The organism is Plantibacter sp. CFBP 13570 (assembly GCF_014841395.1).
GTDB classification, from domain to species: domain Bacteria; phylum Actinomycetota; class Actinomycetes; order Actinomycetales; family Microbacteriaceae; genus Plantibacter; species Plantibacter auratus.
Window position 1 is genome coordinate 1 of record NZ_JACYTW010000022.1, and the last position, 55,832, is coordinate 55,832.

General features: G+C 69.8%; 53 protein-coding genes. 21 read left to right on the top strand and 32 right to left on the bottom strand.

Annotated elements, in window-relative coordinates:
* The first annotated feature begins 129 nt into the window (after window positions 1-129).
* Window positions 130-1,524 carry an FtsX-like permease family protein gene (locus IFT89_RS09410; protein WP_307783487.1) on the top strand — a complete coding sequence of 465 codons (1,395 nt, stop codon included), beginning with the start codon at window positions 130-132 and terminating at the stop codon, window positions 1,522-1,524.
* 85 nt (window positions 1,525-1,609) lie between these two features.
* Here the strand turns inward: IFT89_RS09410 and aztD are convergent, their stop codons facing one another.
* From aztD to aztB, 4 genes are read right to left on the bottom strand one after another with little or no spacing between them, the layout of a single operon-like run.
* Window positions 1,610-2,857: a zinc metallochaperone AztD gene (gene aztD / locus IFT89_RS09415; RefSeq protein WP_244631727.1), complete on the bottom strand. Its 1,248-nt coding sequence runs from the start codon at window positions 2,855-2,857 to the stop codon at window positions 1,610-1,612.
* 28 nt (window positions 2,858-2,885) lie between these two features.
* A complete protein-coding gene (gene aztC / locus IFT89_RS09420) occupies window positions 2,886-3,818 on the bottom strand; it encodes a zinc ABC transporter substrate-binding protein AztC (RefSeq protein WP_194643810.1) in 933 nt (310 codons plus the stop codon).
* Between the two features lie 2 nt (window positions 3,819-3,820).
* Window positions 3,821-5,146: a hypothetical protein gene (locus IFT89_RS09425; protein WP_307783488.1), complete on the bottom strand. Its 1,326-nt coding sequence runs from the start codon at window positions 5,144-5,146 to the stop codon at window positions 3,821-3,823.
* Window positions 5,038-6,036 carry a zinc ABC transporter permease AztB gene (gene aztB, locus IFT89_RS09430; RefSeq protein ID WP_202938811.1) on the bottom strand — a complete coding sequence of 333 codons (999 nt, stop codon included), beginning with the start codon at window positions 6,034-6,036 and terminating at the stop codon, window positions 5,038-5,040. Before aztB ends, IFT89_RS09425 begins: the two co-directional genes overlap by 109 nt.
* A gap of 50 nt (window positions 6,037-6,086) precedes the next feature.
* On the opposite strand from aztB, the gene aztA reads away from it, so the two are divergent.
* The 3 genes from aztA (at window position 6,087) to IFT89_RS09445 (ending at window position 8,385) form a co-directional block, all read left to right on the top strand.
* Entirely contained in the window at window positions 6,087-6,779 is a 693-nt protein-coding gene (gene aztA / locus IFT89_RS09435; protein ID WP_202938812.1) for a zinc ABC transporter ATP-binding protein AztA, read from the top strand.
* A gap of 61 nt (window positions 6,780-6,840) precedes the next feature.
* Window positions 6,841-7,185: a chorismate mutase gene (locus IFT89_RS09440; protein ID WP_064296108.1), complete on the top strand. Its 345-nt coding sequence runs from the start codon at window positions 6,841-6,843 to the stop codon at window positions 7,183-7,185.
* Between the two features lie 258 nt (window positions 7,186-7,443).
* On the top strand, window positions 7,444-8,385 hold the full coding sequence (locus tag IFT89_RS09445; protein WP_202938813.1) for an SDR family NAD(P)-dependent oxidoreductase: 942 nt from the start codon (window positions 7,444-7,446) through the stop codon (window positions 8,383-8,385).
* Window positions 8,386-8,571: 186 nt separating this feature from the next.
* Here IFT89_RS09445 and IFT89_RS09450 read toward each other — a convergent pair whose 3' ends face one another.
* Window positions 8,572-9,264 carry a FadR/GntR family transcriptional regulator gene (locus tag IFT89_RS09450; protein ID WP_071262252.1) on the bottom strand — a complete coding sequence of 231 codons (693 nt, stop codon included), beginning with the start codon at window positions 9,262-9,264 and terminating at the stop codon, window positions 8,572-8,574.
* A gap of 237 nt (window positions 9,265-9,501) precedes the next feature.
* Here IFT89_RS09450 and IFT89_RS09455 point away from each other — a divergent pair, with 237 nt between their 5' ends.
* From IFT89_RS09455 to IFT89_RS09475, 5 genes are all read left to right on the top strand, one after another.
* Window positions 9,502-10,734, top strand: a complete 1,233-nt coding sequence (locus IFT89_RS09455) for an aminotransferase class V-fold PLP-dependent enzyme (RefSeq protein ID WP_191940453.1) — start codon at window positions 9,502-9,504, stop codon at window positions 10,732-10,734.
* Window positions 10,735-10,846: 112 nt separating this feature from the next.
* Window positions 10,847-12,145, top strand: coding sequence for an ABC transporter substrate-binding protein (locus tag IFT89_RS09460; protein WP_064294151.1), 1,299 nt, complete (start codon window positions 10,847-10,849; stop codon window positions 12,143-12,145).
* Between the two features lie 6 nt (window positions 12,146-12,151).
* Complete coding sequence (locus IFT89_RS09465) at window positions 12,152-13,132, top strand: carbohydrate ABC transporter permease (protein WP_079705023.1); 981 nt, start codon at window positions 12,152-12,154, stop codon at window positions 13,130-13,132.
* Window positions 13,129-13,965: a carbohydrate ABC transporter permease gene (locus IFT89_RS09470; RefSeq protein WP_192004504.1), complete on the top strand. Its 837-nt coding sequence runs from the start codon at window positions 13,129-13,131 to the stop codon at window positions 13,963-13,965. Before IFT89_RS09465 ends, IFT89_RS09470 begins: the two co-directional genes overlap by 4 nt.
* Window positions 13,966-14,111: 146 nt before the next feature.
* Entirely contained in the window at window positions 14,112-15,104 is a 993-nt protein-coding gene (locus IFT89_RS09475) for an NADP-dependent oxidoreductase (RefSeq protein WP_086474668.1), read from the top strand.
* 193 nt (window positions 15,105-15,297) lie between these two features.
* On the opposite strand, the gene IFT89_RS09480 is transcribed toward IFT89_RS09475, so the two are convergent.
* Genes IFT89_RS09480 through IFT89_RS09490 form a run of 3 tightly spaced genes read right to left on the bottom strand, consistent with a single transcriptional unit; the run spans window position 15,298 to window position 20,424 of the window.
* Complete coding sequence (locus IFT89_RS09480) at window positions 15,298-15,438, bottom strand: hypothetical protein (RefSeq protein ID WP_162852291.1); 141 nt, start codon at window positions 15,436-15,438, stop codon at window positions 15,298-15,300.
* 34 nt (window positions 15,439-15,472) lie between these two features.
* Window positions 15,473-17,515 (bottom strand): YhgE/Pip family protein, encoded by a 2,043-nt coding sequence (locus tag IFT89_RS09485; RefSeq protein WP_202938814.1) that lies wholly within the window; start codon window positions 17,513-17,515, stop codon window positions 15,473-15,475.
* Window positions 17,512-20,424 (bottom strand): MMPL family transporter, encoded by a 2,913-nt coding sequence (locus IFT89_RS09490; RefSeq protein WP_202938815.1) that lies wholly within the window; start codon window positions 20,422-20,424, stop codon window positions 17,512-17,514. Before IFT89_RS09490 ends, IFT89_RS09485 begins: the two co-directional genes overlap by 4 nt.
* A gap of 151 nt (window positions 20,425-20,575) precedes the next feature.
* Between IFT89_RS09490 and IFT89_RS09495 the strand changes: the two genes are divergently transcribed.
* A complete protein-coding gene (locus tag IFT89_RS09495) occupies window positions 20,576-21,262 on the top strand; it encodes a TetR/AcrR family transcriptional regulator (RefSeq protein WP_124768631.1) in 687 nt (228 codons plus the stop codon).
* Between the two features lie 2 nt (window positions 21,263-21,264).
* Here IFT89_RS09495 and IFT89_RS09500 read toward each other — a convergent pair whose 3' ends face one another.
* From IFT89_RS09500 to IFT89_RS09520, 5 genes are all read right to left on the bottom strand, one after another.
* Window positions 21,265-21,720, bottom strand: a complete 456-nt coding sequence (locus IFT89_RS09500) for a VOC family protein (protein ID WP_202938816.1) — start codon at window positions 21,718-21,720, stop codon at window positions 21,265-21,267.
* 86 nt (window positions 21,721-21,806) lie between these two features.
* A complete protein-coding gene (locus IFT89_RS09505) occupies window positions 21,807-23,018 on the bottom strand; it encodes an ABC transporter permease (RefSeq protein WP_202938817.1) in 1,212 nt (403 codons plus the stop codon).
* A complete protein-coding gene (locus IFT89_RS09510) occupies window positions 23,015-23,746 on the bottom strand; it encodes an ABC transporter ATP-binding protein (RefSeq protein WP_202938818.1) in 732 nt (243 codons plus the stop codon). Before IFT89_RS09510 ends, IFT89_RS09505 begins: the two co-directional genes overlap by 4 nt.
* A complete protein-coding gene (locus IFT89_RS09515) occupies window positions 23,743-24,807 on the bottom strand; it encodes a peptidoglycan-binding protein (protein WP_202938819.1) in 1,065 nt (354 codons plus the stop codon). Before IFT89_RS09515 ends, IFT89_RS09510 begins: the two co-directional genes overlap by 4 nt.
* A complete protein-coding gene (locus IFT89_RS09520) occupies window positions 24,804-25,331 on the bottom strand; it encodes a hypothetical protein (protein WP_202938820.1) in 528 nt (175 codons plus the stop codon). The genes IFT89_RS09515 and IFT89_RS09520 overlap by 4 nt, the downstream gene beginning before the upstream one ends.
* A 190-nt stretch (window positions 25,332-25,521) precedes the next feature.
* On the opposite strand from IFT89_RS09520, the gene IFT89_RS09525 reads away from it, so the two are divergent.
* Together IFT89_RS09525 and IFT89_RS09530 are read left to right on the top strand one after the other, a co-directional pair.
* The gene (locus tag IFT89_RS09525) at window positions 25,522-26,184 is read left to right on the top strand and encodes a response regulator transcription factor (RefSeq protein WP_202938821.1); all 663 of its coding nucleotides are present in this window, start codon (window positions 25,522-25,524) and stop codon (window positions 26,182-26,184) included.
* Window positions 26,184-27,518 carry a sensor histidine kinase gene (locus tag IFT89_RS09530; RefSeq protein ID WP_202938822.1) on the top strand — a complete coding sequence of 445 codons (1,335 nt, stop codon included), beginning with the start codon at window positions 26,184-26,186 and terminating at the stop codon, window positions 27,516-27,518. The genes IFT89_RS09525 and IFT89_RS09530 overlap by 1 nt, the downstream gene beginning before the upstream one ends.
* Here IFT89_RS09530 and pnuC read toward each other — a convergent pair.
* Together pnuC and IFT89_RS09540 are read right to left on the bottom strand one after the other, a co-directional pair.
* Window positions 27,449-28,114 carry a nicotinamide riboside transporter PnuC gene (gene pnuC, locus IFT89_RS09535; protein ID WP_079705035.1) on the bottom strand — a complete coding sequence of 222 codons (666 nt, stop codon included), beginning with the start codon at window positions 28,112-28,114 and terminating at the stop codon, window positions 27,449-27,451. The two genes, IFT89_RS09530 and pnuC, sit on opposite strands and share 70 nt — an antisense overlap.
* Before the next feature lie 310 nt (window positions 28,115-28,424).
* Complete coding sequence (locus IFT89_RS09540; RefSeq protein WP_124768636.1) at window positions 28,425-29,111, bottom strand: GntR family transcriptional regulator; 687 nt, start codon at window positions 29,109-29,111, stop codon at window positions 28,425-28,427.
* Window positions 29,112-29,292: 181 nt separating this feature from the next.
* Between IFT89_RS09540 and IFT89_RS09545 the strand changes: the two genes are divergently transcribed.
* Window positions 29,293-29,733: an FCD domain-containing protein gene (locus tag IFT89_RS09545; protein WP_079705036.1), complete on the top strand. Its 441-nt coding sequence runs from the start codon at window positions 29,293-29,295 to the stop codon at window positions 29,731-29,733.
* Between the two features lie 264 nt (window positions 29,734-29,997).
* Here IFT89_RS09545 and purL read toward each other — a convergent pair whose 3' ends face one another.
* Complete coding sequence (gene purL, locus IFT89_RS09550; protein WP_079705037.1) at window positions 29,998-32,331, bottom strand: phosphoribosylformylglycinamidine synthase subunit PurL; 2,334 nt, start codon at window positions 32,329-32,331, stop codon at window positions 29,998-30,000.
* 241 nt (window positions 32,332-32,572) lie between these two features.
* On the opposite strand from purL, the gene IFT89_RS09555 reads away from it, so the two are divergent.
* The 6 genes from IFT89_RS09555 to IFT89_RS09580 all read left to right on the top strand — a co-directional run bounded on the left by IFT89_RS09555 (window position 32,573) and on the right by IFT89_RS09580 (window position 35,224).
* On the top strand, window positions 32,573-33,031 hold the full coding sequence (locus tag IFT89_RS09555) for an Asp23/Gls24 family envelope stress response protein (protein WP_079001390.1): 459 nt from the start codon (window positions 32,573-32,575) through the stop codon (window positions 33,029-33,031).
* The gene (locus IFT89_RS09560) at window positions 33,028-33,219 is read left to right on the top strand and encodes a DUF2273 domain-containing protein (protein WP_056008790.1); all 192 of its coding nucleotides are present in this window, start codon (window positions 33,028-33,030) and stop codon (window positions 33,217-33,219) included. The genes IFT89_RS09555 and IFT89_RS09560 overlap by 4 nt, the downstream gene beginning before the upstream one ends.
* Complete coding sequence (locus IFT89_RS09565) at window positions 33,216-33,629, top strand: hypothetical protein (RefSeq protein WP_202938823.1); 414 nt, start codon at window positions 33,216-33,218, stop codon at window positions 33,627-33,629. Before IFT89_RS09560 ends, IFT89_RS09565 begins: the two co-directional genes overlap by 4 nt.
* Window positions 33,626-34,234: a DUF6286 domain-containing protein gene (locus tag IFT89_RS09570; protein ID WP_202938824.1), complete on the top strand. Its 609-nt coding sequence runs from the start codon at window positions 33,626-33,628 to the stop codon at window positions 34,232-34,234. The genes IFT89_RS09565 and IFT89_RS09570 overlap by 4 nt, the downstream gene beginning before the upstream one ends.
* A complete protein-coding gene (locus IFT89_RS09575; RefSeq protein ID WP_202938825.1) occupies window positions 34,231-34,854 on the top strand; it encodes a hypothetical protein in 624 nt (207 codons plus the stop codon). The genes IFT89_RS09570 and IFT89_RS09575 overlap by 4 nt, the downstream gene beginning before the upstream one ends.
* A 151-nt stretch (window positions 34,855-35,005) precedes the next feature.
* Window positions 35,006-35,224: a hypothetical protein gene (locus tag IFT89_RS09580; protein WP_064294172.1), complete on the top strand. Its 219-nt coding sequence runs from the start codon at window positions 35,006-35,008 to the stop codon at window positions 35,222-35,224.
* A gap of 75 nt (window positions 35,225-35,299) precedes the next feature.
* On the opposite strand, the gene IFT89_RS09585 is transcribed toward IFT89_RS09580, so the two are convergent.
* From IFT89_RS09585 to IFT89_RS09605, 5 genes are all read right to left on the bottom strand, one after another.
* Window positions 35,300-36,076 carry an amino acid ABC transporter ATP-binding protein gene (locus IFT89_RS09585; RefSeq protein ID WP_274598595.1) on the bottom strand — a complete coding sequence of 259 codons (777 nt, stop codon included), beginning with the start codon at window positions 36,074-36,076 and terminating at the stop codon, window positions 35,300-35,302.
* The gene (locus tag IFT89_RS09590) at window positions 36,073-37,044 is read right to left on the bottom strand and encodes an amino acid ABC transporter permease (protein WP_079705041.1); all 972 of its coding nucleotides are present in this window, start codon (window positions 37,042-37,044) and stop codon (window positions 36,073-36,075) included. Before IFT89_RS09590 ends, IFT89_RS09585 begins: the two co-directional genes overlap by 4 nt.
* Before the next feature lie 2 nt (window positions 37,045-37,046).
* The gene (locus IFT89_RS09595) at window positions 37,047-37,940 is read right to left on the bottom strand and encodes an ABC transporter substrate-binding protein (protein WP_192018789.1); all 894 of its coding nucleotides are present in this window, start codon (window positions 37,938-37,940) and stop codon (window positions 37,047-37,049) included.
* A gap of 1 nt (window position 37,941) precedes the next feature.
* Entirely contained in the window at window positions 37,942-39,645 is a 1,704-nt protein-coding gene (locus IFT89_RS09600) for an amidohydrolase (protein ID WP_202938826.1), read from the bottom strand.
* A gap of 214 nt (window positions 39,646-39,859) precedes the next feature.
* Window positions 39,860-40,717 (bottom strand): SDR family oxidoreductase, encoded by an 858-nt coding sequence (locus tag IFT89_RS09605; protein ID WP_192018787.1) that lies wholly within the window; start codon window positions 40,715-40,717, stop codon window positions 39,860-39,862.
* 116 nt (window positions 40,718-40,833) lie between these two features.
* On the opposite strand from IFT89_RS09605, the gene IFT89_RS09610 reads away from it, so the two are divergent.
* Window positions 40,834-41,205, top strand: coding sequence for a winged helix-turn-helix transcriptional regulator (locus IFT89_RS09610; protein WP_064294176.1), 372 nt, complete (start codon window positions 40,834-40,836; stop codon window positions 41,203-41,205).
* Here IFT89_RS09610 and IFT89_RS09615 read toward each other — a convergent pair.
* The 11 genes from IFT89_RS09615 to gabT form a co-directional block, all read right to left on the bottom strand.
* A complete protein-coding gene (locus tag IFT89_RS09615; protein WP_202938827.1) occupies window positions 41,202-42,455 on the bottom strand; it encodes a four-carbon acid sugar kinase family protein in 1,254 nt (417 codons plus the stop codon). The two genes, IFT89_RS09610 and IFT89_RS09615, sit on opposite strands and share 4 nt — an antisense overlap.
* 103 nt (window positions 42,456-42,558) lie before the next feature.
* A complete protein-coding gene (locus IFT89_RS09620) occupies window positions 42,559-43,467 on the bottom strand; it encodes an NAD(P)-dependent oxidoreductase (protein ID WP_137242337.1) in 909 nt (302 codons plus the stop codon).
* A gap of 564 nt (window positions 43,468-44,031) precedes the next feature.
* Complete coding sequence (locus tag IFT89_RS09625) at window positions 44,032-45,303, bottom strand: HNH endonuclease signature motif containing protein (RefSeq protein WP_161578555.1); 1,272 nt, start codon at window positions 45,301-45,303, stop codon at window positions 44,032-44,034.
* A gap of 477 nt (window positions 45,304-45,780) precedes the next feature.
* Window positions 45,781-46,488, bottom strand: coding sequence for a FadR/GntR family transcriptional regulator (locus tag IFT89_RS09630; RefSeq protein ID WP_137242335.1), 708 nt, complete (start codon window positions 46,486-46,488; stop codon window positions 45,781-45,783).
* Window positions 46,489-46,726: 238 nt separating this feature from the next.
* Window positions 46,727-47,428 (bottom strand): phosphoribosylformylglycinamidine synthase subunit PurQ, encoded by a 702-nt coding sequence (gene purQ, locus IFT89_RS09635; protein WP_137242334.1) that lies wholly within the window; start codon window positions 47,426-47,428, stop codon window positions 46,727-46,729.
* Entirely contained in the window at window positions 47,425-47,685 is a 261-nt protein-coding gene (gene purS, locus IFT89_RS09640; RefSeq protein WP_064294182.1) for a phosphoribosylformylglycinamidine synthase subunit PurS, read from the bottom strand. The genes purQ and purS overlap by 4 nt, the downstream gene beginning before the upstream one ends.
* A gap of 104 nt (window positions 47,686-47,789) precedes the next feature.
* Window positions 47,790-49,367 (bottom strand): APC family permease, encoded by a 1,578-nt coding sequence (locus tag IFT89_RS09645; RefSeq protein ID WP_079705048.1) that lies wholly within the window; start codon window positions 49,365-49,367, stop codon window positions 47,790-47,792.
* Window positions 49,364-50,260 carry a universal stress protein gene (locus IFT89_RS09650; RefSeq protein WP_086474644.1) on the bottom strand — a complete coding sequence of 299 codons (897 nt, stop codon included), beginning with the start codon at window positions 50,258-50,260 and terminating at the stop codon, window positions 49,364-49,366. The genes IFT89_RS09645 and IFT89_RS09650 overlap by 4 nt, the downstream gene beginning before the upstream one ends.
* A gap of 291 nt (window positions 50,261-50,551) precedes the next feature.
* Window positions 50,552-51,910, bottom strand: a complete 1,359-nt coding sequence (locus tag IFT89_RS09655) for a flavin monoamine oxidase family protein (protein WP_202938828.1) — start codon at window positions 51,908-51,910, stop codon at window positions 50,552-50,554.
* A 283-nt stretch (window positions 51,911-52,193) separates the two neighbouring features.
* Window positions 52,194-53,660: an NAD-dependent succinate-semialdehyde dehydrogenase gene (locus tag IFT89_RS09660; protein WP_202938829.1), complete on the bottom strand. Its 1,467-nt coding sequence runs from the start codon at window positions 53,658-53,660 to the stop codon at window positions 52,194-52,196.
* Window positions 53,661-53,841: 181 nt separating this feature from the next.
* Window positions 53,842-55,206, bottom strand: a complete 1,365-nt coding sequence (gene gabT / locus IFT89_RS09665; RefSeq protein WP_202938830.1) for a 4-aminobutyrate--2-oxoglutarate transaminase — start codon at window positions 55,204-55,206, stop codon at window positions 53,842-53,844.
* A 156-nt stretch (window positions 55,207-55,362) separates the two neighbouring features.
* On the opposite strand from gabT, the gene IFT89_RS09670 reads away from it, so the two are divergent.
* On the top strand, window positions 55,363-55,832 hold a 470-nt coding region (locus tag IFT89_RS09670; protein ID WP_202938831.1), incomplete at its 3' end, for a PucR family transcriptional regulator ligand-binding domain-containing protein.

Genomic DNA, 55,832 nt, shown 5'->3' on the forward strand with positions numbered 1-55,832 from the left:
CCCGTACCAGCAGCAGCCCGCCGGGCAGCCGTTCCCGCCGCAGCCGTACGCCCAGCCCGCTGCGCAGCCGTACCCGCCGCAGGCCCACCCGGGTCAGGCGACCGGCGTCGTCCCGAACGGAGCCCGACCGTGACCGCCGCAGTCGGGGTCGCACCGACCCGGATCCCGGTCCCCGCCGGCAGCGGTCGCAGTCCCGTCGTCCGTCTCACCTGGATGCTCGCCCGCCCGGGCGCGCAGAGCCCTGCGACGATCGTGCTCCCGGCGGTCGCGTTCGCCGTGACCACCGCACTCGTGCTCACCGTGCTGGGTGGCGCCCTGATGTTCTGGCGGTGGACCGGTGAGACGGCCTTCATCTACCAGGTGCTCAGTGTGCTGGCACTGGCCCTGCTGCTCGTCCCGCTCGGCTCGCTCGGTGGGGCGGCCGCGCGGCTCTCCGCCCGGCGCCGCGACGACCGACTCGCCACCCTCCGACTCCTCGGCGCGACACCCGGCACGGTCACGGCGATGACCGTTCTCGAATCGGCCGGGGTCGCCCTCCTCGGAGCGTTCGCGGGGATCCTGCTGTACCTCGGCATGCTGCCGCTCGTCGGGTTCATCCCGTTCGGCGGTTCCCCGATCGGGGTCGAGGGCGTCTGGGTCGGTGTCCCGATCATCGCCGCGGTGGTCCTCGGTGTCGTGCTGCTCGCAGCCGCGAGTGCAGCCATCGGTCTCCGCGCGGTGAACGTGAGCCCGCTCGGCGTCCGCACGAAGCAGCAGGCGCCGACCGTGCACTGGCTGCGCATCGTCGTCGGGGTCGTCGTCGTGATCCTCGCCTACGGCATGCTCTCCGTCGTGGCGGGGTTGCAGGAGGTCGCCGTCATGATCGCCGTCCTGGGCGTGGGGTTCGCCGCCGGTGTCGGGGTACTCGGGTTGATCGGCCCCTGGGTCGTCGGGGTGATCGGCCGGGGATCGGCCAAGCGCGCCAAGACGCCGGAGCGGCTCCTCGCTGCCCGCACGATCCTGGAGTCGCCGAAGGCGGCGTGGCGTCAGGTCAGTGGCGTCGCGATGACGAGCTTCGTCGCCGTCGTCGCCGGGACCGGGGTGGCGCTCATGGACGCCGCCGGAGGTTCCGACCTCGACCGTGAGAGCGCCATCCTCATCGACGACATCCGCACCGGCGTGATCATCACGCTCGTCGCGTCGTTCCTCATGGTCGCATGCTCCGTCGGGGTGAACCAGGCGTCGGCGGTCCTCGACCGGCGAGACCTGTACGTCAGCCTCGACCGCCTGGGGGTGCCGCGGGACGTGATGGAACGGGCTCGCGGTCGCGCGGTCATGCTGCCCCTGCGGGTGGTCGCGCTGGGCTCGGCCGGACTGGGCGTCCTCCTCGTCCTGCCGATGGCCAGCATCAGTGTCATCCTCGCCCCGCTGTCGGTCCTCGTCATCGTCGGGTGCTTCGCCGGTGGCATCGGGCTCGTGTGGGCGGCCCTTCGCGCGACCCGTCCAGTCGTCTCCGGGGTGCTCCGAGCGCCCGAGCGCGTCTGACCGCCCGGCCCGCACGACGGGAGCGCCCGTTCCGTCCCCTGCATGACGCGGGGAGGACGGAACGGGCGCTCTCGGTGAGGTCGGGTCAGCCCGTGACGACCGCGATCTCGTTCGGGACGCCGGGCAGTTCACCCGTCGTGATGTCGCCCGACGCGAGATCCACGGCGTGGATCGACTTCGTCGCCGGGTCGGTCACGTAGGCGACACCGTCCTGGACGACGAGCGCCGGGTGGGCGTCCTGCCACTCAGCCGGCGGCTCCCAGGCGTCGATGACCTTGATCGTGTCGGTGACGGCACCCGTCTGCTCGTCGAGGATGTGCAGCGAACCGTCGTTGCCGAGCACGATGACCTCGTCGCTCGGCCCTCGCGCGACGTCGCGCCAGGTGTAGCCGACGCCCTCCGGCAGGTCGACGATCTTCGTCGTCTTCGCGACCGTGTCGGTGAACGCGAGCTGGCGGAGGTCGTAGCCCTCGGCGTCGGGGTCGCTGTTGTAGTCGCCGACCGCGATGGAGGACGTCTCGCTGACGTACTGGTTGCCCGTGCGCCCGTAGGCGTCCGGCGCCTGGATCTTCGTGAAGACGCCGCTGTCGTAGACGAGCACGCCGTCGCTGCAGCCGAACACGACGACCTCGTCCTTGACGGTGCCTTCACCGTGCACCGACGGGCACTGCTCGTTGCGGGCGATCTCGGTGCGCGAGTCGTCGAGCACCCGGACACCGGTCCGGGCGTCCGAGGTGCCGATCGTGGACAGCACGGTGCCGTCCTCGAGCTCGATGGCGACACCGTGGTGCGCGGCCTCCGACGGGATGGTCTCGGTCTCGGGCAGCTCGTCGGTGGCCTCGAGGAGGTCAGCGCTGTCGAAGATCGTCGTGTCGCCGGAGCCGTCGGCGAAGAGGATGGTCTTGTCGGCGTGACGGACGACGTGGCCTGCGGTGTCGGCGGGGAAGACGAGGTCGGTCAGGACCGGGTCGGCCTGCTTCGAGGTGCCGTCCTCGTCCGTCCACGTCCCGGTGTCGAGGACCTGGAAGCCCTTCGTCGTGGTGACGAGCACGTGCCGCCCGTCGCCGGCGGCGTTCACCCGGTTGAACCCGTCGAGGGGGAGGTCGCCGACCACCTCGAGGGAGGCGGCGTCGAGGACGAGGAGGCCGCCGTCGTAGGTCAGGGTGATCCGACTCTGCGGGTCGGCGGAGGTCGACGCAGTCGCGTCGGGCGCGGAGCCGCTCGCGGTCGAGCACCCGGTGAGGAGGAGGGCCGCGGCGGTGCCGACGACGAGGAACGGGACCCGGCCGCGCTTCAGGCGCGATGCCAGGGGACTGCGGTGGTGCTGCTGCATGGTTTCCTATCGGTTCGTGGACGCCCGCTCAGGGCGAGAGTCCGGTGGCGATGCGCTCGGTGTTCGCGCGCATCATGGTGAGGTAGGTGGGGGCGTCGCCCGACTCGGCGGTCAACGACTCGGTGAACAACGGGACGACGGTGACGTCGACGTCCGCCTCGTCGGCGAGCACCTGCACGAGCCGGTCGGGTTGCGAGGAGTCGGCGAAGATCGTCCGGACGCCGGCCTCCTCGATCGCGGTCGACAGTTCGTCGAGGTCCGAGGCGCTGGGGGCCGCGAGCGTGGTGCCGCTCGGGATGACGGCGCCGATGACCTGGAAGTCGTAGCGGGCGGCGAGGTACCCGAACACGTGATGGTTGGTGACGAGCTTCCGCTGCTCGGCCGGGATGGCGGCGAACGCCTCGGCCATCTCGGCGTCGAGCGCCTCGAGCTCGGCCGCGTACGTGGCGGCGTTCGCCTGCAGCTCGGCCGCGTCGAGCGTGGGTATCTCCTCGAGCAACGCCTCGGTGACCCCGTCCACGACCGACGTCATCTGCGTCGGGTCGGTCCAGAAGTGCGGATCGGTCGCGCCCGACGCGGTCTCGAGGACGTCGACGAGCGAGCCGGCCTCGACGATCGGCACCCCCTCGTCGGCCGCGGTCTCCAGGTGCTGGGTGAGTCCCTCCTCGAGTCCCAGGCCGTTCGACACGAGCAGCTGCGCACCGGTGATGCGTGCCGCCTGCCGCGCGGAGATCTCGAAGGAGTGCGGATCGGCGTCGGGCGGCATGAGGGTCATGACCTCGGCCTGGTCACCGACGAGTTCACCGACGACGTCGCCGAGGATGTTCGTGGTCACGACGACGAGCGGGCGGTCGTCGGCGCTCGCCGCACAGCTCGTCAGGCCGGTCCCCAGCACGAGGCCGGTTGCGAGGACCGCGGTCGTGCGCAGGAGGGCGGTCGTGCGGGGGATGGTCGCTCGCATGGTCAGCGTCCCGTCTCGGCGAGGAACGCCGGTGCCGTGTCGAAGGTGAAGGTGCGGGCGATCCGCGCGGCGTCGCCGTAGTCGATCTCGGAGACGGTGCGCGTGCCCGGGGTGTTCAGGTAGGCGCGGTTCTGGTCGACCTCCAGCTGGACGCCCGTGGCGAGGTCGGCTGCACCGACGAGTGCGGCCGCGGTCCCCGTCACGGCGCCGGTGACACCGTCGAGGACGAGGAGGTCGCCGGTCGTCGTGAGGCCGACGACGTGCTGGTCGCGGTCGTCGATGGCGGTGACCAGCTGCAGGGGTGCGGGGGTCGGCAGCAGCGCCCAGCTGCGCTCGCGGGTGTCGAGCAGCCAGGCGCCGGAGGTGCCGGCGACGGCGGCGACCGTCGGACGGCCGGGACGCGCGTGGAAGGACGTCGCGCGGTCGGCGGCGGCGACAGCCTGCGGATAGGGGATCGCCTCGAACGTGGGGACGGGGTCGGCGTCGCTCGAACCACGGTCGACGACGGCGAGGAGCGCGCCCTCCGCGCAGCCGATGACGACGCCGACGTTGGTCGTGATGCTGCCGGCCGGATCGGTGCACCCGGCGAGCACAGCGTCGGCAGCGGTCACAGACGCCGACGAGGGGTCGAGGAGGTCGCCGTCGATGCCATGGAGATGCAGCTTGCCGGTCCCGTCGGTCGCGACGACCGTCTCGCCGATCGGCACGGTGATTCCGGGAGCACCGGGCGAGGTCCGGATCCGACCGGATTGCGTGATGTCGCCCGTGCCGAGTGCGGCGGTGTCGAGGAGGAGTGTCTCGCCCGAATCGGCGAACCGCACGGCGGTGGTCGTCGAACCGGCGGTGATCGTCGCTGGTCCGTCGCCCTCGATCTCGCCGACGACCCGCGCCTCGGCGCGGTAGTAGTGCTGGTGGTCCTCGTGGTCGACCGTCCACACACCCGTGTCGATCATCGTCACGGTGCCGGCGGGCTCGGACTGCGCGGCGACGAACCGGCCGTCGCCCGTGAGCGCCGAGATCGGGCCGAGCTCGGCGAGCGTCGTGCGCTCCTCGCTGAGCAGGTCGGTCAGCTCGACGGTGCCGTCGACGTCGGCGGTCGCGAGGTGCAGTTGCGGCTCGGGGAGCTCGCTCGCGCCCTCGACGTAGCCGTGTCCGCGCGGTTCGTCCGAGGCCGTCGCGGTGGGTGATGCCGACCCCTGCGGCGCGCAGGCGCTGAGTGTCAGTGCGAGGGCGCCGAGAGCGAGCGCGGTGCGTGTGGCGCGGGGGAGCCGCTCGTCGGTCCGGCGGGAGACGCCTGGTCGGATGGTCGGTCGGAGGAGTCGGTGCACGGTGCGCTTTCCAGGTGGGTCGGTTCGGTGAGGTGGTCGTCGGGGTGGTCGAGGTGTCGGTCGGTGGGCCGCCGGAGCCGTCCGACGAGTGCCCGCGCGCCCCACGACACCGTGGCGAGCAGGATCGAGCAGGCGGCGATGGACGCTCCGGCCGCGGTGTCGCCGTACCAGGAAAGGAGCAGGCCGAGCAGTACGGCCAGGCCGCCGAAACCCGTGGCGAGCAGCATGATGAGCGGGATGCGACGCGCCCAGTGGGCCGCGGCGACGGCCGGCCCGAGGAGGAGCGCCACGACGAGCAAGGTGCCGACGGCGCTGTACGAGGCGACGACCGCGAGGGTCACGAGGCCGACGAGCATCGCGTGGGCGAGTCGCGGCCGGAGACCCATGGTCTGGGCGACCCGGCGGTCGAAGGCGAGGGCGACGAACGGGCGGTGGAAGGCGACCGCGACGCCCACGGTGACGAGGAGTGCGATGGCGAGGCCCACCAGGTCCGCGGGCCGGATGGCGAGGATGTCGCCGAAGAGGATCGCCGTGAGGTCCGTGGCGAACGATCTGCTCGACGACACGATGATGACTCCGAGGGCCAGCATGCCGACGAAGAGGAGACCGATCGAAGTGTCGTGGGACAGCCTGCCGCGCCGCGAGACGAGACTGACGCCGGCGGTCATGACGACCGCGCTGACGGCCGCGCCGGCGACCGGCGGCAGGCCGAGGAGTGCCGCGGTGGCGACGCCGGGCAGCATGCCGTGGGCCATCGCCTCCCCGAGGAACGCGAGGCCGCGGAGGACGACCCAGGTGCCGACGACACCGCAGACGGCCGCCACCAGCAGACCGCCGACGAGGGCGCGCAGGAGGAAGGCCGCGGTGAACGGCTCGGTGATCCAGGTCATGGTCGAGCACTCTACATGAAAATGATTCTCAGTATTGATAGGGTGATGACATGCGATCCGCGACGAGCACCCCTCGCCCTCCGATTTCGGCACAGCCCGTCGTGTCCGGCATCCGACTCCACGACGTGTCGGCCGAGTACGACGGCGCGCGCGTCCTGCACGGGATCTCAGTCGAGGTCGGGGCGGCCGCCATCACCGTCGTCACCGGGGCGAACGGAGCGGGGAAGTCGACGTTGCTCGCGGTGATCGCGGGCCTCCACCGACCGACCTCGGGCGGCGTCGACGGCCTCGACGGTCGGTCGGCCGCCTACGTCCCGCAACGCAGCGCCGTGCCTGAGCGCTTCCCGGTCACGGTGCGCGACGTCGCGTCGATGGGACGCTGGCCGACGCTGCGTCGCTGGTGGGGTCGACTCGGGGCTGGGGACCGACGCATCGTCGACGAGAGCCTCGCCCGCCTCGACGTCCTGCACCTCGCCGGGCGCTCCTTCGGCGAGCTGTCGGGCGGGCAGCGCCAGCGGGTCCTCGTCGCGCAGGCGCTCGCGCGTGAGGCCGACCTGCTGCTGCTCGACGAGCCGACCGTCGGCCTCGACCGTGCTGCTGGGCTGGCGATCCGCGAGGTGCTCCGGGCGGAGGCCGACCGTGGCGCGACGGTGGTGGAGGTGACGCATGATCCGGTCGCGGTCGCGGAGGCCGACGCGCGGGTGCACCTCGAGGCGGGATGTCTCGTCGAGGATCCGCGGTGAACCGGCTGGGGATCGCCCGGCGACCCGTCTCCGGCCCCCGGCGCGTTGCTAGAGTTTTCGCATGAGCCAGGCCGAGCAGCAACCCGAACCCACGACCGGCGCCGCTGCGGCGGACGCCCAGGCGGCCACCGAGCGATTGGGCCGCCTGCGGAGCAGCATCGACAACATCGACGCGGCACTCGTCCACCTGCTGGCCGAGCGGTTCAAGTGCACGCAGGAGGTCGGTCGCCTGAAGGCCGAGCACGACATGCCTGCGAGCGACCCGGCGCGCGAACAGCGGCAGATCACCCGTCTTCGGGCGCTCGCCGAGGAGTCGCACCTCGATCCGGCCTTCGCCGAGAAGTGGTTCAACTTCGTCGTCGCCGAGGTCATCCACCACCACGAGCGTCTCGCCAACCAGCACTGATCCTTCGTGTTCCGTTCTGCCAGCGCGGTGCGCTGACGCGAGCGCGGGTCTGTGGCGTGAGCGCGGGTCTCCGGAGGGTCGCGCCCACGCGTGTGGCCCGCGGTCACGCCCGTTCGTGTGCGGTCAGGCCCGTTCGTCCGCGCTCGGCCCGATTCGCGCGCGGTCACGTCGGCGCACCGCGCTGGCACCTCGGGTGAGCCAGGGCAAGGAGTGACGCTTCTTCGGGCGGTGTCCAGCGTCCTGCGCCATCATGAGTCCATGACCTGGAACGCCGACTCCCTGCCCGATCAGACCGGACGCGTCGTCCTCGTCACCGGAGCGAACGCCGGCCTCGGCTTCTGGACGAGCCTCGGGCTCGCGCGAGCGGGCGCGGAGGTCATTCTCGCGTCACGGAGTGCGACGAAGACGCAGGCGGCGATGCGGGCGATCCGGGTGAAGGTGCCCGACGCTCGACTCAGCCACCTCCCCTTCGACACCTCCTCGCTCGACTCGGCGCGTGCGGCGGGCGAGCGACTCGCGGACCTCGACCGTCTCGACGCCCTCGTCGCGAACGCCGGCATGGTGCACATGCCGAAGGAACGGCAGGAGACGGCCGACGGCATCGAGCTGGTCTTCGCGACGAACGTCGTCGGCCACGCCGCCTTGCTCGCCGAGGCCCTGCCGGTGTTGCAGCGCACGGCGGATGCGCACGATTCCGCGCCGCGCGTCGTGCTCCTGGGAAGCCTCTCCACCCTGCTCGTCCGGTTCCACGGCGACGACCTGCAGCTCCGCGACGGGTACAGCGGCTGGCAGGCGTACGCCCAGTCCAAGATCGCCCTCTCGTCGCTCGGCTTCGAGCTCGACCGTCGGCTCGCGGCGTCGCACAGCACCGTCCGGGCACTCGTCGCGCACCCCGGCTACTCGGTCAACGGACTCGACCGTCGCGTCCCCGGCGTCAACGAGCCGACCCGCGGACGTCGCTTCTCCGACACCCTGCAGTCCGTCTACGCGCAGAGCAAGCAGCGGGGTGCCGAGCCGACGCTCCGGGCGATCACCGACGAAGCGGCCGACGGCGGTTGGTTCTTCGGTCCCCGGTGGCTCACGAAGGGCGACGCCGTGCGGCAGACCCCTGCCGCGATCACGACCGACCGGGCCGTCGCGGCGGCGCTCTGGACGGACCTCGAGCGGCTCATCGGCACGCCCATCCTCCCGACCTCCTGAGAACAGACGTCAGCGCTCCGCGCCGGCACGAGCGCGGGGGAATCGGCCCCAGCGCGGTGCGCTCGCGTGACTGCGCCTCAACCGGCGTGACCGCAGGGCATGGCGCTGAGCGCACCCCTCCGGAGACCCGCGCTCGCGCCACAGACCCGCGCTGACGTCAGCGCACCGCGCTGGCGCAACCAGACCTCAGTCGGCGGGGGTCGCCGGCGGCTGCAGGACCCGCAACCACTCCTCGGTCTGCGCGACGTGGGCTGACGCCGCCCCGGCCGCCCCGACGGGGTCGCGCGAGATGATCGCCTCGGTCATCGCCCGGTGTCCGCGGTTGCTGACCCGACGCAGCTCGTCGCCGGCGGGCAGGCTGAAGACGTCGTAGGCACGTGAGCGCGACCGGAAGACCTGCAACAGGGCCGTCAGCGTGGCGTTCCCGGCCGTCCGTGCGATGAGTTCGTGGAACCGGTGGTCCAGTTCGCTCGACTCGGCGGGGTCGGTCGTCCGTTCCATCGCCTCCACGAGTTCGGCGAGTTCGGCGCGCACCTCGTCGCTCGCGCGAGCAGCCGCCTGCGAGGTGGCATGGGTCTCGAGCACCCGCCGCAGCTCGTACATCTGCAGGAGACCGTCGAGGGGGAGGAGGTCGACCGTGAGCGACAGGCTGCCGATGATCTCCTCGGGCCGGAGCATCGACACGTAGGTGCCCGAGCCGTGCCGCGACTCGATGATCCCGAGGGCGGCCAGCATGCGGACGGCCTCCCGCAGGGACCCGCGGGACACGCCGAGTTCGTCGCAGAGCTCGTTCTCGGCCGGGAACCGCTGCCCCGCCACGAGCCGTCCCGACGCGATCATGTGTCGCAGGCCGTGGAACGCGGTGTCGACTGCGGACATGCGGCTCCTCCTCAGGGGTCGTCCCGCCATCGTAGCGGCCCCTCGCCGGTGATCCGCGAGCCGCCGCGTGCCGCGAGACATCCGATGACTCCCCGCTTGAAAGCCAAGTCATCCGATGAGTCGATCCCGAAACGACCTGAGCGATCACTTGTAACACGACAGAAACCCAAGTCATCAAACGTTGCCCCTATGGTTATCGGACAATCCACTGCATAATCGACTCGGAGGAACGTCACTGTGGACACTCGCACCATCGCACGGCCAGCGCCGCTCACGCTCGGCGACGGCCGACCGGCAACGGCCGGGTGGACGCTGGATCCGACCAAGCGTCACATCAACCACGGATCCTTCGGGGCTGTCCCGATCGTCGCGCAGGAGCACCAGCAGGCCCTCCGCCGCGAGATGGAGGCGGCACCCCTCACCTGGTTCCCGGCCCTCCCGGCCAAGGTCGGCGCGGCCCGTGTCGGGATCGCCGACTTCCTCGGGGCCTCGGTCGACCAGCTCGCCATGGTTCCGAACGCGAGCGCCGGGGCGAGCGTCGTCTTCTCCAGCCTCCCCGTGCAGCGCGACCTCGAGATCATCGTCACCGACCACGGCTACGGGGCCGTCACGATGGGTGCCGAGCGCCTCGCGCGACGCTGGGGCGGAACCGTCCGGACCGCCCGCATCCCGCTCGACGCCGACGCGCAGACCGCCCACGACGCCGTCGTCGCCGAGTTCAGCGACCGCACGGCCCTCATCGTGATGGACCAGATCACCTCGCCGACCGCCAGACTCCTGCCGGTCCAACAGATCGCCGCCACGGCCCGTGCCGCCGGCATCCCCACGCTTGTCGACGCCGCCCACGTCCCCGGCCTCTACGCCGACCCCATGCGCGACCTCGACTGCGACTTCTGGGTCGGCAACCTGCACAAGTTCGGGTGCGCCCCGCGCGGTGCGGCCGTCCTCGTCGCCCGCAGCCCGCTCGCGCAGGAGCTCTACCCGCTCATCGACTCCTGGGGTTCGCCGTACCCGTTCCCGCAGCGCTTCGACACCCAGGGCACGGTCGACGTCACGAGCTACCTCGCCGCGGCGACGTCGCTCGGGTTCATCGAGGACGTGTGGGGCTGGTCGGCCGCCAGGGACTACATGACCGAGCTCGCCGACTACGCCGTCGAGGTGGTCGCCGACGCCGTGACCGCCATCACCGGCGAGGACAGCCACGTCGACGTGGGCATGCCCGTCAACGCCCTCCGGCTCGTCAAGCTCCCGACCGGACTCGCGACGACCCACGCTACCGCCGACGGCCTCCGCGACCGCGTCTCCGCCGAGCTCGGTGTCGAGGGCGCGTTCACGAGCCTCGACGGGATCGGCTACGTCCGACTCTCCACCCACGTCTACAACACCCCCGAGGACTTCGAACACTTCGCCGAGCACGCCGTCCCGGTCCTCGCGCGATGGGCCGAGGAGGAGCGCGCGGCCACGAGCTGAGCGCGGAACCGCCCGACCCGACACCACCACACCCGCACCACCGCACCGCACCGGCACCACAGCACCCACCCCCGCAGCACCCCCACCAGCACCACTCAAAGGAGAAGCGAGCATGAGGAAGTCACGCGCAACGGCAGCCATCGGCCTGTCCGTCGTCACCGGCCTCGCCCTGTCGGCCTGTGCCGGCGGCGCGAGCGACGGCACCGTCACCCTGCAGATGGTCGAGAGCCTGACCAACCCCGCCCGGACCGAGGTCCTGAAGTCGCTCATCGCGGACTTCGAGGCCGACAACCCGAAGATCAAGGTCGAGCTCATCTCGCCGCCGACCGATCAGGCCGACCAGAAGATCACCCAGATGCTGCAGTCCGGCTCGGGCGTCGACGTGCTCGAGGTCCGCGACATCACCGTCGGCCCGTTCTCCACCAACGGCTGGCTCGACGACATGAGCGGCGAGCTCGAGGACTGGAAGGGCTGGGACGACCTCACCGACAACGCGACGAAGTACGCGAAGGGCGAGGACGGCAAGGTCTACTACGTGCCCTACGGCTTCTACGGGCTGAGCCTGTTCTACCGCACCGACCTCATCAAGGAGGCCGGCTTCGACGGGCCCCCGACGAGCTGGGACGACCTCCTCGAGCAGGCCTCGGCGATCCAGGACCCCTCGAAGAACCAGTTCGGCTACGCCTTCCGGGGCGGCACCAACGCGAACAGCAACGTCGTCGCGGCCATCGAGGCCTACGTCGCCGACGACCTCGACACCGAGAACGCGTTCAAGCTGACGAACGGCGACACGATCTTCTCCGCACCGGAGGCGCTCGACGCCGTCAACACCTACTTCGACCTCTTCAAGGAGGCCTCGCCGCCATCGTCCGTCGCGTGGGGCTACCCCGAGATGGTCGAAGGCTTCTCGAACGGTTCGACCGCGTTCCTCCTGCAGGACCCGGAGGTCATCGCGACCGTCGAGCAGTCCGAGGCGATCACGGCCGAGCAGTGGAGCACCGCTCCGCTGTTGACCGGCCCGACCGGCAAGGCCGCACAGCCCATGGCGACCGCGGGCTGGGGCACGGCGGCGTCGAGCGAGCACAAGGCCGAGGCCGCGAAGCTCATCGAGTTCCTCTCCGAGGACAAGCAGGCCACCACCTTCGCCCAGGAGAACAGCCTCGTCCCGATCGTCAAGAGCGCGGCGGACAGCGACTTCTACAAGACCGGCCCGTGGGCCAGCTACGTCACGATGAACGAGAACCCGGACACCTACCTGAGCGTCACGCAGCCGCGCGGCTCCTCCTGGTGGACCGAGTGGATCCAGAAGTCCGACTCGGAGATCCAGCAGGTCCTCATCGGCCAGCTGACGCCGGAGAAGCTCCTCGCGGGCTGGGACGAGTACTGGACCGAGAAGTGGAAGAGCGAGTAACCGTCCATGACGACCACCACTGACGAAGCGGGTCGCACGCAGCAGCGTGCGACCCCGACACCCCCGGCCGGTCCCTCGCGGACCGCCGGTGGGCGTCGGCGGCGCACCTTCACGGTGCGCCGCGGCTTCGGCCTCCTCGCCTTCCTCGCCCCCGCGTTCATCTTCGTGGCGATCTTCATCTACTACCCGATGATCGCCGGCTCCCAGATGGCGTTCCGCAACTGGAACCTCGCCAACCTCACCGACACCTCCTGGGTGGGATTCGCCAACTTCCTGGCCGTCTTCGCCGACCCCGCCTTCGGCAAGGTCGTCGCGAACACCGTGCTCTGGGTGGTGGCCTCGATCGTCCCGCAGTTCGTCATCGGCTTCGGCATCGCCCTGTGGCTGCGCCGGAAGTTCCGGTTCCGCGGCCTCTACCAGGCGATGATCTTCTTCCCGTGGGCCATCTCGGGCTTCCTCATCGGCATCCTGTTCCGCTGGATGTTCAACAGCGAGTTCGGCGTGATCAACGACCTGCTCCAGAAGGTGGGGCTGATCGACACCCCGATCCCGTGGCTGGCGGACCCGAACACCGCGATGTTCGCCGTCATCGTCGCGAACGTCTGGTACGGCGTCACGTTCTTCGCGATCATGATCCTCGCCGCCCTGCAGTCGGTGCCGGAGGACCTCTTCGAGGCCGCAGCGCTCGATGGCGCGGGCAAGGCGCGCATGCTCTTCCAGATCACGATCCCGTACATCCGCACGACGCTCGCCCTCACGGTGCTGCTCCGGGTCATCTGGATCTTCAACTTCCCCGACATCATCTACGGCATGACGGGCGGTGGTCCGGCGAACCAGACCCACATCCTGACGACCTGGATGATCGCGACCACCCAGCGCGGAGACTACGGCCGGGCCTCCGCGATCGGCCTCATCGTCGTCGCGATCCTGCTGGTGTTCACCGCGTTCTACCTGCTGTCCATGCGTGAGAAGAAGGTGAAGGCATGATCGACCAGGAGACCCGGACCGCGAAGGTCGTCAAGTTCCTCTTCCTCGGGCTCTGGCTCGTCATCACGGTGTTCCCGCTGTACTGGATCGTCGTCACCTCGTTCAAGAAGCCGGGCGCGATCTTCTCCTACCCGCTGACGTACTGGCCGGAGGTGTTCTCGGTCGAGAACTACCTCGGCCTGTTCAGCAAGGCGCAGTTCGGCACCTACGTCGTCAACAGCCTCATCGTGGCGACGATCGCAGCCGTCGTGGCGACGTTCATCTCGATGCTGTCGGCGTACGTGCTGGCGCGGTTCGAGTTCCGGAGCAAGGGGGCGATCCTGCTGGCGTTCCTCGCCACGCAGATGATCCCGTCGTTCATCGCGCTCGGCCCGCTCTACCTGCTGATGACGCAGCTCAAGCTCGTCGACAACCGGTTCGGTCTCATCCTCATCTACATCGCGGTGTGCATCCCGTTCTGCACCGTCATGCTGCGTGGATTCTTCGAGAACATCCCCGACGCCCTCGAGGAGGCGGCCATGATCGACGGCTGCTCGCGGTTCGGCGCGCTCTTCCGGGTGCTCGTCCCGGTGCTGAAGCCCGGGATCGTGGCGGCGTTCATCTTCAACTTCGTGAACTGTTGGAACGAGCTGTTCCTCTCGGTGACGCTCATCAACAGTGACGCGAACAAGACGATCCCGACGGCGCTCAACGGCTTCATCACGAGCTACAACATCGACTGGGGCTCCATGTCGGCGGCCGCCGTGCTGACGATCATCCCGACGATGGTGCTGTTCGCGTTCGCGAGCCGGTACATCGTGCAGGGCCTGACCGCGGGAGCGGTGAAGGGCTGAGCCCTCTCATTCGCCCAAAAATGGGCGAGCCGACGCCCGTTCGCCCATTCCTGGGCGAGCGGGCGTCGTCATGAGCAGCCGTCCGGTGAACCTGTAAGCCAGCTGATAGTTCGATCGGCTAGCGACCGACAGGTGGAAGATGAACCATGTTCGGTTCGAAGCAGACGACGAGGTCACTCCGCTATGCCCGCTACGGCGGGCCCGACGTACTCGAGTTCATCGAGTCCGAGATGCCGCATCCACGATGGGGCGAGGTCGTGGTCGACGTCCTCGCGAGCGGCATCAACCACATCGAGGCGTTCGTCCGCGAGGGGCACCTCGCCGAGACGGTGCCGATCGAGCTGCCGACCGGGCAGGGGAGCGACTTCGCCGGATTGGTCCGCGAGGTCGGAACCGGTGTCGAGGGCTGGAAGCGGGGCGACGAGGTGATCGGTCACGCCGTCCGTGGCGCGCACGCCACCCAGGTCGTCGTCCCGGCGTCATCCCTCGTCCGCAAGCCGAAGCGCGTGAGCTGGGAGGAGGCCGGCGGGCTCTACCTCGCTGGACTGACGGCGCTCGACACGCTCGACGGGCTGCACCTCAAGCAGGGTGACACCCTCGTCATCTCGGCGGCGGCCGGTGGCGTCGGGAACATCGAGGCGCAACTGGCGAAGTTCGCGGGCGTCCGGGTCATCGGCACATGCGGTGAGCGCAATCACGACTTCCTCCGTGAACAGGGCGTCAAGCCGGTCGTCTACGGCGAGGGCATGGCCGATCGGATCCGGAAGCTCGCGCCAGAGGGCGTGACGGCGTTCATCGACAACTTCGGTCAGGACGGCCAGGAGCTCGCCTTCGAACTCGGCGTCCCGCCGGAGAAGTACCGGTCGAGCGAGGATCGGAAGGCCATCGAGCTCGCCGCGCTGGAGCCGGACGAGGAGTTCTCGGCGCACGCCACGAAGCAGCTGCAACGTCTCGCGGAGTACGCCGCCGACCACGCGTTGAAGGTCGTCGTCTCGGCGTTCTACCCGTTCGACCTGATCATCGACGCGTTCGAGGATCTCGAGCGGCTGCATGCGCGGGGCAAGATCATCGTCGGTATGCGCCCTGCGAACCCGGAGCGCATCGTCAAGCAGCGAGACCTGCACGACGCCCGACCCTGACGACGGTCAGCGCGGTGCGCTGACCCGAGACGTCGGGTTCCGGCGCCAGCGCGGTGCGCTGACCCGAGATGGTCTGTTCCGGCGCGGGCGCGGGTCCGGGGCGTGAGCGCGACCCTCCGGAGACCCGCGCTCGCGCGTGTGGGGTGCGCTCGCGTCAGCGCACCGCGCTGGCGACCGGGCAGGGAGGGCGGGGCTAGTTGAAGATGAAGCCGAGGACGGTCGCGCCGCCTCCACCGAGGACGAGCGCGACGACGAGGACCCAGGCGATGAGCCGCTGACGACGCTTGCGCTGCTCGCCCCATTCGGCCAGTTCCCGGTCTTCGCTGCTGCTCATCACCCCAGCCTACCGGCGAGGTTCTCGCCGGGCATCAGGCGACGGCCGGGACGAGCGCCTTCACCGAGGTGGTCCTCGCACGGGCGATCGCGAACGTCGTCGCGGCGAGCGATCCGAAAAGCCAGAGGACGAGGCCGACGACGCCGGCCGCTGCTCCCGCGTCGCCGATCGCGATCGCCTGCAGGCCACCGAGCGCCGGTGCGATCGGCAGGAAGGTGAGGATCTGGTCGAGCACCTGGGGAACCGTCGCGATGATCCCGGTCGCCAGGCCGATGATGGCGACGATCATCGAGATGAACCGTCCCGCACCGCCGAAGAGGGCGTTCAGTGCTTGGTTGGCGGCGGCGAACACGAGGCCCGCGAGCACGGCGACCCCGGCGAAGGCGAGCCAGCCACCCGCGTCGAGATCGAGCAGCGGTGCGGTGATGACGGCGACGAGCAGGCCCTGCAGCATTCCGATCGCCCCCGCCGGCACGAAGGCACCGAGTGCGAGCCGCAACGAGGACCGCGTGGACCCGAACGCTCGCGAGGGGACCGGCCGCAGCACGAGGAAGCTCGCGAGCGCACCCAGCCAGAGGGCGAGGACGGCGTAGAAGGGAGCGCTGTTCGTGCCGAAGGACACCGTCGCCGAATCGCCGGCCGAGACCGGGTCGGCGACGACGTCCGCGAGCGTCTGCCGGTCGGAGCTCGTGTAGGTCGGCAGGCTGTCGACCGCGCTCTGCAGACCGGACGCGAGCGACGTGATCCCGCCGGACAACGTTCCGGCGCCCGAAGCAAGCTGGTTCGACGCGTCGGCGAGCTGGGTCGTGCCGGTCGCCGACTGCGCGGCACCGTCGGCGAGGGCGGACGCACCCGTCTGCAACTGCGTTGTCCCGGAGGCGGCTTTGGACGCACCATCGGCGAGGCCTGCCGCTCCGGCCGCGATCTGCGCAGCCGCGGTGTTGATCTGCGCGATGCCGTCGACGAGTGTGGGCATGCCGGAGGAGAACTGCTTGGTCTTCGTCGCCAGGGAGGTGGTGCCGGGGTACCCGGTCGCGGTGTCGCCGTCGGTGAGGGCGGTGGCGGTGCCGAAGGTGGTGAGGATGTCCCTGCACAGCGTCGGGTCGATCGCCGTCAACGCTGCCGCTTTCACCGGGTCCAGGCAGCGAGCCGCCACGGACGTCGCTGCAGCCTTCGTCGCGTCGGCGACGCGGGAGGTTCCGATCGCCGCCTCGGCGAGCCCATTGGCTCCGCCGACCAGCCCCGGGTTATCCGTGCTCCCGTCACCCTGCGTCCCGGCGTACAGCGTCGCTGCTCCGTTCGCGAGCTGGCTCGCTCCGTCGCTCAGTTGCGACGCACCGGAGGACAGCTGCGTGGCGCCGTCGGCCAGCGCATCCACCCCGTCGCTCAGCTGCGTCGCACCCGACGACAACTGCGTCGCGCCCGCGGCCAGCTGCGTGGTGCCGTTCGCGAGTTGCTGTGCACCCTGCGCGAGCGAGAGTCCGCCCGTCGAGAGCTGCTTCGCACCGTCGGCGGCCTCACCGAGCTGGTCGTGGAGGGTGTTGAACCCGACGTAGACGTTCTCGAGGTAGGTGGTGGTGAGCTGTCGACCGAGGAGCGAGGCCGCGGTCTGCGTGATCGTCTGGGAGATGGCGTCGTCGACGAGCTTGCTGCGGTCGCTCGTCGTGACGTCGAGGCGGGCGCGCTCGGCGTCGGCGGCGTCGCCGGAGAACGAGGTCGCCGCCTTCGAGAAGTTCTCGGGGATCGTCACGACGGCCGTGTACGAACCGTCGGCGAGGCCCGCCTTCGCGTCGGACGCGTCGGTGATCACCCAGGTGTAGTTGGTCTTCTGGTCGCCGTCGACGAGGCCCGCGGAGAGCTGGCGTCCGAGCGGCACGGTCTGGCCGTTGACGGTCACCGGCTTGTCGTCGTTCACGATGGCGGCGGTCACCTGACCGAGTCGTTCCGCCGGGTTCCACAGCGCCCAGACGAGTCCGCCGGCGATGACGAGCGGCACAAGGATGAGGCCGATGATCGAGACGACCGTGATGCCCTTGCCGGAGCGGGCCCGTTCGAGGCGGTTCAGGATGGTGCTCATGCGTCGACCTTCGATTCAGCGATGACGGTGGGAGTTGAGGAGGTGGCGGCGCGGTCGACGTCGAGTACCTCCGGCGCCGCGGTCGGCAGGACGTCGGCGAGCGAGGTCGCGTCCGCGGTGCCGACGACGATCGTGAGCGGCCGACGTGTGCGTTCTGCGGCCCTGGTCGCCGTCAGCAGGCGCTCGTACAGTCCGCGTCTCGTGTCGTCGTCCGGCACGGTGTCGACGCCGTCGAGGACGATGACGGCGGGACGTTCGGCCAGCGCCGAGGCGAGCGTCCCGACGGGTTCGCCGTGGTCGAGACGGACGTACGCGACGCGGGACCGGACGGCCCCGGCGCGGACCGGCAGGACCAGACCGGCGACCTTGAGCCGACCGTGGTCGGGTTCGAGGCGACCGGCCAGCGTCAGCAGGAGGGCGGTGACCGAAACCGGGCGCGCGCCCTGCACCGCGAGCACGCCACCGACGGCGACCGTCGTGTCGACGTCCTCGTACAGCGGGCCGTCCGCGCCGGCCAGGGTGACCCCGGCGGCGGCGATGGCGACCTCGTCACCGTTGCGCCACTCGCGCAGCTCGAGTTCGCGCTGCAGCCCCTCACCCTCGACGTCGAAGGACGGCAGGATGCGGTCGAGCCACTTCGGCAGGTACCAGGCGTGGTCGCCGAGGAGCGCGAGCACCGCCGGCACGAGGGTCATGCGCACGATGAACGCGTCGACGAAGACGCCGACCGCGAGCCCGAGGGCGATGGGTTTGATGTTCGTGTCGCCCTCCGGCACGAAGGCGGCGAAGACCGCGAACATGATGACGGCGGCGGCGGTGACGACCTTCGCCGAGCCGAGGAAGCCGGTCTCGACGGATCGCCTCGCGAGTCCCGAATGGACGAAGTCCTCGCGCATCCGGGAGACGAGGAAGACCTCGTAGTCCATCGCGAGTCCGAACAGGACACCCATGAGGATGATCGGCATGAAGCTGATCACCGGACCGGTCCTCGCGACGTGGAGGGCCTCGGCGAATACGCCGTGCTCGAAGACGAGGGCCACGACGCCGAACGACGCGGCGACCGACAGCAGGTAGCCGAGGGTCGCCTTGATCGGCACCCAGATGGAGCGGAAGACCATCGTCAGGAGCACGAGCGACAGGCCGACGACGATCAGGCCGAAGGGGAGGAGGGCGCCGCCGAGGCGGTCGGAGATGTCGATCCCGATGGCCGTGAACCCGGTGACCTGGAGGTCGACGTCGTACTCGTCCTGGAAGTACTGGTGCAGTCCTCGGATCTCGGCGACGAGGTCCTTCGTCGCCTGGGAGTCGGGACTGCCGCTCGGGATGACCTGGATGATCCCGGTGTCGGCCGTCGCGTTGGGGGTGGCGAGCGGGACGGCGGCGACGCCGTCGAGTCCCTCGATCTCCTGCTTGAGGTCGGCCATGAGTCCGAGCGGGTCGGTACTGCCGACGATGCCGCCGGTGACGATGAGCGGCCCGTTGAAGCCCTCACCGAAGTGCTCGGAGACGAGGTCGTATGTCGTGCGGGCTCCGTCGCCCTCCGGCAGGGAACCAGCGTCGGGGAGCGCGAGTCGGAGTGACAGGGCGGGGATGGCGAGGGCGCCCAGGACGGCGACGACGGCGACGATCGTGACGATGGGGAGTCGCGTGACGCCGCGCACCCAGCCGAGGAAGAAGCGGTTGGGGTGCCCTTCGACAGGCTCAGGGACCGCGTTGTGGTGCTCAGGGACCGCGTTGTGGGGCTCAGGGACCGCGTTGTGGTGCTTAGGGGCCGCGGTACGGGGCTCAGGGACCGGGCTGTGGTGCTCAGGGACCGCGTCCTGTGGGCCGTCGACCGGCTCAGCAGCAGCACCCCGGGCCGCCGCGCGCTTCCTGGCCCGCCTCGCCTTGGGCCGGAGGCGCTCGCCGGCAAAGCCGAGCATGGCCGGGATGAGGGTGAGCGAGATGACCACGGCGATCGCGACGCCGACCGCCGCGGCGACACCCATCGTCGTGAGGAACGGGATGTTCGCGACCGCGAGCCCGAGGAGGGCGATGATGACCGTGAGGCCCGCGAAGATGACGGCGGAACCGGCCGTCGCGGTCGCGCGGGCGGCTGATTCGGCAGGGTCGAGCCCGCTGCGCAGGCCGTCCTGGTGTCTTGAGATGATGAACAGCGCGTAGTCGATGCCGACGGCCAGGCCGAGCATGAGCGCGAGCATCGGCGTCGTGGAGGAGATCGGCCCGAAGACCGTCGCCACGAAGATGAGCGCCATCGAGATGCCGACCCCGAGCAGTGCGGTGATGAGCGGCATGCCCGCGGCGAGGAAGGAGCCGAAGGTGAGGATGAGGACGACGAGCGCGACGACCACGCCGACGAGCTCGATGACACTCAGCGTCGGCAGGCTGTTGCTGAAGAGTTGCCCGCCGAGGGACGACTCGGCTCCGGCCGGGAGCGCCTTCGCGAGGCTTGTCTCCGCGTCCTCGACGTCGCTGATCGTGGCCGCGGTGATGTCGGTCTGCGCCCCGTCGAACTGGATCGAGATCAGCGCCGCCCGCTGATCCTCCGAGACCGCTCCCGTCACGTTCTCGTCGAAGGGGGAGACCGCCTGCTCGACCTGCCCGATGTCGCCCAGGGCGGTGACGGCGTCGTCGATCGCCGACCGGACCCCGGCGTCCTTGACGGTGTCGCCCTTCGGTGCGACGACGATGATCTGCGCCGAGGCGCCGGCCACCTGCGGGAAGGTGTGGTCGAGCGAGTCGAGCGCCTCCTGCGACTCCGTGCCGGGGATGGAGAAGGCGTTGTCGGTTCCCTGGTTGAAGAGCAGCGCGCCGCCACCCGCGAGGGCGAGCACGGCGATCCAGAGGATCAGCACGAGCTTGCGGGCGCCGAACGCCCAGCGGCCGAGGGTGTAGAGCAGTGAGGACACGCGTCGCTCCTAGGGAGGTCGGCGCTGCTTGCAGGCGAGCCGACGGAGAAATTCGAACAGGATCGATACAGCGGTGTATCCGATACACGACTGTATTGGATACAGTGGTGTATCGGCAAGAAGTCGGTCGAGCTGTCAGTAAGGTGTCAGGATGCGCGTGCACGAAGCGGTCGAGTCCCCGAGCGACGAGGCACCCGTCGAGTCCGCGCGTCGGCAGCGGACGCGCGAGCGGCTGGTCGACGCCGCCTACGAGGTCTTCGCCGAGTTCGGTGTGCACGCGGCGTCGGTCGAGCAGATCAGTGAGCGCGCGGGCTTCACGCGCGGTGCTTTCTACTCCAACTTCGATTCGAAGGAGGAGCTGTTCTTCGCCCTCGAGTCACGCGAGAACCAGCTCCGACTCGATCGTCTGGAGGCCGGACTGCAGGCGGTCAGCCCGTCGCTCCTCGATGCAGCGGGCCGCTACACCGAGGGCTCGCTCGAGGCACTGATCCGTGCCTTCCTCGAGCTCCAGCCGGACGACCGCCGCTGGTGTCTCGTGCAGTCGGAGTTCCGGATGCTGGCGATGCGCGACGCCGACGTCGCAGCCCGCTACCTCCAGCACCAGGAGAGCGCGGGCCGACAGCTCGCCGCGTGGCTCGACCAGGCTGCCGGACTCGCACACGTCCGGTTCACGATCCCGACGCCTGACATCGCGAACATCGTCGTCGCCCTCTACGAGTCGGCCATCCAGACGGCTGTGCTCATGGACCCGGACGGCGATGAGGGCTCACCGCGCGAGCTCGCGATGCGCACGCTCCCGGCCATCGTCCGCGCCCTGACCGAGTCGGTCACCGACTGACGTCAGGCGGACTCGCCGGATCGATCCGGCTGCAGCGCCTGGGCCAGCATGACGATGATGCCGCTCGGCCCGCGCACGTAGCTGAGCTTGTAGACGCCCTGATAATCCGCGACCCCGCGGAGCGGGTGGCAGCCGTGTCTGGCGGCGATCGCCAGCGCCTCGTCGATGTCGTCGACGGCGAACGCGACGCGGTGCATGCCGATCTCGTTCGGCAGCGTGGGTTCCGTCTCGATCGCCGCCGGGTGGAGGTACTCGAAGAGTTCGAGGCGTCCGTGACCGTCCGGCGTCTGCAACATCGCGATCCTGGCGTGATTGCCGTCGAGGCCCACGGCCGTGTCGGCCCACTCGCCGCTCACCGTGTCGCGGCCGAGTACGGTGAGGCCGAGGTCGGTGAAGAAGGCGATCGTCGCCTCGAGGTCGCGGACCGCGATCCCGACGTTCTCGAGTCTGATGTCCATGGGCTGCACGCTACCCGGCCGCGCGGGCCCGATCCAGGGTCTCCTGGAACGGGCCCGCGTCGGAGCAGTCCGGCGGCGGCTCCGACTCAGCCGCTGAGGGCCGAGGTCGGTGGCGTCCTGGCTGCTCGGATCGCCGGGTAGAGGCCGGCGATCGCCCCGATCACCAGGGTCGCGCCGACGCCCGCGAGCAGCACCTCCGCCGGTACGGCGGTCGGCCAGTCGTTCACCGCGGCGACGACGCTCGTCACGCCCGTACCGATGAGCGCACCCGCGACCCCGCCGAGGGCCGAGAGGAGGAGCGCCTCGGTCAGGAACTGGGACCGGATGTGGCCCCGTGTGGCCCCGAGGGCGCGACGGAGGCCGATCTCGCGTCGGCGTTCCAGGACCGAGATGACCATCGTGTTCGCCACCCCGATGCCGCCGACGAGCAGGGCGACGGAACCGAGTCCGAGGAGGAGACCGGTGAAGGCCTGGTCGGCAGCCTGCTTGGCGGCGAGGGCGTCCGAGGGCCGGGACACCTCGACCTCCTCGGGTGCCGCCGGGTTGACGGTGCGGGGGAGGAGCGCCCGGACGTCGCCGACGCGCTCGTCCGTCGACCGTTCGTACACCATCGTGGGTTTGCCGTCGTAGCCGAAGCGTTCTGCGGCGACGGCCTCGCCGATCATCGCGCTCGTGTCGAGCTCGGGCGCGAGGTCGATCGGGTCCAGGATGCCGACGACGGTGAACGGCTGCTCGCCCACCTGGATGACCGAGCCGACGGTGGCGACGCCGAGTCGCTCGGCGGCCTTCGACCCCAGTACGACGGTGGGATAGCCGCTCGTCGCCGGGTTCAGCCAGTCGCCGGCCGCCAGGGTGCCGCCGACGACGTCGAGCAGTCCCTCCGTCACGGCCGTCACGGCGAGACCGCCGCTCTGGGCCCGGTCGATGAAGCTGCTCCGGTACACGAAGGCGCCGTCGATGGTCGCAGCGCCGCCGACCTGTTCCACACCGTCGATGAGTCCGACTTTGCCGACGGTGCTCTCCGGGAGGGCTGCGTCCTGGCCGAAGAGGCTCTTGCCCGCCTGCACGGTCAGGAGGTTCGTCCCGAGCTCTGAGAGCTGCGCCTGCAGTTTCGCCTGGCTGGACGAGGAGATGCCGACGACGGCGATCATCGCGGCGATCCCGATCGCGATCCCCAGGGCCGACAGCACCGCGCGCGTCGGGCGGGCGCGGAGCCCGGTGGTCCCGAGCCGGAGGATGTCGCGACCGAGCAGTCGTGATCGACGGTCGTCCTCGGTGCCTCCGTTGCGGTCGCTCATGCCGCCCTCCCTGAATCGTCGACGATGCGGCCGTCGCGGATCGCCACCTGACGGGGCAGTCGGGCTGCGAGTTCGGCGTCGTGGGTGATCACGACGATGGTCGTCCCGCCACGGTGGAGCTCGTGCAGCAGCTCCACGATGCTCGCGCCGGAGACGGAGTCGAGGTTGCCCGTCGGCTCGTCGGCGAGCAGCAGGGGCGGGTCTCCGACGACCGCGCGCGCGATGGCGACGCGCTGCCGCTCACCGCCCGAGAGCTGCGAGGGTCGATGGTCGAGACGGTGGCCGAGTCCGACGCGTTCGAGGGCGAGGTGCGCCCGTCGTCGGCGCTCGGCCCGCGGTACTCCGGCGTAGATGAGGCCGTCGGCGACGTTGTCCACCGTGGTCACGCCGTCGGCGAGGTGGAACTGCTGGAAGACGAAGCCGATGCGGTAGGCGCGCAGGGCCGACAACTTCGCGTCCGAGAGGCGTCCGACGTCCGAGCCCGCGATGCGGGCGGTCCCACCGGTCGGTCGGTCGAGGGTCCCGATGAGGTTGAGCATCGTGGACTTCCCCGATCCGCTGGGCCCCACGATGGCGACGAACTCGCCCTCCTCGACGGTGAGGTCGACACCCGCGAGTGCGAGCGTGGGTGGCTCGCCGTACTCCCGGGTGACCCCGTCGAGGTGGATGATCGGTGGTCCGGCCGGCTGCGTGAGTGCGGCTGCCGATGCCGTCGTGGTGTCCGTCATGAGACCGGCACCACGACGTCGAGACCTTCGCGGATGCCGTCGCCCGAGACCTCGACGCGACCGTCGGCGAACAGGCCCGTCGTGACGGGGACCTGCCGGTGCTTCCCCTTCCCGTCGACGACCTCGACGCCGAAGCGCTCGTCGTCGATCGCGATGAGCGCTTGGACCGGGACGGAGAGGACGTTCTCGCGTCGTTCCGTCGGGAAGCCGACCGTCACGGTCGCGCGCTGCAGCTCGGCTGCCGCCGCCGGGTCGTCCAGGGTGATCCCGACGGGGATCGTGACCTTCTTCTGCCCGTCCGCATCCGATTCGGTCGGGACGCCGACATCGGTGACCGTGCCGGTCGTCCGCTGTCCGCCGGGGAGGTTGACGTCGACCTTCGTCCCGACGACGCCGAGCCGCTGATCGGCGAGCTTCAGCGGGACGTCGATGCGCTTCACGAGGGACGAGACGGTGACGATCTTGTCCGAGGCGGTGGTGCCGACCGCGGCGTCGACCGATGCGATCCGTACGTCGCCCGGCATGAAGACGACCGATCCGAGCTCCAGGCGTCCGGTCTCCTCGACGCCGAGGGCTTTCTGCCACCGCTCGATGGCGCGTTCGGTCGACGCGGCGAACTCGCCGTCCGGTTCGCGGTCGAAGTACCCGAGCGCCGCGAGGCTCTGTTCGAGCTGCTGGACGTCCGGTCCGTCGGTCATACCGGACTCGAACGCCCGCCAGGTCGGGAGCGGTCCGTGGAGGAGCGTGACCGGGACGTTGTCGAGGGCGTAGAGGGTGCCGCCGAGCGAGACCGTGCTGCCGGGGGCGGGCACCGCCGTGACGATCCCGGCTCCACCGCCGATGGTGCGCTGGTCCGCGTAGTCGAGGGTGCCGCTCGCCTGCGTCGTGCCCGCGAGGTCGCCGGCGGTGATCGGTGCGGTGCCGGTGCGGATGCTGCTGACCGGCTCTTCCTGGTTCGTCCCCTGCGTCGGTGCCAGCGTGACCGCCGCGGCGGCGCCGCCTGCAAGCAGGACGGCGCCGACGCAGACGGCCACGACGACCCCTCGTCGTCGGTTGCTCATCGGTCGGTGGAGCCGAGCGGCGCGCTCGAGTCGGACGAGAGACCGCAGGCTTCCATCACCTCTTCCGTGACGTCGGAGGGGATCTGCATGGCCTGCCCTTCCACCGGGTCGGCCATCTCGTATCCCTGTTCGCGGAAGCACTCGGCCATCTCGAGCTGCTGCTCGAAGGCGTCGGCGACCGCGGGGTTTCCTCCGGCGGGTACCGGAGGCGTCCCGAGACGGTCGATGCAGGTCGCGGAGGCGTCCTGGAAGGCATCCTGGTCTCCGTCGCCGAGGGTCACGGACGCACCGCCAGAGCCGTTCTGCTCGGGGTCGGGCATGTCGACCCCCTCATCGCGCATGCATGAGGCGAAGGCGACCTGCCAGTCGTCGAACGACTGCACAGCCTTCGGGGTCTTGCTGCTCGAGTCGGGCGAGCCCGAGCTGCAGGCCGCCAACGATCCGATGAGGAACGGGATCGCGATGAGGGCGGCGAGTCTGCCGGCCGGACGGCGGACGGAACGGGTGATGGTGATGTCGGACATCTGCTCTCCTCAGTGGGTGGGGCTGACTGGTGACGACCAGTCCACTCGGCGACGCGTTGTCGGGGCGTCAAGGAAAACGTTGACGTTCTCTGAACGTCTCGAACGGCACGATAGATAACCGACACTCGGGGGTTGCTCGATCGGCGTCCGTACGATCCCGGTGTCATCACACCCCATCGAGAGGAACATCATGCGCGTCCTGGTTGCCGAGGACGAGGTCTATCTGGCCGAGGCGATCCGAGCCGGTCTCCGACAGGAGGCCATCGCCGCGGATCTCGTCCACGATGGCGACGCAGCCCTCGAGGCGCTCACGATCAACGACTACGACGTCCTGCTCCTCGACCGCGACCTGCCGGGCACCCACGGCGACGAGGTGTGCCGAACGGTGGTCGCCGAGCATCCCGGTGTCCGCGTCATGATGCTGACGGCGGCACGTCGACTCGACGACACCGTGTCCGGCCTCGGCCTCGGCGCCGACGACTACCTGGTGAAGCCGTTCGAGTTCCCGGAGCTCGTGGCCAGGCTCCGCGCGCTCGCCCGGCGCACGGCGGAGTCGCGCCCTCCGGTCCTCGAGCGTGCCGGAGTGCGAGTCGACCCGTTCCGGCGGGAGGTCTTCCGCGACGGCGTGTACGTGAAGCTGTCACGGAAGGAGTTCGCGGTCCTCGAGCAGCTGCTGCTCGCCGACGGCGGGGTCGTGAGCGCCGAGACCCTCCTCGAGAAGGCCTGGGACGAGAACGTCGATCCGTTCACGAACACCATCCGCGTGACCATCTCGAACCTCCGCCGACGCCTCGGCTCGCCGTGGGTGATCACGACCGTCCCGGGGGCGGGCTACCGGATCGAGGGCGACTGATGCCGCGTTCCGACGCAGCGGGGTTGCTCAGCCGCCCGAACCGCTTGACGGTGCGTCTGCGTTTGACGCTCACGTACGCGCTGCTGTTCACCGTCGCCGGCTCGATCATGCTCGCGCTCATCTACGCCTTCATGCGGTACGTCCCGACGTACGCGATCACCGCGGTGCGGGCCGACGAGGCCATGGACGGCGCGACCCGTTGGCGGGCGACCGCGCCGGCTGAGGTCGCCGGGGCGGCCACCTACCAGCCGGCCGAGGGGCTGACCTCGGCGAACGGTACTGCGGCCCTCGTCGTCTCGGACCAGAGCGACATCCTGAACACGCTCCTCGTCTGGTCGCTCATCGTGCTCGCCGTCCTCGCGGCGGCGAGCGCGTGGGGTGGCTGGATCCTGTCGGGCCGGCTGCTGCGCCCGCTGCACGCGATCAACGTGGCCGCGCAGCGGGCGGCGACGGGATCCTTCGACCATCGGGTCGCCCTCGCCGGCCCGCGGGACGAGATCACCGACCTCTCCGACACCTTCGACCACATGCTCGAGCGGCTCGACCGGTCCTTCCGCGCCCACCAACGGTTCGCGGCGAACGCCTCGCACGAGCTGCGGACCCCGCTCGCGACGACCCAGGCGATGCTCGACGTCGCCGCGACCAGCGACGACCTCGACGACGACACCGTCAGGGGACTCATCGCCCGCCTCCGTGAGACGAACACGCGCAGCATCCAGACCGTCGAGGCCGTGCTCGACCTCGCCGACCTCGAGCAGTCGGAGCTGCGGGGTGAGAACGTGGCACTCGGAGAGGTGGCTTCCGAGGCCTGCGTCGCCGCAGCCTCCGCGGCTCGAGCGCGCGGGATCGACTGCACGGCCGAGGTGCAGGACCTCGCGGTCTGGGGCGACGAGGCCATGCTGCACCAGCTGTGCGGGAACCTCCTGCAGAACGCCGTCCGGCACAACGTCGACGGTGGCTTCGTGCGGGTCTCGGTGCGCCGGTCGGGCGGTCCGGCGGGCGGAGCGGTGGTCCTCCGGGTCGAGAACTCCGGGGAGTCGATCCCGGTGGACGTGGTCGCGAGGCTCACCGAACCGTTCTACCGCGCCGGCGGCCGGGTCGCGCGGGGTCCGGAGCGGTCACGCGGGCTCGGACTCGCCATCGTGGAGAGCATCGCCGAGGTGCACGGGGCTGCGCTCGATCTCGCCGCGCGGTCGGAGGGTGGGCTGGTGGTGACCGTCACGTTCCCGCCGAGCGGCCCGGACGCCGGCACCGAGGCGTCAGCTCAGCGCGACGTGGCGACGCGCTCGCCGCGGGCCCACACGAAGAAACCGGCGAGGGTGAACGCCCCGTAGAACAGGTACATCGACGCCGAGACCCAGTACCCGGCGCCGAACAGGAGCGGTACGCCGACGAGGTCGACCGCGACCCAGATGAGCCAGAACTCCACCCAGCGTTTCGCCATCCCCCAGGTCGCGAGCAGGGAGCCCATGAAGATCCACGCGTCGGCCCAGACCGGCTCGTAGGAACCGAGTGCCCGGAACACGGGGATCAGGAGCAGCGTGCCGCCGAGCAGGAGGCCGACGAGGACGAGCCGCACCCGCCAGCCGGCCCAGCGGGGCCGGATCACGGCGACCGGACCGGTCGTCGCTTCGACCCGCTCGACCCGACGCCACTGCACCCAGCCGTAGATCGACACGACGATGAACATGAGCTGGCGGCCCGCCTGCCCCAGGAGGTTGGTCGGGTTCGGCGTGTGGAAGACCGCGCCGAGGAAGACGGTCAGGAGGAGCGCGTTGCCGATGATGCCGACGGGCCAGGCCCAGGCGCGGCGACGCATGCCGCCGAGGGCGCTCGCCAGGCCGAACAGGTTGCCGACGACCTCCCGCCAGAGGACCACCTGGTCGCCGACCCTGAACGTCGCGTCGAAGAGCCAGAGGAGGATCCCCACTGCAGTGCTCCGATCGGGTCCGTGGCCAGATGATGCGCGGTCACGCGACCGACGGTCCACCGTACAACGTACAGAGCCGCCTCCCGATCGGGAGGCGGCTCTGTGACGATCTGCGGCTCAGGAAGTCTTTCGTGGGCACTTCGACAAGCTCAGTGACCGGGAGGAGCGTGTGGCTCAGTGACCGGGAGGAGTGTGTGGCTCAGTGACCGGGCGAGGTGTCCGCGGAATGTTCCGGTCCCTGAGCCTGTCGAAGGGCGGTCGGCGCTTCGACAGGCTCTGTGACGTTCCGCTGGTCGACAGCGTTCGCCGGCTAGCTCGCGGCGGGCAGTCCTCCACCGGCGGCGATGACCTGCTCGAGGAAGGCGTCGGTGGCCTCGGCCTGCTTGCGCATGACGCGCTCGGCCTCCTCGGCGCTACGTGCCTCGGCGGCCGCGACCAGCCCGGTGACGTACGCGGCGAAGATGTCCCACTGGAAGAAGTCGATCGTCGGCAGCGAGGTGTAGGTCACCCGGGTGTTCATCTGACGGGCGACCTGCTGCAGCAGCGAGTTGCCCGAACGCTCGACCATGAAGTCGGCGAAGGCGGAGGACGACCGGAGGACGTGCTTGTCACGCGCTTCGATGTCCGCGAGCACGGCGTCGCCGAGTTCGCGGAACGCCGCGACGTCCTCGTCGGTGAACTGCGGGATGCTCCACCGCGCGCTGAGCTCGTGGAAGCCGTTCAGGAGGCGCAGTGCTTCGGCGTACTGCTCGGCGGTGGGCTTCGCGACGCGGGTGTACCGCTGCGGTGCGGTCTCGACCAGTCCGATGTCGGCGAGCTTGCTGATCGCTTCGCGGATCGGGGTCCTCGAGACGCCGAGCCACTTCTCGAGCTCTTCGTCGTTGAGGCGCTCGCCGGGCTCGAGGGTGCCGTCTTCGATCGCCGTCAGGAGCTGCTCGAAGACGATGTCGCGCAGGAGCTTCCGAGGGCTCGTCTCGACGGTTTTGGGAACAGGCATGGGACTCCGATCGTCGAGCTGGGATATGACCAGTTCAGAATACCGATATCCAAGGTGTGTTGGATAGTTTTGTGCCTCATGTGTTGGTGAACATGCCGGATGCACAGGTGCAGCCGGGTGCGCCGAGCCTTGATATCCTGGCGCGCACGGCGTACCTCGGAGCGGCAGGAAGGTGGGACGCATGTCGGCAGATTCGACGGCCAGCAGGCCCCGCCATCGGCGGATCCATCTCTTCCAGACGCTCGGGGCGCTGCTGGGTGGCGTGACGCGGGTGACCGTGCCCGTCCTCGAGGATGCCGACCGAGCGGCGCTCGTCGCCGAGCTGGACGAGGTGTCGCGAGTGATCGGCTTGCAGGACCCGGTCGCCTACGCCGAGCTCTCGTGGCCGCTCATGGACCATCTCGTCGCCCTCTGCCCGAATCGCATCCTGGTCACGACCGCTCGCGACGCACTCGCGCTGCTGTCGCCGCAACTCGAGGTCACCGCCGACACCGACTGGCTCGATTGGCCGTCACTCGCGGTGGACTTCCCGATCCTCCGGGATGCGGTCGCGGAGGGGGACGCGATCGCTGCGGAACTGGCCGTGGAACGACTGTGGGGGATGGCCGCGACGCTTCCGTGAAGCATTCCAAATGCTGATATGCTGAAGTCGTCGCTTGCGACACCACTGCCGGAGACGCCGGTCAGGACATTCGGGTTCCTGACTTGAGCGCCCGGTGGTGAGTCGGGTGGGTGGGTTTCGGGTATCCGCCCACCCGGCGATCTGATCCTCTGGCGACGGAGCGGCCACCTCGATGCAGCTCACGCGTCGGCGCCGCGCTGGCCTCTCCTGACACAGCACAGCCCCCACACCGTCGGGCGCAGGGGCTGTGTGCAGGCGGGTCGCTCAGCCGATGACCGGACCGAACCGCTCCGGGAGGACGCTTTTGGAGACGCGGCGCAGTTCGGAGACCGGGATGGTCAGGACGTCCTGGATCTCGAGGGCGGGCTCCGTCGCGTCGCCCACGGCGGAGGCGTCGGTCACGCCGATGCGCAGCACCGGGTAGCCGCGGCCCTCGCACAGGCCCTGGAACTTGACGTCGTCCTCGCGCGGCACGGACACGATGACGCGACCGGTCGACTCGGAGAAGAGCGCGGTCGTGAGGTCGACGCCGTCGCGGCTGAGCAGCTCACCGAGGAAGACCCGGGCACCGACACCGAAGCGCATGACGCTCTCCGCGAGCGCCTGAGCGAGACCACCGTCGGAGAGGTCGTGGGCGGAGGACACGAGGCCCTCCTTGGCAGCGGCGTGCAGCAGCTCGGCCAGCGTCTTCTCGCCGGCGAGGTCGACCTTCGGCGGCAGGCCACCGAGGTGGTCGTGGATCGTCCCGGCCCAGGCGGAGCCGTCGAGCTCGAGCGACGTGGTGCCGAGGAGGTAGAGGTTGTCGCCCTCGTCCTGCCATCCGCTCGGGATGCGGCGCGCGACGTCGTCGATCACGCCGAGGACGCCGACGACGGGCGTCGGGAAGATCGGGACGTCGCCCGTCTGGTTGTAGAACGACACGTTGCCGCCGGTGACCGGCACGCCGAGCTCGAGGCAGGCGTCCGACAGGCCGGCGACGGCCTCGGAGAACTGCCACATGACCTCGGGGTTCTCCGGCGAGCCGAAGTTCAGGCAGTCGGTGACGGCGGCCGGGACGGCACCGGTGACGGCGACGTTGCGGTAGGCCTCCGCGAGCGCGAGCTGCGCGCCCTGGCGCGGGTCGAGCTGGCAGTAGCGGCCGTTCGCGTCGGTCGCGATGGCGAAGCCGAGGCCGGACTCCTCGTCGACGCGGATCATGCCGCCGTCGTCGGGGAAGGACAGCGCCGTGTTGCCCATGACGTAGTAGTCGTACTGGTTGGTGATCCAGCTCTTGTCGGCGAGGTTCGCCGAGCCGAGGAGTGAGCGGAACTGCTGCTCCAGCTCGGCAGGGGCGTCCGTGCGGGGGAGGGCCGACGCGGAGTCGGCCTGCAGGGCGTCGATCCAGGTGGGGTAGGCGACCGGGCGCTCGTAGACCGGGCCGTCGACCGCGACGGTCGAGGGGTCGACGTTGACGATCTCCTCGCCGTGCCAGTTGATGACGAGGCGGCCGGTGTCGGTGACCTCACCGAGCACCGAGGTCTCGACGTCCCACTTGTCGGTGACGGCGAGGAAAGCGTCGAGCTTGCCCGGCTCGACGACCGCCATCATGCGCTCCTGCGACTCCGACATGAGGATCTCCTCGGGTGTCAGCGAAGGGTCGCGCAGCAGCACGTGCGACAGCTCGACGAACATGCCGCCGTCGCCGTTGGCCGCGAGCTCACTCGTGGCGCAGGAGATGCCGGCGGCACCGAGGTCCTGGATGCCCTCGACGAGGCTGTCGCGGTAGAGCTCGAGGCAGCACTCGATGAGCACCTTCTCGGCGAACGGGTCGCCGACCTGGACGGCCGGACGCTTCGTCGGGCCGTTCGCGTCGAAGGAGTCGGACGCGAGGATGGAGGCGCCACCGATGCCGTCGCCACCGGTGCGGGCACCGAAGAGGACGATCTTGTTGCCGACGCCCGAGGCGTTGGCGAGGCGGAGGTCCTCGTGACGCAGGACGCCGACCGACAGGGCGTTGACGAGCGGGTTGCCCTGGTACACCTTGTCGAAGTAGGTCTCGCCGCCGATGTTCGGCAGGCCCAGGCAGTTGCCGTAGGAGGAGATGCCGGCGGTGACGCCGTGCACGACCCGCGCGGTGTCGGGGTGGTCGATGTCGCCGAAGCGGAGCTGGTCCATGATGGCGACCGGTCGGGCGCCCATCGAGATGATGTCGCGGACGATGCCGCCGACGCCCGTGGCCGCACCCTGGAAGGGCTCGATGTAGGAGGGGTGGTTGTGGCTCTCGACCTTGAAGGTCACCGCCCAGCCCTCGCCGACGTCGATGACGCCGGCGTTCTCGCCCATGCCGACCATGAGGTTCTTCTTCATGTCGTCGGTGACCTTCTGGCCGAACTGGCGCAGGTAGATCTTGCTGGACTTGTAGGAGCAGTGCTCGCTCCACATGACCGAGTACATGGCGAGCTCGCCGCTCGTGGGACGACGGCCGAGGATCTCGCGGATCTTCGCGTACTCGTCGGCCTTCAGGCCGAGGGCGCCGTAGGGCTGCTCGCGGTCCGGTGTCGCGACGGCGTTCTCGACGGTGTCGGCGACGGCGGAGCTGGTGGGGGTGGTGGTCGTCACGAGGGCAGGACTCCAAAGGAAGTGGTGGGATGCCGGACCCACCAATCTTAGCGGCGCGCGGCGACGAACAGATCCTCGGATGGGCGTCGGAGGCCGACGCCGATTCGTCACGGTGCGGTGCCGGATTCGCGGTCTCTTCACGAGGTTCGAGATCGACCGTGACGATCGGTGCGATGGTTGCGTCCTATCACCAACGAAGCGATCAACCGCTCGCTCGAGACGAACCAGGAAGGGCAACACCATGTCGAACACCACCAACTCCCCGAAGCCCACCGTCACGAAGGGTGTCGTCGGCGAGAACAACGCCGCCACGCAGACGAACACCCACGGCAAGACGGTCATCGACAACGGCGTGGTCGCGAAGATCGCCGGCATCGCAGCCCGCGAGGTCCGTGGCGTGCACGCCCTCGGTGGTGGCGCAGCCCGTGCCTTCGGTGCCATCCGCGACGCCATCGGCTCCTCCGACCTGTCGCAGGGCATCCGCGTCGAGGTCGGCGAGACCCAGGTCGCCGTCGACGTCGTGATCGTCGCCGACTACCCGGTGGACCTGCAGGCCGTCGCGAGCGAGGTCCGCGCCTCCATCATCCGCGCCATCGAGCAGTTCGTCGGCATGGAGGTCACCGAGGTCAACGTGACCGTCAGCGACGTCTTCATCCCGTCCGACGACGAGGACCAGAACGCCGAGGCGCGAGTCCAGTGACCGCCACCAACACCGGCATCCTCATCGGTGCCGTCCTCGCACTCAGCTGGGTGGCCTTCGGGTTCTGGGCGTTCGTGTTCGTCGCGGTCGCGATGGGGATCGGCGCCCTCGTGGCCCGCATCGTCACCGGCCAGACCGACCTGAACGCGATCGTCGACGCCGTCCGCGGGAAGCGCGTCTCGTCATGACCACCGCCGTCCTCGACCGGGGTGTCCCCTCGGTCGCCGAAGCTCCCGTCGTGCACCCGCACGCCGGGCCGGGCCGGACGCGGATCACCGCGAAGGCCCTCGAGCACGTCGCCGTGAACATCGCGGCCGAATCGCTCGGGGTCCCGGCGGGACGCGTGAAGGTCGAGCTCGCCGACGACCGGGGTGCACTCGCGCTCATCGTCACCTCGCCGATGCGCGCGATCCCACTGGTGCGCGTCTCGGCCACCCCCGACGCGCTCCAGCGCTCCGGGGGCTCCATCGTCGAGCGGGTCTCGGCCGCCACCGGTGCCATCGCCGCTCGCGTCGAGCAGCTGTCCGGTTCGAGCGTCTCGCGCGTCTCCATCCGCGTGAGCGGACTCGAGATCGACCAGGAAGGACGCGTCTCATGACCGCCACCGCAGCCACGACCCCGGCCGCCGGCCCGACGAGGGTGCTCCGGCGCCTGGCTCGTCGCGAACTGCACTCGCCGCGCTCGACCGCCGCGATCCTCCTCGCGGTCCTGCTCGTGCTCGTCGCGCTCTGGATCGCCGTGGAGACGGTGCTCGCCCTCATCGGCGTCCGCCCGCTCCTCGTCGCCCCGGGTGAGATCCCGGGAGCCGCGGCCAGCCTGCCGACGACGCAACCCGTCATCCTCGGTGTCGCGGGGGCACTCGTGCTCCTGCTCGGGGTGATCCTCATCGGGATCGCGCTCGGACCAGGACGTCGGCACCGCCACCTGTTGTCGACCGGGCGCGTGCTCGCGGTCGTCGACGACGAGGTCATCGCGTCGGCCCTCGCGCAGCGCGCTTCGACGACGGCTGCCACGCATCCTGACGGCACCTCCGTGGCCGTCGGCCGGCGGAGCGCCGCGATCCGGATCACCCCCGCCAGCGGCATGCCCGTCGACCGGTCCGAGGTCGACCGCGCCGTCGCCGCAGACCTCGACGCGTTCGGCCTGCAGCCGTCGCTCCGGGCGACCACCTCCATCTCGTCGAACGGGAAGGTCGGACAGTGAACTCCACCAACCGCGGACTGAACCGTCTGCTCATCCTCCTCATCGGACTCGTGTTCGTCGTGATCGGGGCGGCGGCGCTCGCCGTCGTCACCGTGCCCGTCGTCGCCGACTGGTGGCGCGACAACCGTGCCGCCGTGCTCGACACGATCGACGGCTGGTTCGCCTGGAACCCGTTCGCCGCTGCGCCCGGCGCAGACGCCGGACAGACGGCCCCGGTCCTGGTCCCGGTCGCCGGGATCGTGCTGCTCGTGCTCGTCGCGGCCCTGCTCATCTCGTTCGTCCTGCGCCAGGGTCGTGGCCGTTCCGGCGTCGTGCATCGCGCGACCGTCGAGCACGGCGACATCGTGCTCGAGACGGACGTCGCGGCCAATGCGCTCGGCGATGCGCTCGACGACACCGAAGCGTTCTCGTCCGTCCGCGTCTCCGCCTGGGACGTGAACCGTGCGCAGGCGCTCAAGGTCGCCGTCACCTGCCGGCGCGGCGTCTCGCCCCGCACCGCGGTGGAGACCGTCAGCACGGCGGTGGAGTCGCTCGACCGCCTGCTCGGTGTCGAGCTCCCCGTCCTCGTGGAGGTCGGTGGCGGCTTCCGCGCCGCCAAGCCGAAGCGCGTCCTCCAGTGACCGTCACTGATCCGGACATGCCGGTGCAATTGCAAGCCCCCGTCCGAATCGGCTGATCCGCAGCCGCGCGTCGCAGAATGCCAGTGTCGCGGGATGAACCATCGGGACACATCAACGCCCCACGGCGATCCGTGGGAGAGGGAGCAACACCATGGGTAAGAAGATCCTCCTCATCATCGTCGGCCTCATCGCCTTCGGTGCCTACACGCTCGGCGCGAAGGCCGGACGCACCCGGTACCGCGAGATCAAGCACGCCGCAGAAGAGTTCTGGAACGACCCTCGCGTCGAGAAGGCGCGCAAGAAGGCCGTGAAGAACGCGAAGAAGGCCACGGCGAAGGCCCAGAAGGAAGTCCAGAAGAAGCTCCACTGAGCCCCTTCGCCCGCCCGTCCTCGGGCAGAACGCCGCCCGCTCGCCCCGGTCTGGGAGAGCGGGCGGCGTTCGTGCTCACAACACCTTCGACAGGAACGCGCGTGTCCTGGCGTGCTGCGGATTGGCGAGCACCTCGCGGGGCGCTCCCGTCTCTACGACCACGCCGCCGTCCATGAACACGAGCGAGTCGGCCACTTCTCGGGCGAACCCCATCTCGTGGGTCACGACGATCATCGTCATGCCGTCCTTCGCGAGCCCCTTCATGACGTCGAGGACCTCACCGACCAGCTCCGGATCGAGCGCCGATGTCGGCTCGTCGAACAGCATGAGCTTCGGATCCATCGCGAGGGCCCGCGCGATCGCGACCCGCTGCTGCTGACCGCCCGACAGGTGACCGGGGTACGCAGCCGCCTTGTCGCTCAGACCGACCCGGTCCAGGAGTTCCCGGCCGCGCTGTTCGGCGACCGCTCGCCGTTGGCCCTTCACCTGCATGGGCGCCTCGATGATGTTCTCGAGCGCCGTCATGTGGGGGAACAGGTTGAACCGCTGGAACACCATGCCGATGTCGCGCCGCTGCTTCGCCGCTTCCTTGGGCTTCAGCTCGTAGAGCTTGTCGCCCCGCTCGCGGTATCCGATGAGGTCACCCTCGACGAGCAACCGTCCGCCGTCGACCCGCTCCAGGTGGTTGATGCAGCGCAGGAAGGTCGACTTACCGGAGCCCGACGGCCCGACCAGGCACATCACCTCGCCGCGTCGAACCGTCAGGGAGATGTCCTTGAGCACCGTGTTCGAGCCGAAGGACTTCACCACGCCCTCGGCGCGGACCATGTCGGTCGTGTCCGTGATCGTCATCGTCGTTCTCCGCTCTCGCCGTCGGCGGGGCTCTGTTTCGCGCGCGCCTCCGCCTCCTGGACCTGGATGGCCTCGGTGGTGACCGGTGCCCCGGCGTCGATGCGGGTGAGTCCGCGCGCGAACCGCTTCTCCAGGAAGTACTGACCCACCATGAGGATCGAGGTGAACAGCAGGTACCAGAGCGACGCGACGATGAGCAGCGGGATCGGGTTGAACGTCTCGGACGAGATGTCCCTCGACCTCGTGTAGAGCTCCTGCGTGAACGGGACGGCCGTCACAAGCGAAGTGGTCTTGAGCATCGAGATCACCTCGTTGCCCGTCGGCGGGATGATGATCCGCATCGACTGCGGCAGGATGACCCGTCGCATCGTCTGCGCCCAGCTCATCCCGAGCGCCGTCGACGCCTCCTCCTGTCCGCGGTCCACCGACAGCAGACCGGCGCGCACGATCTCCGACATGTAGGCGGCCTCGTTGAGTGCCAGCCCGATGACGGCGATCCAGAAGGTGTTCAGCGCGGCGTCCGTCGGCAGCTGCGCGATCGGCGGGAGGAACGGCAGGCCGATGTTGAGCGTCGGGTAGATCGTCGCGAGCAGGCCCCAGAAGACCAGCTGCACGTAGACCGGCGTCCCGCGGAACAGCCAGACGAAGCCCCACGCGATGGCCTTGAGCACCGGGTTCGGCGACAGCCGCATGATCGCGAGCACGACGCCGAGGACGATGGCGCCGATCATCGAGTACACCGTCAGCTGCAGCGTGATGAGCGCTGCCATGGTGATCCGCCGGTCGAAGACGTACTTGCCGACGGCCGGCCAGTCGTACGCCGGCCGCGTCGCCGCGTCGACCACGAAGGCGACGAGCAACAGCACGATGATGACGGCGAACACGTTCCGCCAGGGATGGCGGAGCTTGACGACCTTCAACGGCACCGGGGGCGCGGACGCCGTTCCGGTGGTTCTGGAGTCGCTCATGGTCAGCTCGTCGCGCCGTTGATGTCGATCTTGTCGATGGCGCCGGACTCGACGCCCCACTTGCTCAGGATCGAGCCGTAGGTGCCGTCGTCCATGAGGGACTGCAGGGCGGCCTGGAGGGCCTTGCCGAGGTCGCCGCGGTCCTTGGCGATCGGCATGCCGTAGAGGAACGTCGAGTAGACGTCACCGGAGAGCTCGAGCTTCCCGTCGCTCTGCTGGACGGCGTACTGCACGACCGGTGAGTCGGCGGTCATCGCGTCGGCGCGGCCGAGCGTGACTGCTGCCGTCGCCTCGTCCTGCGTGTCGTAGCCGAGGGCCTCGATCGCGGGCTTGCCGGCGTCGGTGCAGGCCTGCGACTTGGCGGGGACGTCGTCGAGGGCCTCCGTCGTGCCGTTCTGGACGGCGACCTTCAGCCCGCAGGCGTTGTCGGGGTCGACGGACTTGCCCGCGAGGGTGGCCCACTGGATCCCGGCCGTGAAGTAGTCGACCATGTCGACCTGCTGCTGACGTTCCTTGGTGTCGAAGAAGGACGACAGCCCGACGTCGTACTTGCCACCGGTGATGCTCGGGATGATGTTGTCGAACTTCGCCACCTGGTAGTCGGTGGTGAGGCCGAGCTTGCCGGCCATCGCGTCGGCGAGCTCGATCTCCCAACCGATCGGGTCGCCGTTCGCGTCCTTGAACTCGTTGGGCGCGTAGGTCGCGTCGGTGCCGAGGATGAGCTTGCCGGCCTGACGGATGTCGTCGGGGAGCAGGGCCTCGGCGGCCTTGTCGACGGTCACCGCGGCCGCTGAGCCGGTGGCGTCGGGCGTGGCGACCTCGTTGTTGACGCAGCCGGTGAGCAGCAGCGCGGCGGCGGCCGTGAGTGCGGCCGGGAGCAGGTATCGGTTCTTCATGTCAGGTTCCTTGCTCGGTTGATGTGGTGGTGGAGGTGAAGACGCGGCGTCCGGCGATCCAGGTCCCGACGGTCCTGGTGTGGGCGATCTCGGTGGTGGGGCCGGCGAAGGGGTCACGATCGACGAGGACGAGGTCTGCGACGGCACCGACCTCGATCACGCCGGTGTCGTCGCGGTGGTCGATCCGGTTGGACCCGTGCGTGTACGCGGCGATCGCCGCTCCGAGCGTCAGCGACTGTCCGGGGTTGAGCGGTTCGGGGTGATGGTCGGGATCGTCGGCCGGCAGCGTCCGGTTGACGGCCACATGCAGGGCCTGCCACGGGTCGGGGGTCGTGACGGGCCAGTCCGATCCGGCGCAGAGCAGGGTGCCGAGTCGTGCCGCATCGCCGAACGGATACTGCCAGGAGGCGCGTTCGTCGCCGAGCAGGGGCAGGTTCAACTCGAGCATCTGGGGCTCCCACGTGGCCCAGAGCGCCTGCATGTTCATCGTGACGCCGAGTCGGGCGAACCGCGGCAGGTCGTCGGGATGGACGATCTGCACGTGCGCGATGTGGTGCCGGTTGTCGCTCTCGCCGTTGCGCTCCCGCGCGGCCTCGAGGGCGTCGAGGCACTCGCGGACCGCCCGGTCGCCGATCGCGTGGAAGTGGACCTGGAACCCCGCGGCGTCGAGCCTCGTGACCGCCTCGACGAGGATCGCGGGCTCCAGGAAGGAGATGCCGTGCTCGGGCGCGGTGTCACCGCAGTGGCAGGTGCGGAGGTAGGGGTCGATCATCGCGGCGGTGCGGTTCTCGGGGATGCCGTCCTGCATGATCTTGACGGTGCCCGCGGTGAAGCGCCCGGTCGTCGTCCCGAGGGCTGCGGCGCGGCGTGCGATCGCGGCGCGGTGTGCAACGAGGTCGTCGATCTGCTCGAGCCCACGATCCCGGTCCCACCAGAGCGCCCCCACGACGTCGCTGGTGAGCGACCCGTCCGCCATGGCCTGCAGGTAGGCGTCGCTCGTGTCGGTGTGGCTGCCGTAGTCGCCGACGATCGCGTCCTGCCAGCCGGTGACGCCGAAGCCGTGGAGGGTCTGCTGGGCTGCGACGAGGGCGGCCGCGACGTCCTCGTCGGTGTCGACGGGGACGAACCGGGACACGAGCGAGCGGGCACCCTCGTGGAGCATGCCGTTCGGGGTGCCGTTCGCGTCCCGCTCGATCCGGCCGTCGGCGGGGTCCGGTGTGGTGTGGTCGATGCCGGCGAGACGGAGTGCCTCGGTGTTCACCCAGGCTCCGTGGTGGTCGCGGTTCTGGAGGAAGACGGGCCGGTCCGGCACCACTCGGTCGAGGTCCGCGGCGAGCGGGGTGCCGCCGGGGAAGGCGGCCTGTTGCCAGCCGCCGCCGACGATCCACGGGCGCTCGGGGTGGGCCTCGGCGTAGGCGGCGATCGTGGCGAGGTACCCCTCGGGTGTGCGCTCGGCCGACAGGTCGCACGCGAGCTGTTCGAGTCCGGCCTCGACGGGGTGGACGTGCGCGTCGACGAAGCCGGGGAGCAGGAGACCGCCTCGGAGGTCCACGATCTCGGTGTCGGGACCGATCGCCGCGTGTGCATCGGCGTCGAGGGCGACGATCCGGCCGTCGGAGACGGCGACGGCTCCGGTCTGCGGCGTGAGCAGGGCGTTCCGGAAGACGGTGCCTCCGGTGAAGACCGTGTCCGCGTTGCTCGTCATATCACCTGCTCGAAGCGTCGGTGGTGCCGTCTGGCCGGCGCGTCATCCTCGGCGCGCTAGCGGTATCGAGAGCATAACCCGGATCGAGGTGACGGATTCGTGCGTCTGATCGCGTTTCTGCAACGGAATCCTTCAGTCGGAGCCTCAGCGCACGCGAACGGGCCCGAAGCAAGCGCTCCGGGCCCGGCTGATTGCAGGAGGTGTGGACGGCGGCTCAGGCGACGAGCGTGCGCAGCCCGTCGACCAGGGGCGTCGTCGGACGCCCGATGAGGCGACCGAGGTCGCCGCTCGTGTCGGCGAGGAGCCCGTCACGGGTGTTGCCGTCGAGGGCGACGACGAATCCCGCGGTGCCCTCGTCGAGACCGGCGGCCAGCAGCGCCTTCAGGTGGTCCTCAGGGGAGAGGTCCTGGTACACGACCTCGCGGCCGACGACCTCGCCGATCGCCTGCGCCAGCTCGGGGTGCGACCACGCGACGTCGCCGGCGAGCTCGTAGGCCTTGCCCTCGTGGCCCTCGGTGGTGAGGACGACGGCGGCCGCCTCCGCGTAGTCGGTGCGCGACGCGCTCGACACGAGACCGTCGCCGACGCTCCCGACGAACGATCCGGTCGCCTTGGCCTGGTCGACGGACTGGCCGTAGTTCTCGGTGTACCAGCCGTTGCGGAGGATGGTGAACGGGAGGCCGGACGCGTGGATGAGCTCCTCGGTCGCCTTGTGCTCGGGGGCGAGGATCAGCGGGGAGGTGTCGGCCCGGAGCGCGCTCGTGTAGACGAGGCGGGCGACGCCGGCGCGCTTGGCGGCGTCGATGACCGCGGCGTGCTGGGCGACGCGCTGGCCGACCTCGCTGCTGGAGACGAGCAGGACCGTGTCGCCGGACTCGAGGGCGGCGTCGAGGGTGGCCGGGTCGGCGAAGTCGACCTTCGCGGTGCGGACGCCCTGTGCGGCGAGATCGGCGAGCGCCTCGGTCCGGCGGCCGGTGGCGACGATGGTGGCGGGGTCGGTGCCGCGGGCGAGCAGGTGCTCGACGACGAGGTGGCCGAGCTGGCCGGTGGCTCCGGTGACGACGAGAGACATGTGAGGGTCCTTTCGATGGGGTTCGCTGAGGAGGAACCCGCTTCCGATCACATTACTTCCCGATCTGCAGTACCCACTTTGAGGTAAGCTACTGTCCGATAAGTAAGGAATGAGTCATGACAAGCGTAGACACGCAGCTGGGAAGACGCCCCGGATTCACCGACGGCATCCTGCCTGCCGCCTGCCCCTCGCGCACGGTGCTCGACCACGTGACCAGCAAGTGGGGCGTCCTCGTCCTCCTGGCGCTGTCCGACGGCACTCATCGCTGGGGTGAGCTGCGACGCGTGGTCCAGGGCATCAGCGAGAAGATGCTGGCCCAGACGCTCCGCACGCTCGAGGAGGACGGACTCGTCGTCCGCGTCGCGCACCCCGAGATCCCGCCCCGTGTCGAGTACAGCCTGAGCGACCGGGGTCGCGACCTCAACGAGCACCTGATGCCCTTGATGGCGTGGATCGACCACAACGCGTCGGAGATCCTCGGGCGCTAGGCGGTCCGGCCGAGCGCTGCAAGGACGTCCACGAGCGTCGACGGGTCGCCGACGTTCCCCGGGACGACCACGTAGAGCTTCTCCTCGTCCTCGGGTGTCACCACGCTCCACACCGAGACCCCTGGCAGCACCTGCCCGAGGACGCGTGCGCGCCTGGCGCCGAGTCCGACCCGGGCGACCTCGGCGGAGGTGATGCCGCCCTTCGACACGACGACCTCCACCGATCGTCGGAGCGCAGCGGTCGCCGACGTCAGTGCGATCATCACCCGCTCGCCGTGGTCGAGCGTGTTGTGCGAGGCGTCCCGTTCCCGCTCGGACGAGATCGCGGCGAACCCCGTCGCGGTGAGTCTCGCTCGAGCGGCCTCCGCCACGGCCCGCCCGGTGGCGGCGGCATCCTGGAGGGCGTCGCTCGTCGGGACGATCTCGGCGGGGCCGAACGCCGCCTCGACGGGCGCGAGCTGTCGCGTCGCACCGATGGTGTGGGAGCCGCAGACGAGGAGCGCGGCGACCGGCTTCGCGACGAGCGGCGAGGGGAGGAGGCCGTCGCTCTCGACGCCCGCGATGGCCGCGGCGAGGGGTGACGCTGACCGGACGACCACGTCGGCTCCGTCGGCCCAGGCCGCCGTGATGGCCTGCGCGATGATCCGGACGTCGTCTCCCGTCTCCGCGTCCGGAAGGAGAACGGTTCCGGGAACGGCATCGCGGAGAGCTGCACGGAACTCGGCGGCGCCGTCGCGGAGACCCGCCAGACCGAAGTGGGCGGTCTCCCGCCCGGACTGTTCGCGCACGTAGTCCGGCAGGTGTCCCGAGCGGAACGGGAACACGGGGTCCTGGGCGTACTCCGTCTCGTGGGCCGGCAGTGTCTCGTCACCGATCCGGACGTAGTGGGTGCCGTCGATCGTCGTGCGCCCGCCCTCCGGGAAGGCCGGGACGAACACGATGACGCTGCGGTCCCCGGTGAAGACGGCGGTCTCGGGGAACACGTGCCCGCGCAGGGTCGAGTCGCCTCGGAGGACGACGTGGATGCGTTCTCCGAGACGACGGCCGGCCGCCGCCGCCTGCTCGCGGGTGCGTTCCAGGAGCGCGACGGCCTCGTCCTCCGGGACGGCGCGGGTGTTCGTGAGCAGGTAGACCGCGTCGGCTCGGCCGAGGGCCTGCTCGATGAGGTCGGCGTCCCATTCCAGGAGGACGTCGACGCCGGAGGCCGACTGCGTGCCGGTGGGGTCGTCGTCGAGGATGAGGGTCTTCATGCGTTGGTCCCCTGGGTGGTGGAACGTGCGGCTCCGAGGGGCTGGGGCGTCATGCGTGGGGCTCCTGGGCGGTGCGACGTGCCGTCGTCGAGGATGAGGGTCTTCATGCGTTGGTCTCCTGGCGGGGGTGGCCGGCATCCTGGTAGGTCTCGATCACTCGGGAGTCGTCGCGTGCGCCGAGGCCGGACGCCGCAGCGGCGAGGAAGCGTTCGCGCGCCGCATCGAGGACGGGGGTAGCGGCTCCGGCGGCGCTCGCCGCATCGGCGACGAGGCCGGTGTCCTTGACGAAGATGTCGACGCGGCTCATCACCGGGGCATCGGTGTCCTGCAGCATGCGGGGTCCTCGGTCCGACAGCATCCAGGATGCGGCCGCACCGGACTCGACGAGGGGGAGGACGGCCGCCGGATCGAGGCCGAGCGAGGACGCGAGGGCGAGGGCTTCGGCGGCAGCGGCGATGTGCACCGCGCAGAGGTGCTGGTTGACGACCTTGATCGCCTGGCCGTCGCCGATGGCTTCGCCGACGATCCTGGCGGTGCCGAGAGCGGCGAGCGGCTCCGTTGCGGCCGCGGTGGCGGCGGGGGATCCGGAAACGAACATGGTGAGCTCGCCAGTGCTGGCGCGTGCCACGCCGCCGGTGACCGGGGCGTCGACCACCGCTGCGCCCGCGGCTTCGAGACGGGCGGCCTGCTCGACGACGGAGGCGGGGCCGACGGTACTCATGATGATCCAGGTCTGGCCGGCGGGATCAGTGTCGGCGAGGGCGAGGGTGACGAGTTCGGCGAGCTGGTCGGGCGTCGCGACCATGACCACGACGGTGTCGGCCTGCGGTGCCTCGGTGATCGACTCGACCGCGCTGATGCCTGCGGCGGCCGCGCGTTCCCGTGCGGCGGGGAAGGGGTCGACGCCCGTGACCCGGTGGCCGGCCGCGGCGAGCTGGGTGGCCATCGGCAGGCCGATCGCGCCGATGCCGACGAAGGTGATGGTGTGTGCGGGCTGTGGCGTCGATGCCATGGCGTCCTCCGGGGGATTGGTTGGACCAATCGTAACCGCGGAGGTCTGCACGGGCAAGCACCCGGTGGTGGGCGCCCGGCTGCCCGTCGATGAGCTCAGGGACCGGAGTGATTCGGACGTGCCTCTCTCGGTCACCGAACGTGTCGAGGTGCCGGAGTGGCTTTCGACACTTGACGGGCCCAGGGCGGCGCAGCTCAGAGATCGAGGGTGATCCGGGCGACCCTAGCCCGATGACCGAGGTGGCCCGGCTTGGCTGCCCTTCGACAGGCTCAGGGACCGAAAGCGCGCGAGCACAGTCCAGCCCGGTCGCTGAGCCTGTCGAAGTGCCCACGAGAACGCTTCGTCGTTCCGGGCGCACCGCTCCCGGTCACTGAGGTGACACGGCCCGGGCTGCCCTTCGACAGGCTCAGGGACCGAGACACTGCGGGCATACCTCTTCCGGTCACTGAGCCTGTCGAAGTGCCCAGGAGAACGCTTCGTCGTTCCGGGAGAACCTCTCCCGGTCACTGAGCCTGTCGAAGTGCCCACGAAGAACCCTTCGACAGGCTCAGGGACCTGCGGGGGTCAGAACGGCGCGGGGTCCGGTTCGGTCCGGTGATGCTTCCCGTCGGGTGTCGTCCAATCGAGGACCCCGCCGGGCCCGTGGTCGAGGTTCCAGCCGGGGAGGTGCTTCATCCGGTGGTGATGTCGACAGAGGCAGGCGAGATTCCCGACATCTGTCGTCCCGCCGTCGTCCCAGGCGACCGAATGATCGAGGTCACATGCTCTGGCGCGCCTGCCGCAGCCCGGTGCCCGACATGTGCCGTCCCGGAGGCGCACGGCCCGTTGCAGGTCGGCCGGAACGCGGTACTGGCCCCGCCCGACCGACAAGATCGTGCCGGTCTCGGGTTGGACGAGTATCCGGGTGAAGCTGGGTGCGTTCACTGCGATACGTGCAGCGGTCTCGGGGTCGATAGGACCGTAGCCATCGAGCATGCCGGGTGCGTCGGAGACTCCGGCCATCGTGAGCGCCGGGACCGTGATCTGCACGGTTGGCTTGATGTGCTCCTGCACCTCGATCGGGTGCGGAAGGACCGAGCTCGAAATCACGTCTTCCGGCGTGACGCCGGTGAGCGCGAGCGCCGCCAGGGCGTCCGCCTGCAGCTGGGCGCACGTGCGAGTGTCACCCGCATTGCGCGACTCCGCTGCCGCGGCCTCGACGCGCTCGATGATGCCCTGCGCGATGGGTGCCGTCGTGAACAAGTGCACCCACGCCATGCCGTCGGCTGCGGGCTCGAACTCCACCCGGCGGTCGGCCTCTGAGCGGACCGCGCGGGCGGTGATGGATTCCGGGTGGAGGCGCTCGCGCAGGACGCGGGCGCGCCTGCGGAGGTTCGCGTTGGTGGACTCTTCCGCAACCGGCAGGACCTCAGCGAGGAACACCGCCCGCCCTGCGGTCGGCACATCACTGAGTTGATCGATGATCGTCTGCGCGTGCCGCGCCGAGATGCGGCCGGCTTCGAGCGAGGCCAGCACGGCCGGTGCGTCGTTGACGAGCCGTTCCGCGTCGTTCGTCGCCCGCTGAACGGTCAGCTCGGGGGTGCGCGTCGCCATCGCGAGGGCTGCGCAGGTCGATCGGCGGGAGAGCGCCTGCCGTTCAGCCGGCGGGAAGATCGCCGGAACCGTGACGTCTGCGAAGGCGTCCGCGTAAGCGGCAGAGCGAGCAAGCAGCCTGGCCTCCTCGGCGTCCAAAGCAGCACGCCGCCGCTGGATGTCCGCGTAATGGTCCGAGAACTCCGCAAGGTGCGCGGCGTACTCGTCGCTCGCGCGGATCGCGGCGGAGGTGGTCTCGGTCATGGAACCAGTCCACCATGGACCACTGACATTCCAGATGCTGAGTCGGCCCGGTTGTGGAAGTGTCCCCGTGGGCCCTTCGACAGGCTCAGGGAGCGGAGGAGGCATGCCGGATTCGCGGGGTTCTCCCGTGGGCCCTTCGACAGGCTCAGGGAGCGGAGGGGGGCCCTCGGAGACCGGAGTGAGTGCGGGTGCACCTCTTCCGGTCACTGAGCTTGTCGAAGTGCTATGAGTGCCCTTCGACAGGCTCAGGGACCGGAGAGGGTTGCTCAGGGACCGAAGAGGGTTGCTCAGGGAGCGGAGGGGGTTGCTCAGGGAGCGGAGGGGGTTGCTCAGGGACCGGAGGGGGTTGCTCTGGGTCCGGAAGGAATCCGCGTGCATCTCTTCCGGTCACTGAGCTTGTCGAAGTGCCAACGAGTGCCCTTCGACAGACTCAGGGATCGGTTGAGGTTGCCCGAACGGCGTGGCGGCCGCGAAGCGTCAGCTCGCGCCGTCGTCGGCTTCGAGCTGCAACCAGTCCTCGAAGTGCTGGCGCATCGCGCGTCGGGCGCCCTCGGCGTCTCGAGCGGCCAGGGCGTCGACGACGGCGTAGTGCACGCTGTCGGTCCGACGGACGCCTCGTTCGTCCGGCTGCTCCACCTCGATCGCGCGGAGTCGACGCTGCCGGATCGTCTCGCGGAGCACGTGACTGAAGCCCTCGTGCATGAGTCGGAAGATCGGGTCGTCGACGATGGCGTTCAGTCGGCTGTGGAAGTCGACGTCGGCCTCGAGCGCCGCATCGTGATCCCCGGCGAGCGTCGCGGCGATCATGCGGTCGACGTCGTCGCGCAGCACTGCGACCGCTTCGTCGGTGACGAGCCCGGCCGCCGCCTCGGCGACGGTCTCCTCCAGCATCATGCGCGAGCGGGCGAACTGATCGTCGGACAGGTAGCCCAGCTGACGGGAGATGGTGAACCAACTGCGGACGAAGTCGTCGCCCGGAGCGTCGATGGAGGTGCCCCGACCCTGGGTGCGGTGGAGGAAGCCGAGCCGTTCGAGGACTGCGAGCTGTTCGCGAAGGGCGCCGCGGCTCATCTGCAGTGCCTCGCCGAGCTCGCGTTCCGGAGGCAGGCGCCGCGCGGTGGTGCCGGGCTCCGGCGTGGCCAGTTCGACGAGCCTCGCCACGAGCGCTTCGAGCGGCTCCGCCATGCTGCCCCCTCGATTGGTCCGACCAGTGTCGATGGTAGCCGGTGGTGCGGGCCGCCCTTCGACAAGCTCAGGGACCGGATTGGGGCTCAGGGACCGGGGTGGTAGGGATCAGGGACCGGGGTGGGGATCAGGGACCGGGGTGGGGCTCAGGGACCGGGGCGGCGCTGCAGATTCCCTCCACCGACGCAACACGCCCGCCCCGACGGATCGGGACGGGCGTGGAAACGACGTGTGTTGGCTAGACCGCCTGGAGGGCCTGCACGGCGCTCGTGAAGAAGGCGAGACCGTCGACACCGGAGCGCATGGCGAGCGGGGTGTCGGGACCGAAGCCCGGCTCGATCGCGTGCTCGGGGTGCGGCATGAGCCCGACGACGTTGCCGGCCGGGTTCGTGAGGCCGGCGATGTCGTCGAGCGAACCGTTCGGGTTCACGCCCGCGTAGCGGAAGGCGACCAGGCCCTCGCCCTCGACACGTGCCAGGGTCTCGGCGTCGGCGATGTAGCCGCCGTCGGCGTTCTTGAGCGGGATGGTGATCTCCTGCCCCTTCGAGAACTGGTGGGTCCAGGCGGTGTCGGCGTTCTCGACCGTGAGTAGCTGGTCGCGACGGATGAACTGCTGGTGGGCGTTCCGGATGAGGCCACCGGGCAGCAGGTGTGCCTCGACGAGCATCTGGAAGCCGTTGCAGATCCCGAGGATCGGCATGCCCTTGCCGGCGGCGTCCTTCAGCTCGGTCATGATCGGTGAGACTGCGGCGATCGCGCCGGCGCGGAGGTAGTCGCCGTAGCTGAAGCCACCCGGAAGGATGACGGCGTCGACACCCTGGAGGTCGTGGTCGCCGTGCCAGAGCGCGACGGCCTCGGCACCCGCCATGCGGACCGCGCGCTGGGCGTCGCGGTCGTCGAGCGAACCGGGGAAGGTGATGACACCGATACGGGTTGTCATGCCTCGGAGCCCTCGGGGTAGTGGATGGCCACGACGTCCTCGATCACGGCGTTCGAGAGGATGTCGTCGGCGATCTGCTGCACCGTGGCGCGCGTGGCGTCGGTGATGGGGCCGTCGACCGTGAGCTCGAAGCGCTTGCCGATGCGGACATCGGTGAACTCGCTCTTGCCGAGACGCGCGAGGGCGCCGGCGACGGCCTTGCCCTGGGGGTCCAGCAGTTCGGCTTTCGGCATGACTTCTACGACGATGGTCGGCACGGAGGTCTCTTTCGTTGCGACGCGGCGGGGATGCGAACAGTCTAGCGCCGAGCGCACGACGCCCGTCCGACGAGGTCCGTCGGACGGGCGTCGTGGTCAGCGGGTCATTCCGGGAGGGCGGCGTCCGCTTCGTTCGCGTCGCCGGCGATGCCGCGGGCGAGCGTCTTGTTGCGGAAGAAGTCCGGTCGGAGCTTCGCCTGGATGAGCATGATGACGATGCCCGCCACGATGATGATCATGCCGAGGATGAACACGAGTCCGACACCGCCGATGTTCGACCCGCTGCCGTAGTCGGGGTCGGCGCTCTCGATGATCGTGGTGAAGAAGAGCACGCCCAGGATGAGACCGCCGACGAGCGGGGAGAAGAACTGGAAGAAGAAGTTCCGTGCGCTCGAGAACCACTGCTTCCGGAAGTACCAGACGCACGCGAACGCCGTCAGGCCGTAGTAGAAGCAGATCATCATGCCGAGGGTCGTGATCGTGTCCCAGAGCACGTCCTCGGAGATGAAGCGCATGACCGCGTAGAACACCGACGCGACGACACTCGAGACGATCGTCGCGTAGCCGGGCGTGAAGAACTTCGGGTGCACCTTCGAGAACTTCGGCGACAGCGCGCCGTAGTGCCCCATCGCGAGCAGGGTCCGCGCGGGGGAGACGAACGTCGACTGCAGCGAGGCGGCCGAGGAGGACAGCACCGCGATCGACACGAGGATCGCGAGCGGACCGAGGATGGGCCCCGCGAGCGAGAAGAACACGTTGCCCTGGATGTCCTCGTTGCCGAGCCCGAACTCGCCGTCGCCGACGCCCGCGTAGTTGATGAGCGCGACCGACAGGAACAGGTAGAGGACGACGATGATGACGACCGTGGCCGTGGCGGCCTTGCCGGGCGTCGAGCTCGACCCCTTCGTCTCCTCGCTCATCGTCAGCGTGACGTCCCAACCCCAGAAGATGAAGATGGAGAGCGAGAGGCCGGCGGCGAAGGCGCTGAACGACCCGACGGCGAACGGGTTGAACCAGTCCAGCGAGATCGGGAGGGCGTCGAACGCGTCACCGCCCGCGACGTGCGCGAAGGCGACGATGCCGAACAGCACCATCACGAGCAACTGGAAGCCCACGAGCACGTACTGCAGTTTCTGCGTCGTCTGCATGTCGCGGTAGGAGATGAGCGTCGCCCCGAGCATGAACGCCAGACAGGTGATGACGTTGATGAACGGGTTCGACGTGAGGCCGGCGATGTCGGGGTTCTGGAAGATCTGCGACAGCATCAGGTAGAAGAAGTCGACCGCGATGCCCGCGAGGTTCGAGAGCACGACGATGGTCGCGGCGATGAGGCCCCAACCGGCCATCCAGCCGACCCACGGGCCGAACGCACGCGTCGCCCAGGTGAACGAGGTGCCGGAGTCCGGCATGCGGCTGTTGAGCTCCCGGTAGCCGAAGGCGACGAGCAGCATCGGGATGAAGCCGACGAGGAAGATGGCCGGCACGTGGGTGCCGACCTCCGCGACGGTCGGACCGAGGGCACCGGTCAGGGTGTACGCCGGGGCGATGCACGAGATGCCGATGACGATCGCTCCGACGAGGCCGACGGTGCCGGCGCCGAGGCCCTTCTTGGAGAGGGCGCCGGTCGCGGTCGTCTCGGGGTGGGCGACGTCGCGCGGAGGGGTGGTTTCGGGAGGAGTCATGTCGGGTCTCCGAGGGTCAGCACGGAGTCGCGGGGAACGACCACCATGGGTACGGGGAGCTCCCGCAGCATCTTCGCTGCCGTGGAGCCGAGGAAGAGGTGCTTCGGGGTGGCGAGTCGGCTGGAACCGACGAGCACGATCTCCGCGGGCTTCCACTCGAGGTGCGAGACGGCGTCCTCGATGCGGGTGCCCGAGGCGATCTCGGTGGTCACGTCGATGTCCTTCGGCAGGTGCTCGGTCGCGTAGGCGAGGACCTCCGCCGCGTGCGACTCGGCCCGGGCGGTCGCCTCGGGGTGCTCGGCGCCCTCGGGCTGGTCGAGTGCGACGAGCGACACCAGACGGAGCGGGATGACCGCGTTCTTGGCGACGACGATGGCCGCGTCGAGCAGCTGGTGCGCGCCGGCACGGGTGCCGATCGCGCAGGTGATCCGGCTGACCGTGCCGCCGGTGGGCTGCGCGTCGAGGAGGTCGCGGCTGCCGACCGGAGCGAGGGCGACCGGGACGACCGCCGAATGCAGGAGCGTGTTCGCGACGCTGCCGAGCGTGAACCGGCCGAGGAGTCCGCCGCGCGCCGCACCGATGATGATGAGCCCGCCCTCGAGGATGCGGGAGGCCTCCAAGAGGCCCTCCGCGAACGACTCGTCGTATACGAGGTGCGTCTTGGCCGTGATGTCGGCTGGGACCGCGTCGAGCGCCTCGGCGAGCCAGCGTTCCGCCGTCTCACGGAGGAACCGCTCGTAGCCGGGATCGGCCGGGGTGATCGTCGGGCGTTCCTCGTTCGCGAGCACGAGGACGATGTCGAGCCGGGCGCCGGTGGTCCGAGCGATCCGGATGCCGAGCGCGAGCGCGTCGCGTCCCGCCGGCGTATCGGTGTAGCCAACGATGTATCTCATCTGGTGTTCGCTTTCGATCGGGTGCGAGCGTGTGATGGCGGTTCCTGCCCTTCGACAAGCTCAGGAACCGCCGGTTAAGGGACCGGGACCAGGATGCACGGCGGTGTGCGGGTGTTTCGTTGGTGCAGGGTATCGACGGGGGTGGCCCTTCGACAAGCTCAGGGACCGGAAGTGGTGCTCAGGGACCGGAGGCGGTGGGCGGGGAGCGGAGCGCCCTTCGACACGCGGTTCCTGAGCTTGTCGAAGGGCAGGGGCCGAGGCCCTTCGACAGGCTCAGGAACCGGGAGACGCTTACGCCTGGTGGCGGGCGATGATCGCCTCCGCGGTGTCGGCGCCCTTGCGGATCGCGCCGTCAACGTGCTGGTAGCCCTCGGCGGCGAGGTCGCTCGTCGACCAGAAGATCGGACCGACCGGCGTCGACTGCATGGCGCCGTAGCGTGAGAGCCCACCGAGGTCGAAGCTCGCTGCGTACGCGCCGCGCGTCCACTCCTCGCTGCCCCAGTCGCTCTCGTAGTAGACGACGGGGGAGAGCGCCTGCTCGCCGTAGTAGTGGGACAGGGAGGTGAGGATCCCCTCGCGACGCTCCTCGGCGCTCAGCTTGAAGACCTCGTCGGCGCGCTCGTCCGAGACGAACCCGACGAGCGTGCCGCGCGGGTCCTCGTGGTTCGTGTTGTCGTAGGCCTCGTGGACGAGCTCGTACGGGCTGAACGCGGTGGCCGAGAGGCCGTCCTCGCGCCAGAACGGCGTCTCGTACACGGCGTGGACCTTGATGACGAGCCCGAGCGACATGTGCTGGTGCATCTGGTGGCTGAGGCGCGGCAGCGGCGGCTGGAAGTCGATGCGGGAGTAGAGGTTCGGCGGGACGGCGACGATCGCGTACCGCGCGTTGACCGTGACGCTGTCCGCCTCGGCCGAGACGCCGGCGTCGGACCACTCGAGGCGACGCACGGGCGAGGACAGGTGGACGTCGTCGCCGAGGGCCTCGGCGAGCTTGATCGGAACCTGCTGCAGGCCGCCGACGACGCGCTTGTCGAGGATGAAGTCGGCCTCGACGAGGTGGGTGAAGCTGCCGGCGGACGCCGCCATGAGGAGCGCCTGCAGGAGCGAGAAGGAGTGGGAGGGCTTCGTGAGCATCGCGGCGGCGATGAAGAGGGCGATGTTGTCGCGCGCCTCGACGTCGTCCGTCTGCTCGGCGAGCCAGGCGCTCCACGAGATGCGGTCGTACTCCTTCGCCCGGGCGTGCGCCCACGGCTCGGTGACGCCGACCTCCTCCACGAGCTCGTCGAGCAGGGTGATGAGTCGCTCCATCTCGGCTGCGGTCGACTCGGCGACGGGGAAGATGTCGCCAGTGAAGCGGGTGCGCACGCCCTCGGCATTGACGTAGACGCTGTCGCCCTCGCGGTAGCGGGAGTAGGTGTCGAGCCCGAGCTCCTCGAGCGTGGCGAGCAGGGCGGTCTGGTCGGGGGAGACCCACTGGCCGCCCAGCTCGAGCATGGCTCCGTCGATGTGGTTCGTCCAGAGGCGACCACCGACGCGGTCGCGCGCCTCGAGGACGGCGACGGACAGGCCCGCCGCGCGGAGCTTGGTGGCGGCCGTGAGCCCGGAGGCCCCGGCGCCGATGATGACGACGTCGCGTTCGATAGCGCTCATGAGGTGTCTTCCTGTTCGTGGCCCTTCGACAAGCTCAGGGACCGGGGTGGTGCTCGGGGGCCGGGTGGGGCTGTGGGTGCCGGGTGGTGCTCGGGGGCCGGGTGGGGCTGTGGGTGCCGGGTGGTGCTCTGGACTGGGATGGTACTCGGGTGTCGGCTGGTGCTCGGGACCGGCGCCGATAGTCGAGTATGGCGGATCCGGCGGTCGGATGGAACCGAGGATGGCGAGGTCGCCGGTCGTATCGGCGATCGGCGACGGTTTCCGTTGTGCCGACCGAGGCGGGTCAGCCGATGGGCGTCATGGTGTACTTCGTGTACAGGTACTCGTGGATGCCCTCGAGTCCGCCTTCGCGTCCGATGCCCGACTGCTTGATGCCACCGAACGGTGCTGCGGCGTTCGAGATGACGCCGACGTTGAGGCCCATCATGCCGGTCTGCAGACGGCCGATCATGCGCTGTCCGCGGGCGAGGTCGTTGGTGAACACGTAGGAGACGAGCCCGTACTCGGTGTCGTTCGCGAGCCGCACGGCCTCGTCCTCGTCGTCGAACGGCACGATCGCGAGGACCGGGCCGAAGATCTCCTCGCGGAGGATGTCGGACCCCGGCACGACCCCGGTGACGACCGTCGGCTGGAAGAAGGTGCCGGGGCCGTCGACGGCCTCGCCGCCGGTGAGGACCTCGGCGCCGCGCTCGACGGCGTCGCCCACGAGGGTCTTCGCCTTCGCGACCGCGCGGTCGTCGATGAGCGGGCCGATCGTCACGCCGTCCTCGGTGCCACGACCGATGCGGAACGCGTTGACCTTGTCAGTGACGCGCTTCGCGAACTCGTCCGCGACGTCGCGGTGGACGATGAAGCGGTTCGCTGCGGTGCACGCCTGTCCGATGTTGCGGAACTTGGCGGCCATCGCGCCCTCGACGGCCTTGTCGAGGTCGGCGTCCTCGAACACGACGAACGGGGCGTTGCCGCCGAGCTCCATCGAGGTGCGGAGGACGTTTTTCGCGGACTGCTCGATGAGCTTCTGACCGACGGCCGTCGAGCCCGTGAAGCTCAGTTTGCGGAGCCGCGGGTCGGCGATGATCGGGCCGGACACTGCGGAGGAGCTGGAGGTGGTGATGACGTTCACGACGCCGGCGGGGAGCCCGGCGTCCTCGAGCAGCTTCACGAAGTACAGGGTCGTGAGCGGCGTGAGCTCGGCGGGCTTGACGACGACCGTGCAGCCGGCGGCGAGCGCCGGGGCGATCTTGCGGGTCGCCATCGCGAGGGGGAAGTTCCACGGGGTGATGAGGAAGCACGGCCCGACGGGGTGCTGCGAGACGGTCATCATGCCGGTGCCCTCGGGGTTCGACCCGTAGCGTCCGGAGATGCGGACGGCCTCCTCGGAGAACCAGCGGAGGAACTCACCACCGTAGGTGACCTCGCCGTTCGCCTCGGCGAGCGGCTTGCCCATCTCGAGCGTCATGAGGAGGGCGAACTCCTCGCGACGCTCCTGGAGGAGGTCGAAGGCCTTCCGGAGGATGTTGGAGCGGGTGCGGGGAGCGGTCGCCGCCCACTCGTCCTGAGCGGCGACGGCTGCATCGAGGGCCGCGGTGCCGTCGGCGACCGAGGCGTCCGCGATCGTCTTGATGACGTCGCCGGTGGGCGGGTCGCTCACGTCGAGCGTCGCGCCCTCTGTCGCGTCGCGCCAGACGCCTCCGATGAACAGGCCGTTCGGGACCTTGGCGAGCAGATCGGTTTCACGTGCGTCGGTCATGGGTGGAGCTCCTTGGTGGTGTCGGTGCCGTCGGTCACAGTGTTTCAGCGTGCATGCCCCTCGACAAGCTCGGGGACGATCACATCGGTCCCTGAGCTTGTCGAAGGGCGGGGACCCCATCGGTCCCTGAGCTTGTCGAAGGGCGGCCCTTCGACAAGCTCAGGAAGCGGCGGGCGGGGCGTCAGTTCGCGGCGAGCGCCTCGAGGACGACGTCGAGTCCTTCGTCGAGCAGCTCGACGGGGATGGTCAGCGGCGGGAGGAAGCGGACCACGTTGCCGTAGGTGCCGCAGGTGAGGACGATGACCCCGGCCTGGTGGGCGGCCTTGGCGACGCGTGCCGTGAGGGCGGCGTCGGGCTCGCCGGTCGCTGGGTCGACGAACTCGACCGCCATCATGGCGCCGCGCCCGCGGATGTCGCCGATGCGGGGGTCGGAGGCCTGTGCCGCGGTGAAGCGGTCGACGATACGGGTTTCGATCGCCCGGGCCGAGGCTGCGAGGTCCTCCTCCTCGTACGCTTCGATCGCCGCAAGGGCGGCGACACAGGCGAGTGGGTTGCCGCCGTAGGTGCCGCCGAGGCCGCCGGCGTGCGGGGCGTCCATGATCTCCGCGCGTCCGGTGACGGCGGAGAGTGGCAGGCCGCCCGCGATGCCCTTGGCGGTGATGATGAGGTCGGGCACGATGTCGAAGTGCTCGGACGCGAACATCGCACCCGTGCGGGCGAAGCCGGTCTGCACCTCGTCGGCGATGAAGACGACGTCGTTCGCGCGGGCCCAGTCGAGCAGGGCCGGCAGGAAGCCGTCCGCCGGGACGATGAAGCCGCCCTCGCCCTGGATGGGTTCGATGATGATCGCCGCGAGGTTGTCGGCGCCGATCTGCTTCTCGATCTGGGTGATCGCGCGTTGTGCCGCTTCGGGGCCGGTCAGTCCTCCGTCGCGGAAGGGATAGGACAACGGAGCGCGGTACACCTCGGAGGCGAAGGGGCCGAACCCGCTCTTGTAGGGCATGGACTTCGCCGTCAGGGCCATGGTCAGGTTCGTGCGGCCGTGGTACGCGTGGTCGAAGGCGACGACCGCCTGCTTCTTCGTGTGGCTGCGGGCGATCTTCACCGCGTTCTCGACTGCTTCCGCGCCCGAGTTGAACAGTGCCGTGCGCTTGGCGTGGTCGCCGGGGGTGAGGCGGTTGAGCGCCTCGGCGACCTCGACGTAGGAGTCGTAGGGGGTGATGGTGAAGCAGGTGTGGGTGAACTCCTGCAGCTGTCGGGTGACGGCCTCGACGACGCGCGGGTTGCTGTTGCCCACGCCGGTCACGGCGATGCCGGATCCGAGGTCGATGAGGGAGTTGCCGTCGACGTCGACGAGGACGCCACCGCCCGCGCCGGCCGCGAACACCGGCATCGTCGTGCCGACGCCGGACGCGACCGCGGCGTGCTTCCGAGCCATGAGTTCCTCGGAGATCGGTCCGGGGATGGCGGTGACCAGGCGACGTTCCTGAGGGAGCGAGGGTCCGCCGAGGATGGAGGGCGCGGGGGCTGCGGTGCTGCTCGTCATCGGTACTCCTTCGGCTGCCGCGTCCGGCGGGGGCGCCGAGGTCGTCCGCGAGCAGTGCACCCAGGCTAGGCAGCGGTCCGCGTCGAGGCAGTCGACAGTCTGTCCATGCGAACGGTATCGGTTGGACGATCCGGCATCCGTGCGTAGACTCACGCCATGGCACCGACGCTGCAGGACCTCCTCGACCACCGTGCGCTCGGCCTGAAGCTCGTGGTGGCCGGGTCCGAGGGCGCGCTCGACCGGCAGGTCGCCTGGGTGTCCGGGTCCGACCTGCCGGACCCCACGCCCTTCCTCCTCGCCGACCAGGTGCTGCTCACGACGGGTACGCAGTTCGGGACCGCGGTGTCGACGACGCAGGTCGAGGCGTACGTCGCCCGTCTCGCCGACGCCGGTGTCGCCGGACTGGGGTTCGGCACCGAGGTGATCACGGCAGGGACACCGCCGGAACTCGCCGAGGCCTGCGCGGCGCACGGGATGCCGCTCATCGAGGTTCCGTACCGCACGCCGTTCATCGCCGTCATCCGGTACGCGGCCGACCTGCTGACCGAGGCGGCACGGGCGAGGGACGCCTGGGCCCTGGGCGCCCAGCGCGCCATCGCGTTCGCCGCGCTCCGCCCCGACGCGAC

Excerpts from the sequence above, each read along its gene's own strand:
- aztD (WP_244631727.1), bottom strand. The coding sequence starts at position 2,857 with ATGCAGCAGCACCACCGCAGTCCCCTGGCATCGCGCCTGAAGCGCGGC.
- aztC (WP_194643810.1), bottom strand. The coding sequence starts at position 3,818 with ATGCGAGCGACCATCCCCCGCACGACCGCCCTCCTGCGCACGACCGCG.
- aztB (WP_202938811.1), bottom strand. The coding sequence starts at position 6,036 with ATGACCTGGATCACCGAGCCGTTCACCGCGGCCTTCCTCCTGCGCGCC.
- aztA (WP_202938812.1), top strand. The coding sequence starts at position 6,087 with ATGCGATCCGCGACGAGCACCCCTCGCCCTCCGATTTCGGCACAGCCC.
- IFT89_RS09440 (WP_064296108.1), top strand. The coding sequence starts at position 6,841 with ATGAGCCAGGCCGAGCAGCAACCCGAACCCACGACCGGCGCCGCTGCG.
- IFT89_RS09445 (WP_202938813.1), top strand. The coding sequence starts at position 7,444 with ATGACCTGGAACGCCGACTCCCTGCCCGATCAGACCGGACGCGTCGTC.
- IFT89_RS09450 (WP_071262252.1), bottom strand. The coding sequence starts at position 9,264 with ATGTCCGCAGTCGACACCGCGTTCCACGGCCTGCGACACATGATCGCG.
- IFT89_RS09460 (WP_064294151.1), top strand. The coding sequence starts at position 10,847 with ATGAGGAAGTCACGCGCAACGGCAGCCATCGGCCTGTCCGTCGTCACC.
- IFT89_RS09465 (WP_079705023.1), top strand. The coding sequence starts at position 12,152 with ATGACGACCACCACTGACGAAGCGGGTCGCACGCAGCAGCGTGCGACC.
- IFT89_RS09470 (WP_192004504.1), top strand. The coding sequence starts at position 13,129 with ATGATCGACCAGGAGACCCGGACCGCGAAGGTCGTCAAGTTCCTCTTC.
- IFT89_RS09475 (WP_086474668.1), top strand. The coding sequence starts at position 14,112 with ATGTTCGGTTCGAAGCAGACGACGAGGTCACTCCGCTATGCCCGCTAC.
- IFT89_RS09480 (WP_162852291.1), bottom strand. The coding sequence starts at position 15,438 with ATGAGCAGCAGCGAAGACCGGGAACTGGCCGAATGGGGCGAGCAGCGC.
- IFT89_RS09485 (WP_202938814.1), bottom strand. The coding sequence starts at position 17,515 with ATGAGCACCATCCTGAACCGCCTCGAACGGGCCCGCTCCGGCAAGGGC.
- IFT89_RS09495 (WP_124768631.1), top strand. The coding sequence starts at position 20,576 with ATGCGCGTGCACGAAGCGGTCGAGTCCCCGAGCGACGAGGCACCCGTC.
- IFT89_RS09500 (WP_202938816.1), bottom strand. The coding sequence starts at position 21,720 with ATGGACATCAGACTCGAGAACGTCGGGATCGCGGTCCGCGACCTCGAG.
- IFT89_RS09505 (WP_202938817.1), bottom strand. The coding sequence starts at position 23,018 with ATGAGCGACCGCAACGGAGGCACCGAGGACGACCGTCGATCACGACTG.
- IFT89_RS09510 (WP_202938818.1), bottom strand. The coding sequence starts at position 23,746 with ATGACGGACACCACGACGGCATCGGCAGCCGCACTCACGCAGCCGGCC.
- IFT89_RS09515 (WP_202938819.1), bottom strand. The coding sequence starts at position 24,807 with ATGAGCAACCGACGACGAGGGGTCGTCGTGGCCGTCTGCGTCGGCGCC.
- IFT89_RS09520 (WP_202938820.1), bottom strand. The coding sequence starts at position 25,331 with ATGTCCGACATCACCATCACCCGTTCCGTCCGCCGTCCGGCCGGCAGA.
- IFT89_RS09525 (WP_202938821.1), top strand. The coding sequence starts at position 25,522 with ATGCGCGTCCTGGTTGCCGAGGACGAGGTCTATCTGGCCGAGGCGATC.
- IFT89_RS09530 (WP_202938822.1), top strand. The coding sequence starts at position 26,184 with ATGCCGCGTTCCGACGCAGCGGGGTTGCTCAGCCGCCCGAACCGCTTG.
- IFT89_RS09540 (WP_124768636.1), bottom strand. The coding sequence starts at position 29,111 with ATGCCTGTTCCCAAAACCGTCGAGACGAGCCCTCGGAAGCTCCTGCGC.
- IFT89_RS09545 (WP_079705036.1), top strand. The coding sequence starts at position 29,293 with ATGTCGGCAGATTCGACGGCCAGCAGGCCCCGCCATCGGCGGATCCAT.
- IFT89_RS09555 (WP_079001390.1), top strand. The coding sequence starts at position 32,573 with ATGTCGAACACCACCAACTCCCCGAAGCCCACCGTCACGAAGGGTGTC.
- IFT89_RS09565 (WP_202938823.1), top strand. The coding sequence starts at position 33,216 with ATGACCACCGCCGTCCTCGACCGGGGTGTCCCCTCGGTCGCCGAAGCT.
- IFT89_RS09570 (WP_202938824.1), top strand. The coding sequence starts at position 33,626 with ATGACCGCCACCGCAGCCACGACCCCGGCCGCCGGCCCGACGAGGGTG.
- IFT89_RS09580 (WP_064294172.1), top strand. The coding sequence starts at position 35,006 with ATGGGTAAGAAGATCCTCCTCATCATCGTCGGCCTCATCGCCTTCGGT.
- IFT89_RS09585 (WP_274598595.1), bottom strand. The coding sequence starts at position 36,076 with ATGACGATCACGGACACGACCGACATGGTCCGCGCCGAGGGCGTGGTG.
- IFT89_RS09590 (WP_079705041.1), bottom strand. The coding sequence starts at position 37,044 with ATGAGCGACTCCAGAACCACCGGAACGGCGTCCGCGCCCCCGGTGCCG.
- IFT89_RS09595 (WP_192018789.1), bottom strand. The coding sequence starts at position 37,940 with ATGAAGAACCGATACCTGCTCCCGGCCGCACTCACGGCCGCCGCCGCG.
- IFT89_RS09600 (WP_202938826.1), bottom strand. The coding sequence starts at position 39,645 with ATGACGAGCAACGCGGACACGGTCTTCACCGGAGGCACCGTCTTCCGG.
- IFT89_RS09605 (WP_192018787.1), bottom strand. The coding sequence starts at position 40,717 with ATGTCTCTCGTCGTCACCGGAGCCACCGGCCAGCTCGGCCACCTCGTC.
- IFT89_RS09610 (WP_064294176.1), top strand. The coding sequence starts at position 40,834 with ATGACAAGCGTAGACACGCAGCTGGGAAGACGCCCCGGATTCACCGAC.
- IFT89_RS09615 (WP_202938827.1), bottom strand. The coding sequence starts at position 42,455 with ATGAAGACCCTCATCCTCGACGACGACCCCACCGGCACGCAGTCGGCC.
- IFT89_RS09620 (WP_137242337.1), bottom strand. The coding sequence starts at position 43,467 with ATGGCATCGACGCCACAGCCCGCACACACCATCACCTTCGTCGGCATC.
- IFT89_RS09625 (WP_161578555.1), bottom strand. The coding sequence starts at position 45,303 with ATGACCGAGACCACCTCCGCCGCGATCCGCGCGAGCGACGAGTACGCC.
- IFT89_RS09630 (WP_137242335.1), bottom strand. The coding sequence starts at position 46,488 with ATGGCGGAGCCGCTCGAAGCGCTCGTGGCGAGGCTCGTCGAACTGGCC.
- purQ (WP_137242334.1), bottom strand. The coding sequence starts at position 47,428 with ATGACAACCCGTATCGGTGTCATCACCTTCCCCGGTTCGCTCGACGAC.
- IFT89_RS09645 (WP_079705048.1), bottom strand. The coding sequence starts at position 49,367 with ATGACTCCTCCCGAAACCACCCCTCCGCGCGACGTCGCCCACCCCGAG.
- IFT89_RS09650 (WP_086474644.1), bottom strand. The coding sequence starts at position 50,260 with ATGAGATACATCGTTGGCTACACCGATACGCCGGCGGGACGCGACGCG.
- IFT89_RS09655 (WP_202938828.1), bottom strand. The coding sequence starts at position 51,910 with ATGAGCGCTATCGAACGCGACGTCGTCATCATCGGCGCCGGGGCCTCC.
- IFT89_RS09660 (WP_202938829.1), bottom strand. The coding sequence starts at position 53,660 with ATGACCGACGCACGTGAAACCGATCTGCTCGCCAAGGTCCCGAACGGC.
- gabT (WP_202938830.1), bottom strand. The coding sequence starts at position 55,206 with ATGACGAGCAGCACCGCAGCCCCCGCGCCCTCCATCCTCGGCGGACCC.